The 54093-nt window shown below is 68.6% G+C and carries 60 protein-coding genes and 5 pseudogenes (1 of these 65 running past the window's edge); 26 read left to right on the top strand and 39 right to left on the bottom strand.

From position 1 onward, the window contains the following. Nucleotides 1–347: 347 nt before the first annotated feature. Both ACTWPT_RS46725 and ACTWPT_RS46720 read left to right on the top strand, forming a co-directional pair. Nucleotides 348–434 (top strand): annotated as a pseudogene (locus tag ACTWPT_RS46725) (hypothetical protein); the annotation flags it as partial. 49 nt (nt 435–483) lie between these two features. Next, nucleotides 484–895 (top strand): annotated as a pseudogene (locus ACTWPT_RS46720) (Tn3 family transposase); the annotation flags it as partial. A 100-nt stretch (nt 896–995) separates the two neighbouring features. Here the strand turns inward: ACTWPT_RS46720 and ACTWPT_RS46715 are convergent. Continuing rightward, nucleotides 996–1580, bottom strand: a complete 585-nt coding sequence (locus tag ACTWPT_RS46715; RefSeq protein WP_443183998.1) for a DinB family protein — start codon at nt 1578–1580, stop codon at nt 996–998. Between the two features lie 27 nt (nt 1581–1607). Between ACTWPT_RS46715 and ACTWPT_RS46710 the strand changes: the two genes are divergently transcribed. Next, complete coding sequence (locus ACTWPT_RS46710) at nt 1608–2579, top strand: recombinase family protein (RefSeq protein ID WP_443183997.1); 972 nt, start codon at nt 1608–1610, stop codon at nt 2577–2579. 57 nt (nt 2580–2636) lie between these two features. Here ACTWPT_RS46710 and ACTWPT_RS46705 read toward each other — a convergent pair whose 3' ends face one another. From ACTWPT_RS46705 to ACTWPT_RS46685, 5 genes are all read right to left on the bottom strand, one after another. Continuing rightward, nucleotides 2637–3122: an NmrA family NAD(P)-binding protein gene (locus ACTWPT_RS46705; protein ID WP_443183996.1), complete on the bottom strand. Its 486-nt coding sequence runs from the start codon at nt 3120–3122 to the stop codon at nt 2637–2639. Between the two features lie 338 nt (nt 3123–3460). Further along, nucleotides 3461–3985 carry a helix-turn-helix domain-containing protein gene (locus ACTWPT_RS46700; RefSeq protein ID WP_443183995.1) on the bottom strand — a complete coding sequence of 175 codons (525 nt, stop codon included), beginning with the start codon at nt 3983–3985 and terminating at the stop codon, nt 3461–3463. Between the two features lie 352 nt (nt 3986–4337). After that, nucleotides 4338–5066 (bottom strand): SDR family NAD(P)-dependent oxidoreductase, encoded by a 729-nt coding sequence (locus ACTWPT_RS46695; protein WP_443183994.1) that lies wholly within the window; start codon nt 5064–5066, stop codon nt 4338–4340. Next, nucleotides 5008–5541: a Tn3 family transposase gene (locus ACTWPT_RS46690; protein WP_443183993.1), complete on the bottom strand. Its 534-nt coding sequence runs from the start codon at nt 5539–5541 to the stop codon at nt 5008–5010. Before ACTWPT_RS46690 ends, ACTWPT_RS46695 begins: the two co-directional genes overlap by 59 nt. 244 nt (nt 5542–5785) lie before the next feature. Next, nucleotides 5786–6283: a winged helix-turn-helix transcriptional regulator gene (locus tag ACTWPT_RS46685; protein WP_443183992.1), complete on the bottom strand. Its 498-nt coding sequence runs from the start codon at nt 6281–6283 to the stop codon at nt 5786–5788. 74 nt (nt 6284–6357) lie between these two features. Here ACTWPT_RS46685 and ACTWPT_RS46680 point away from each other — a divergent pair, with 74 nt between their 5' ends. Beyond that, a complete protein-coding gene (locus tag ACTWPT_RS46680) occupies nt 6358–6954 on the top strand; it encodes a dihydrofolate reductase family protein (protein WP_443183991.1) in 597 nt (198 codons plus the stop codon). Next, on the top strand, nt 6948–7757 hold the full coding sequence (locus ACTWPT_RS46675) for an MBL fold metallo-hydrolase (RefSeq protein ID WP_443183990.1): 810 nt from the start codon (nt 6948–6950) through the stop codon (nt 7755–7757). The genes ACTWPT_RS46680 and ACTWPT_RS46675 overlap by 7 nt, the downstream gene beginning before the upstream one ends. 189 nt (nt 7758–7946) lie before the next feature. On the opposite strand, the gene ACTWPT_RS46670 is transcribed toward ACTWPT_RS46675, so the two are convergent. The 3 genes and pseudogenes from ACTWPT_RS46670 to ACTWPT_RS46660 all read right to left on the bottom strand — a co-directional run bounded on the left by ACTWPT_RS46670 (nt 7947) and on the right by ACTWPT_RS46660 (nt 11287). Continuing rightward, nucleotides 7947–8456, bottom strand: coding sequence for a recombinase family protein (locus tag ACTWPT_RS46670; protein ID WP_443183989.1), 510 nt, complete (start codon nt 8454–8456; stop codon nt 7947–7949). A 304-nt stretch (nt 8457–8760) separates the two neighbouring features. Continuing rightward, nucleotides 8761–8925 (bottom strand): annotated as a pseudogene (locus ACTWPT_RS46665) (Tn3 family transposase); the annotation flags it as partial. A 1462-nt stretch (nt 8926–10387) separates the two neighbouring features. Continuing rightward, nucleotides 10388–11287, bottom strand: coding sequence for an MmyB family transcriptional regulator (locus tag ACTWPT_RS46660; RefSeq protein WP_443183988.1), 900 nt, complete (start codon nt 11285–11287; stop codon nt 10388–10390). A 274-nt stretch (nt 11288–11561) separates the two neighbouring features. On the opposite strand from ACTWPT_RS46660, the gene ACTWPT_RS46655 reads away from it, so the two are divergent. Both ACTWPT_RS46655 and ACTWPT_RS46650 read left to right on the top strand, forming a co-directional pair. After that, nucleotides 11562–12392, top strand: coding sequence for an SDR family oxidoreductase (locus ACTWPT_RS46655; protein WP_443183987.1), 831 nt, complete (start codon nt 11562–11564; stop codon nt 12390–12392). 242 nt (nt 12393–12634) lie between these two features. Then, a pseudogene (locus tag ACTWPT_RS46650) lies at nt 12635–13267 on the top strand (GlxA family transcriptional regulator); the annotation flags it as partial. Nucleotides 13268–13479: 212 nt separating this feature from the next. On the opposite strand, the gene ACTWPT_RS46645 reads toward ACTWPT_RS46650, so the two are convergent. From ACTWPT_RS46645 to ACTWPT_RS46620, 6 genes are all read right to left on the bottom strand, one after another. Then, nucleotides 13480–14178, bottom strand: a complete 699-nt coding sequence (locus ACTWPT_RS46645; protein ID WP_443183986.1) for an SDR family oxidoreductase — start codon at nt 14176–14178, stop codon at nt 13480–13482. Between the two features lie 196 nt (nt 14179–14374). Beyond that, entirely contained in the window at nt 14375–14500 is a 126-nt protein-coding gene (locus ACTWPT_RS46640) for a hypothetical protein (protein WP_443183985.1), read from the bottom strand. Nucleotides 14501–14795: 295 nt separating this feature from the next. Beyond that, nucleotides 14796–15794 (bottom strand): NADP-dependent oxidoreductase, encoded by a 999-nt coding sequence (locus ACTWPT_RS46635; RefSeq protein WP_443183984.1) that lies wholly within the window; start codon nt 15792–15794, stop codon nt 14796–14798. A gap of 204 nt (nt 15795–15998) precedes the next feature. Continuing rightward, nucleotides 15999–16829, bottom strand: coding sequence for an enoyl-CoA hydratase/isomerase family protein (locus ACTWPT_RS46630; RefSeq protein ID WP_443183983.1), 831 nt, complete (start codon nt 16827–16829; stop codon nt 15999–16001). A 471-nt stretch (nt 16830–17300) separates the two neighbouring features. Then, a complete protein-coding gene (locus ACTWPT_RS46625) occupies nt 17301–18137 on the bottom strand; it encodes an alpha/beta fold hydrolase (protein ID WP_443183982.1) in 837 nt (278 codons plus the stop codon). 94 nt (nt 18138–18231) lie between these two features. Then, nucleotides 18232–18594, bottom strand: a complete 363-nt coding sequence (locus tag ACTWPT_RS46620; RefSeq protein WP_443183981.1) for an alpha/beta hydrolase — start codon at nt 18592–18594, stop codon at nt 18232–18234. A 336-nt stretch (nt 18595–18930) separates the two neighbouring features. Here ACTWPT_RS46620 and ACTWPT_RS46615 point away from each other — a divergent pair, with 336 nt between their 5' ends. After that, nucleotides 18931–19518 carry a TetR/AcrR family transcriptional regulator gene (locus tag ACTWPT_RS46615; RefSeq protein ID WP_443183980.1) on the top strand — a complete coding sequence of 196 codons (588 nt, stop codon included), beginning with the start codon at nt 18931–18933 and terminating at the stop codon, nt 19516–19518. A gap of 284 nt (nt 19519–19802) precedes the next feature. Here the strand turns inward: ACTWPT_RS46615 and ACTWPT_RS46610 are convergent, their stop codons facing one another. From ACTWPT_RS46610 to ACTWPT_RS46580, 7 genes and pseudogenes are all read right to left on the bottom strand, one after another. Then, a complete protein-coding gene (locus ACTWPT_RS46610) occupies nt 19803–20003 on the bottom strand; it encodes a zinc-binding dehydrogenase (RefSeq protein WP_443183979.1) in 201 nt (66 codons plus the stop codon). A gap of 100 nt (nt 20004–20103) precedes the next feature. After that, nucleotides 20104–20157 (bottom strand): annotated as a pseudogene (locus ACTWPT_RS46605) (hypothetical protein); the annotation flags it as partial. Further along, nucleotides 20132–20575, bottom strand: a complete 444-nt coding sequence (locus ACTWPT_RS46600; protein ID WP_443183978.1) for an alcohol dehydrogenase catalytic domain-containing protein — start codon at nt 20573–20575, stop codon at nt 20132–20134. The gene ACTWPT_RS46600 and the pseudogene ACTWPT_RS46605, both read right to left, overlap by 26 nt. 188 nt (nt 20576–20763) lie before the next feature. Further along, nucleotides 20764–21513, bottom strand: a complete 750-nt coding sequence (locus ACTWPT_RS46595; RefSeq protein WP_443183977.1) for an SDR family oxidoreductase — start codon at nt 21511–21513, stop codon at nt 20764–20766. Nucleotides 21514–21529: 16 nt separating this feature from the next. Continuing rightward, nucleotides 21530–22117, bottom strand: coding sequence for an NADPH-dependent FMN reductase (locus tag ACTWPT_RS46590; protein ID WP_443183976.1), 588 nt, complete (start codon nt 22115–22117; stop codon nt 21530–21532). After that, a complete protein-coding gene (locus ACTWPT_RS46585; RefSeq protein ID WP_443183975.1) occupies nt 22107–22727 on the bottom strand; it encodes a DsbA family oxidoreductase in 621 nt (206 codons plus the stop codon). The genes ACTWPT_RS46590 and ACTWPT_RS46585 overlap by 11 nt, the downstream gene beginning before the upstream one ends. Before the next feature lie 23 nt (nt 22728–22750). Further along, nucleotides 22751–24256 carry an MDR family MFS transporter gene (locus ACTWPT_RS46580; RefSeq protein WP_443183974.1) on the bottom strand — a complete coding sequence of 502 codons (1506 nt, stop codon included), beginning with the start codon at nt 24254–24256 and terminating at the stop codon, nt 22751–22753. 85 nt (nt 24257–24341) lie between these two features. Here ACTWPT_RS46580 and ACTWPT_RS46575 point away from each other — a divergent pair, with 85 nt between their 5' ends. Beyond that, nucleotides 24342–25085 carry a TetR/AcrR family transcriptional regulator gene (locus ACTWPT_RS46575; RefSeq protein ID WP_443183973.1) on the top strand — a complete coding sequence of 248 codons (744 nt, stop codon included), beginning with the start codon at nt 24342–24344 and terminating at the stop codon, nt 25083–25085. 292 nt (nt 25086–25377) lie between these two features. Then, on the top strand, nt 25378–25620 hold the full coding sequence (locus ACTWPT_RS46570; RefSeq protein ID WP_443183972.1) for a hypothetical protein: 243 nt from the start codon (nt 25378–25380) through the stop codon (nt 25618–25620). Between the two features lie 485 nt (nt 25621–26105). Here the strand turns inward: ACTWPT_RS46570 and ACTWPT_RS46565 are convergent, their stop codons facing one another. Then, complete coding sequence (locus tag ACTWPT_RS46565) at nt 26106–26762, bottom strand: response regulator (protein WP_443183971.1); 657 nt, start codon at nt 26760–26762, stop codon at nt 26106–26108. Continuing rightward, a complete protein-coding gene (locus ACTWPT_RS46560) occupies nt 26759–28747 on the bottom strand; it encodes an ATP-binding protein (protein WP_443183970.1) in 1989 nt (662 codons plus the stop codon). The genes ACTWPT_RS46565 and ACTWPT_RS46560 overlap by 4 nt, the downstream gene beginning before the upstream one ends. A 242-nt stretch (nt 28748–28989) precedes the next feature. On the opposite strand from ACTWPT_RS46560, the gene ACTWPT_RS46555 reads away from it, so the two are divergent. From ACTWPT_RS46555 to ACTWPT_RS46535, 5 genes are all read left to right on the top strand, one after another. Continuing rightward, the gene (locus ACTWPT_RS46555) at nt 28990–29382 is read left to right on the top strand and encodes a VOC family protein (protein WP_443183969.1); all 393 of its coding nucleotides are present in this window, start codon (nt 28990–28992) and stop codon (nt 29380–29382) included. Continuing rightward, nucleotides 29372–29851 (top strand): cupin domain-containing protein, encoded by a 480-nt coding sequence (locus ACTWPT_RS46550; RefSeq protein WP_443183968.1) that lies wholly within the window; start codon nt 29372–29374, stop codon nt 29849–29851. Before ACTWPT_RS46555 ends, ACTWPT_RS46550 begins: the two co-directional genes overlap by 11 nt. 45 nt (nt 29852–29896) lie before the next feature. Then, nucleotides 29897–30523 carry a hypothetical protein gene (locus ACTWPT_RS46545; protein ID WP_443183967.1) on the top strand — a complete coding sequence of 209 codons (627 nt, stop codon included), beginning with the start codon at nt 29897–29899 and terminating at the stop codon, nt 30521–30523. A 9-nt stretch (nt 30524–30532) separates the two neighbouring features. Further along, a complete protein-coding gene (locus ACTWPT_RS46540) occupies nt 30533–31072 on the top strand; it encodes an LGFP repeat-containing protein (RefSeq protein WP_443183966.1) in 540 nt (179 codons plus the stop codon). Nucleotides 31073–31307: 235 nt separating this feature from the next. Then, complete coding sequence (locus ACTWPT_RS46535) at nt 31308–31643, top strand: hypothetical protein (protein WP_443183965.1); 336 nt, start codon at nt 31308–31310, stop codon at nt 31641–31643. Nucleotides 31644–31689: 46 nt separating this feature from the next. Here ACTWPT_RS46535 and ACTWPT_RS46530 read toward each other — a convergent pair whose 3' ends face one another. Beyond that, nucleotides 31690–31839, bottom strand: coding sequence for a hypothetical protein (locus ACTWPT_RS46530; RefSeq protein ID WP_443183964.1), 150 nt, complete (start codon nt 31837–31839; stop codon nt 31690–31692). A 283-nt stretch (nt 31840–32122) separates the two neighbouring features. Between ACTWPT_RS46530 and ACTWPT_RS46525 the strand changes: the two genes are divergently transcribed. Then, nucleotides 32123–33331 carry a hypothetical protein gene (locus ACTWPT_RS46525; protein ID WP_443183963.1) on the top strand — a complete coding sequence of 403 codons (1209 nt, stop codon included), beginning with the start codon at nt 32123–32125 and terminating at the stop codon, nt 33329–33331. Between the two features lie 479 nt (nt 33332–33810). Here ACTWPT_RS46525 and ACTWPT_RS46520 read toward each other — a convergent pair whose 3' ends face one another. The 7 genes from ACTWPT_RS46520 to ACTWPT_RS46490 all read right to left on the bottom strand — a co-directional run bounded on the left by ACTWPT_RS46520 (nt 33811) and on the right by ACTWPT_RS46490 (nt 37976). Next, on the bottom strand, nt 33811–33942 hold the full coding sequence (locus ACTWPT_RS46520; protein WP_443183962.1) for a hypothetical protein: 132 nt from the start codon (nt 33940–33942) through the stop codon (nt 33811–33813). A 91-nt stretch (nt 33943–34033) separates the two neighbouring features. After that, complete coding sequence (locus tag ACTWPT_RS46515; protein WP_443183961.1) at nt 34034–34390, bottom strand: alpha/beta fold hydrolase; 357 nt, start codon at nt 34388–34390, stop codon at nt 34034–34036. Nucleotides 34391–34648: 258 nt separating this feature from the next. Beyond that, nucleotides 34649–35116: a hypothetical protein gene (locus ACTWPT_RS46510; RefSeq protein WP_443183960.1), complete on the bottom strand. Its 468-nt coding sequence runs from the start codon at nt 35114–35116 to the stop codon at nt 34649–34651. Between the two features lie 125 nt (nt 35117–35241). Continuing rightward, nucleotides 35242–36027, bottom strand: coding sequence for a CAP domain-containing protein (locus ACTWPT_RS46505; protein ID WP_443183959.1), 786 nt, complete (start codon nt 36025–36027; stop codon nt 35242–35244). A gap of 70 nt (nt 36028–36097) precedes the next feature. Then, nucleotides 36098–36658, bottom strand: a complete 561-nt coding sequence (locus ACTWPT_RS46500; protein WP_443183958.1) for a hypothetical protein — start codon at nt 36656–36658, stop codon at nt 36098–36100. A gap of 82 nt (nt 36659–36740) precedes the next feature. Then, nucleotides 36741–37262 carry a hypothetical protein gene (locus ACTWPT_RS46495; protein ID WP_443183957.1) on the bottom strand — a complete coding sequence of 174 codons (522 nt, stop codon included), beginning with the start codon at nt 37260–37262 and terminating at the stop codon, nt 36741–36743. 237 nt (nt 37263–37499) lie between these two features. Further along, complete coding sequence (locus ACTWPT_RS46490) at nt 37500–37976, bottom strand: DUF6294 family protein (protein WP_443183956.1); 477 nt, start codon at nt 37974–37976, stop codon at nt 37500–37502. 429 nt (nt 37977–38405) lie between these two features. On the opposite strand from ACTWPT_RS46490, the gene ACTWPT_RS46485 reads away from it, so the two are divergent. From ACTWPT_RS46485 to ACTWPT_RS46460, 6 genes are all read left to right on the top strand, one after another. Further along, nucleotides 38406–39074: a hypothetical protein gene (locus ACTWPT_RS46485; RefSeq protein ID WP_443183955.1), complete on the top strand. Its 669-nt coding sequence runs from the start codon at nt 38406–38408 to the stop codon at nt 39072–39074. A 23-nt stretch (nt 39075–39097) separates the two neighbouring features. Then, complete coding sequence (locus ACTWPT_RS46480) at nt 39098–41137, top strand: GAF domain-containing sensor histidine kinase (protein ID WP_443183954.1); 2040 nt, start codon at nt 39098–39100, stop codon at nt 41135–41137. Further along, nucleotides 41134–41862 carry a response regulator gene (locus ACTWPT_RS46475; RefSeq protein ID WP_443183953.1) on the top strand — a complete coding sequence of 243 codons (729 nt, stop codon included), beginning with the start codon at nt 41134–41136 and terminating at the stop codon, nt 41860–41862. Before ACTWPT_RS46480 ends, ACTWPT_RS46475 begins: the two co-directional genes overlap by 4 nt. A 726-nt stretch (nt 41863–42588) precedes the next feature. Continuing rightward, nucleotides 42589–43440, top strand: coding sequence for an alpha/beta fold hydrolase (locus ACTWPT_RS46470; RefSeq protein WP_443183952.1), 852 nt, complete (start codon nt 42589–42591; stop codon nt 43438–43440). Next, nucleotides 43433–44059, top strand: a complete 627-nt coding sequence (locus ACTWPT_RS46465; protein WP_443183951.1) for a TetR/AcrR family transcriptional regulator — start codon at nt 43433–43435, stop codon at nt 44057–44059. Before ACTWPT_RS46470 ends, ACTWPT_RS46465 begins: the two co-directional genes overlap by 8 nt. A 128-nt stretch (nt 44060–44187) precedes the next feature. Then, nucleotides 44188–44337, top strand: coding sequence for a hypothetical protein (locus ACTWPT_RS46460; RefSeq protein ID WP_443183950.1), 150 nt, complete (start codon nt 44188–44190; stop codon nt 44335–44337). Here the strand turns inward: ACTWPT_RS46460 and ACTWPT_RS46455 are convergent. Together ACTWPT_RS46455 and ACTWPT_RS46450 are read right to left on the bottom strand one after the other, a co-directional pair. Then, nucleotides 44311–45594, bottom strand: a complete 1284-nt coding sequence (locus ACTWPT_RS46455) for an RNA polymerase sigma factor (protein WP_443183949.1) — start codon at nt 45592–45594, stop codon at nt 44311–44313. The two genes, ACTWPT_RS46460 and ACTWPT_RS46455, sit on opposite strands and share 27 nt — an antisense overlap. A 309-nt stretch (nt 45595–45903) precedes the next feature. Beyond that, complete coding sequence (locus tag ACTWPT_RS46450; protein WP_443183948.1) at nt 45904–46752, bottom strand: helix-turn-helix transcriptional regulator; 849 nt, start codon at nt 46750–46752, stop codon at nt 45904–45906. 138 nt (nt 46753–46890) lie between these two features. On the opposite strand from ACTWPT_RS46450, the gene ACTWPT_RS46445 reads away from it, so the two are divergent. After that, nucleotides 46891–47670: an NAD(P)H-dependent oxidoreductase gene (locus ACTWPT_RS46445; protein ID WP_443183947.1), complete on the top strand. Its 780-nt coding sequence runs from the start codon at nt 46891–46893 to the stop codon at nt 47668–47670. A gap of 31 nt (nt 47671–47701) precedes the next feature. After that, nucleotides 47702–48010, top strand: coding sequence for a hypothetical protein (locus ACTWPT_RS46440; protein WP_443183946.1), 309 nt, complete (start codon nt 47702–47704; stop codon nt 48008–48010). A 112-nt stretch (nt 48011–48122) separates the two neighbouring features. Here the strand turns inward: ACTWPT_RS46440 and ACTWPT_RS46435 are convergent, their stop codons facing one another. From ACTWPT_RS46435 to ACTWPT_RS46420, 4 genes are all read right to left on the bottom strand, one after another. Continuing rightward, nucleotides 48123–49463 (bottom strand): FAD-binding oxidoreductase, encoded by a 1341-nt coding sequence (locus ACTWPT_RS46435; RefSeq protein ID WP_443183945.1) that lies wholly within the window; start codon nt 49461–49463, stop codon nt 48123–48125. A 13-nt stretch (nt 49464–49476) separates the two neighbouring features. Continuing rightward, nucleotides 49477–49953 (bottom strand): carboxymuconolactone decarboxylase family protein, encoded by a 477-nt coding sequence (locus ACTWPT_RS46430; protein ID WP_443183944.1) that lies wholly within the window; start codon nt 49951–49953, stop codon nt 49477–49479. Nucleotides 49954–50276: 323 nt separating this feature from the next. Further along, the gene (locus ACTWPT_RS46425) at nt 50277–50609 is read right to left on the bottom strand and encodes an SDR family NAD(P)-dependent oxidoreductase (RefSeq protein ID WP_443183943.1); all 333 of its coding nucleotides are present in this window, start codon (nt 50607–50609) and stop codon (nt 50277–50279) included. A 351-nt stretch (nt 50610–50960) separates the two neighbouring features. Beyond that, complete coding sequence (locus tag ACTWPT_RS46420) at nt 50961–51578, bottom strand: VOC family protein (RefSeq protein WP_443183942.1); 618 nt, start codon at nt 51576–51578, stop codon at nt 50961–50963. Nucleotides 51579–52144: 566 nt separating this feature from the next. Here ACTWPT_RS46420 and ACTWPT_RS46415 point away from each other — a divergent pair. Then, nucleotides 52145–53074, top strand: a complete 930-nt coding sequence (locus ACTWPT_RS46415) for an RNA polymerase sigma-70 factor (protein ID WP_443183941.1) — start codon at nt 52145–52147, stop codon at nt 53072–53074. Between the two features lie 132 nt (nt 53075–53206). Here ACTWPT_RS46415 and ACTWPT_RS46410 read toward each other — a convergent pair whose 3' ends face one another. Further along, nucleotides 53207–53779 carry an NADPH-dependent FMN reductase gene (locus tag ACTWPT_RS46410; protein WP_443183940.1) on the bottom strand — a complete coding sequence of 191 codons (573 nt, stop codon included), beginning with the start codon at nt 53777–53779 and terminating at the stop codon, nt 53207–53209. 81 nt (nt 53780–53860) lie between these two features. On the opposite strand from ACTWPT_RS46410, the gene ACTWPT_RS46405 reads away from it, so the two are divergent. Continuing rightward, on the top strand, nt 53861–54093 hold the 5' portion of the coding sequence (locus tag ACTWPT_RS46405; protein WP_443183939.1) for a winged helix-turn-helix transcriptional regulator. The gene runs 100 nt beyond the window's last position; only the first 233 of its 333 coding nucleotides appear in the window; it begins with the start codon at nt 53861–53863; its stop codon lies beyond the right edge, outside the window.

Genomic DNA, 54093 nt, shown 5'->3' with positions numbered 1-54093 from the left:
CCATGCCAGCCACCGCGAGCAGGGCAGCATGATCCGCCGCTACATCGCCTGGCGAAACCGCAACACCGACAACCCCCGCCTACGGAAGATCGTCAACAGGGCGAACGTGGCCTGACGCGGCACTAGCGACGCAGGCATCTGTGTGCTCGCCGCACTGCCCCTTCCGACGTACTTCTCCCCTCCTGAAAGATTGAGCCGTTCTGAAGGACTTAGCCTTTCCGAAGAGGTGAGCCGAACGGCGATCCAGCCGCGTCCCTGGCCGCCGGGCACGTCCCTCGGGACGCGCCCGGCGGCGGGGTTCGGCGGAAGATCCCTTATCAGGGTCGGGCACCGATAGCTTCACGCTCATGCCAGTGGAGTTCCTGACCGACGAACAAGCGGCGTCGTACGGCAAGTTCTTCCAGGAGCCGACCCGGCCGGAGCTGGAGCGGTTCTTCTTCTTGGACGACGAGGACCGCAAGCTGATCGCGAAGCGGCGCGGGGGCCACAGTCGACCCGGTCGACGGCACCTACCGGAGGCAGATGAACCGGCAGCTCACCGTCCAGGAATCCCGCCACAAGCTGGCCCGGGACGTGTGCCACGGCAAGCGCGGCACCATCCACTAGGCGTACCGGGACGGCATGGAGGACCAGCTCGGCTCGCTCGGCCTGGTCCTCAACGCGATCGTGCTCTGGACGACCCGTTACATCGACGCCGCCGTCGCCCAGCTCCAGGCCGAGGGCCACGAGATCCGCGAGGAGGACATCACCCGGCTCTCCCCCGCTCAAGCACCGCAACCTGAACCTGCTCGGCCGCTACAGCTTCACCGCCTCGACCCCGGCCGCCGGCGCCCTGCGCCCGCTGCGCGACCCGGACGCGCCCGAGCTGGACGAGGACGACGAAGGCGTGGACTGAACGCCCACATCGGGTGGCGCGGGCATATCAGGTGGCCGGGGTGCTCGGAAATCGCAAGCGCCGGTAGGGGAGCTGATGTCAGGCTGCCTGGTATGTCTAACTAAGCCTTGATTGGTGCGGCCGTCCTGGCGGCCTGCTCGATCTTCGCGCAGTAGGCTGCACGGGCTTCCTCGTCGATCTGCTTCTCGTATTCGGCGCGCAACCCGGTCCGGCCGTCGAGGCCCTCGCGCAGGATATCGGCGTGCCCGGCATGCCGGATGGACTCGCCGAGGACATGGACCATGATGGCGAACAGGTTCGTGTCGGCATAAGGCTCCGGCCACCACGGCACGTGGCCGGGGGCGTCGAGGGGAAGCTCGTTGATCGTCGCGTCCGAGTGTTCCCACGTGCGCCGGTAGAACCCGATGATCTGATCGCGGGTCTCGTCCTCGGTCGCCCACAGATCGCTGCCGTTGGAGTCCTGCCACCGGGGCAGCGGTTCCGGGGAAGGGCGGTCGAAGACCTCGCCGAAGTACCTGGCCTCGACGGTGGCCACGTGTTTGACCAGGCCGAGGAGGTTGGTCCCGGTCGCTGTCAAAGGTCGGCGGGCGTCGTATTCGGACAAGCCGTCGAGTTTCCAGAGCAGCGCCTTGCGATCCCGCCGCAGTCTCCCGTGCAGGTTGTCCTTCGCGAATTCATCGATCATGCGGCATGAGCCTGCCATGGGCTGCTCATGGTCTCAAGTTCCCGTACGTGGTCCGCAACGACTGGCAGAGCCGAGGCCTGGCCATGGCCGCCGTTGTTCACACTCACGGACGGCACTGCCTCGGGGCGAAGAGCGGGCGCCGTCGCCGGCCTCTGGCGGCGGCGAGGGCGTAAGGCCGAACGGGGCGGCGGGAAACGGGCAGGCTGGACACCCTCACCAGGGTTCAACCCTGCGACCGAGGATCGAACCCTGCCGGGCGACACCGTGCACATCTCCGAGATGTTCCGCCTCGTACGCGGCACCGGGCACATCCTCGACGTGCTCGACGTCCTCCACCGCGACCAGGTGGCGCTGCGCATCCACGACGGCGCGTTCTCCGCGATGGACCTCACCGCCCGTCACCCGCGCACCGGGGAGTTGCTGTCCACCGTGAAGTTCATGGTGCAGACCCTCGCCGCCGCCGGTGAACTCCAGCGCGACCTCCAGCGCGAGCTGACCTACGACGGACTGCGAGCCGCCGAGGCCAAGGGCAGCAAGGGCGGGCGCCGCCCCGCCGTGGCGGCCGAGAAGACCGGCGACGTCCGCACCGCGTACCTGGAGGGCCGCTCGATCGCTGCCCTCGCCCGCGACCACGGCGTCAGCCGCGGCGCGATCCGCACGGCGGTCGCCGACCTCATGCCCGACCACAACGCCATCTCGCAGGAGGACACCCCCGCTCCGGAGCTGCCGGTCGCCCTCGACATGCCGGGCAAGGTCGCGGACTTCCTCCGCGCGTCCGACCTGGAGCCCGCCGAGCGGGCCGCGCTCGACCAAGGGGTGACCGTACGGCGCGGCCAGGGCTACAGCCTGCGCATCACGGCCGTGCCAGGGGTCCACCGCCAGCTACTCGCCCGCTGCCAACCGCTCGACGGCGGCCAGGGCGTCCCTACCGTCCCTGCCCAGCGCAAAGCCCGGCGCGAGTACGAGAACCGCGTCACCGGCCTCGGAGTTCCGGACTGAACAAGATCACCGGCTTACCGTTAACCGTTGTACCGATGTTCCCCGAGGCCGTATCCGTCAGGCCGACGCCGCGCCGAAGGCGGCGGCGTGGTCGGCGACCCACTGCGCGTAGGTGAAGGGCGGTCGGCCGGTGACCTGTTCGACCGTCGGCAGGACCTCCGCGGTCTTGCCGATTCTCGCGGTGAGCGCGTCGACGTAATCGTCGATCCCCGGAGCGGGCATGCCGAGGCGGGCCATCTGATCCCGGAACCAGTCCTCGGACTGCTCCTCCCACCGCAACGGCCGCCCGATGGTCTCCGCGATGATGCGCAGGCGGTCGATCTGGGTCAGCGACTGCGGTCCGGTCACCGAATATCCCTCGCCGGCACGCCCATCGAGGAGGCTGCGGACGGCGACCGCGGCGATGTCGCGTGGGTCGACCGGGGCCGTCGCGGCGTTGCCGCTGGGGTTACGGGTCAGGACGCGGACCTTCTCACCCGCCTCCAGAAGTTGGCGGACGATGTCGGAACCGACGTTTCCGGTGGCACCGGTTACCAGGATCATGGTTGAGATCTCCTTAGTTTCTTTCTCTTCGTGTGAGACGGGGTTCGGTCGGTGACGATCGCGTCACTCGACCAGCCGCCCGGTGGATTCGACACAGCGGTGCGGGCCGGCGTCTTGTGGTCGAGCAGGAGTCGAGAGTGAACAGGCAGAGCCAGGTTTGAACGAGCGCAGGGATGCAACGACGGGCACAGCCGAGCTGGTGGTGGCCGGATCGACTACGCCACCGAGGCGACCGAGACATTCCTCGCCCACCGCAGGCCTCGCTGTAGTCCTGGGAAATTTCCAACGGATTTGCCTGACCTGCGACGATATACGCCCCCTGTGACTGTCGTCTCGATTCACTTACGGTGCTGCGCAAGGCGGGATGGTGGGAGTTCAGTTCGAGGCTTGGAGAAAAGGACATCCGCCAGCAATGTGGTCGGCGGCGCCCCCACCGCGTGCCGGAACTCGGCGAGCAGGTGTGACTGGTCGTAGCAGCCGCTGCGCACGGCGATGGCGGCCCAGTTCGGGTGCTCGCCCTTGGCCACCGCAGCGTGCGCGTCGGCGAGCGCTTGGTGCAGCCGCACCACGCGTGCGTAGGACTTGAGCCGCAGCCCGACCGCCGCCCCGAAACGCCGCCGAAGTTGCCGTTCGGACAACCCAGCCTGAGCGGCATGCCGGTCGACTGGCGCACCCGGCGCCGCGTGCCTGGCCGCCAGCGCGATGCGCACCCGCTCGTCGACCTGGCATTGCCCAGCCCGCGCCCGCACCAGTGCCAGCGCCCCTGCCAGCCGCTCAGTCACCGACCCGTCCAGTTGCCCGACCTCGATGGGCGCCCCGGCCAGCGGCACCTCGTCGGCCGCAACCCCGAACAGCCCAGTCACCGTCCCGGTCGCAGCCGCACCCCAACCAGGGACCCGCCCTTGGGCAGCGTCCCCTGCCGAGCGCGCGTCTCCGGCCCGGCCAGCCAGCACGCCCCATCAGGCATGACTAGCAGGTCGACGGCAGGCTGCGGTAACCCTCTTGGCACCGCGTTCGCCGTCGAGCACCCGGTTTGCGGCCACCAGGTGTGCCAGGTCGGCGGGGACAGGCAATGCGGTCACCCGTGCAGTCAACCCGGAGACCGCCGCGTCCGTCAGCGATTGACCGGACGGAGAACGCGGGACAGGCGCCGCAGGATCGAGCCGACCACAATCTCCCCGAACTCACCCCCTTCGCGCACCCTTCTGGGATGTTTTACCAGGCGATGGGGCCGAGGCGATCGATGAAGATCCCGGTCGGCCCGTCAGAGGCGAGCGTCGCGAGCTCGATGATCGGATCACTGCCCTCGGTGACCGTCAGCTCGCCCGTGTGGATGTTCATGTCGGTGGCGGTGAACCTGCCGTTGGCGACCTCGCCGGGGGTCACGGCGTTGAACTTGATGGCCGGCAGCGCCTGGGCGTATCGGACGCTGATCATGTTCAGTGCCGCCTTCGACGAGGTGTAGGCGAGTTCGTACATCGTCGAGACGGCTTGCCCGGGGTCAGTCACGACCGCGATAGACCCCCCGGCACCGGTGACCATCACCACCCGCGGGTTATCGGCCGCCTGTAACAGCGGCAGGAACGCGTGCGTAACCCGGACCGGCCCGTACACATTGGTGTCGTAGACGGCGTGGATGTCCTTGGCCGTCGCGTCCGCCGGGTTGACACCGCCGCCCGGCGTGCCGGCGTTGTTGATCAGCACGTCCATCCGGTCGGTGTGCTCCCGGACTAGCCGCACAGCCCCGGCCACCGACTCCTCCGAGGTCACGTCCAATGGGACCATGATGACGTGTGCGCCCTCGGCGGCCAGCTTCTGCGCGGCGGCCCTTCCCCGGCCCTCGTCGCGTGAGCCGAGGAAGACCCTCCAACCCAGCTCCCCGAGCCTACGCGCCGTCTCGTAGCCCAGGCCTTTGTTCGCTCCAGTGATCAATACTGAGGTCATGTTCTCTCCTGACGTCGTTGTACTTACGACCATGTGACGGTGCCGACCCGATTCCTGTGACGGTGCCGAGGCGTGATGTAAGCCACCGGCGGCGGTTGTCACAAACCGGCGGGATCGGCGTCTTGTGTGCAGGCACCGTCGAGATCAGCGTGGAGGGCCGGCAATGCGTAAGGGCAGGCGCCAGACGGACCGCGCCACCGAGGCGTTCGTCGTCCATCGCAACCTGCTGTTCACCGTCGCCTACGAGATGCCCGGCTCGGCCGCCGATGCCGAAGAGGTCGGTGGGCTTGAGCAGCTTGGCCCACTCCGGATCGGCCAGGACGTCTTGGCGCATCAGGGTGTTGATGTACACGAGTGCGGCCTGCAGGATCCGCAGGCACAAGACGGTCATCTCCAGTTCCTCGCGCCGGTTGGTGGAGATGTCGCCGCCCTTGTCGTAGAGGATCACCGAGTTTGCGCCGTTGGAGGACTCCACCACGTCGGTAAAGCGGCGCAGGATCGCCTCGGTGGAGGCGGTGCCCCGGCCACCGCGTCTTGCACCACCTCGTCAGCAACCAGGGGATCCGGCAAGGTCCGAGTTCAAAACGGCTCTGGGGCGTTGCGGAGTCATCCGACGTCGGGCAGGCAGTGCGTCTGTCCCATGGCGGCGACGTCGTGTGCGCGGTGACGGCAAGCCATCGGAGCCCAAGAAGGTCAGGGCGGGGGCCGTTCCGTCACCGTTAATCGACGTGTTCTTGCTCGGCGGCCGCGGCGTAGGCGGCGTCGAGGCGCTCGAACGGGCCTGGACCGTCGTGCGGCTTCGGCGGGGCGCCGAGGTGGCGGACGCGAAGCTCGTCCATGAGCTCCTCGATGAACGCCGGACCCTCATCGCGCATGAGCTGCGGTCGGCTCCGGAGCTCGTCGCTGCCCGGGCGCCAGTCGAGGCCCCAGTTGCCGAGGGCGTAGATGATCGGAAGAGTCTGGATACCAGCTTCAGTGAGGCTGTAGCGAGCGCGCTGCCCCCGCACGGCGGTGCCGCGGGTGAGTATCCCTGCGTCGACGAGCCGCACGAGGCGGTCGGCGAGGATGTTCGAAGCGATGCCCTCGATCGACCCGGTGAGCAGCGCCCGAAAGTAGCGGCGGTCGCCGAAGATGACGTCGCGAAGCACAAGCAACGACCAGCGATCTCCGAGCACCTCGACGGCGGCGTTGATCGGACACCCGGACCGTGGTTCCACGATTCCTCCTTGACAGGTATTTCGTCCTACATGTAGTAGTTGCAGAATACAATCACTCTTGGGAAGAGGAGATGATGGGCCGCTTCGTTTACTCGATGCAGGTGTCCCTCGACCTGCGGATCGAGCAAGTTCCGGGGGACAACGGTGCTGGCGAGTGGCTGCGCATCGGCGAGGAGCTGCACCGCGAGGCTAATGCGCAGACGCGGGCGCTCGCGCTCATGGTCCATGGTCGGGTCATCTACGAGACGATGGAGGAGTGCTGGCCACGGGCGCGCGAGGACGCGTCGCTGCCGGACTACATGCGTGAGTACGGCGAGATCTGGACCGCCAAGCCCAAGGTGCTCGTCTCCCGCACCCGCCACGGCGCTGATCACAACACCCGGATCATCGGCGGAGACGATGCGATCGAGCAACTCGCCGCCCTGCGGGCCGGGACCGACGGCAGCATCAGTGTGGGCGGCGCGGCGCTCGCCACGCAGCTGCTCCGGGCGGGGCTGCTCGACGAGCTGCTGCTCTGGACCCACCCGGCAATCCTCGGCTTCGGCAGGCCGCTGTTCGACGACTACGACGTGCCGATCGAGCTCGACCTGCTCGAGCAGCGATCGTTCGAGCAGGGCGTCACGATGCATCGTTACACCATCCGGGATGCAAAGGAGGCGAGCTCGTGCTGAGGCAGGTCGCGGAGGGTGTGCTGGTCCACGAGAGCGAGTTCGTGCAGACCAATACCGTTGTGGTGCAGGGCCGGGCCGGTGTGTTGCTCATCGACCCCGGGATAACGGGCGACGAAATGGTCGCCATCGCGAACGACCTTCGTAAGTTGGGCCAGTCCGTTGTGGCAGGCTTCTCGACGCATCCTGATTGGGATCACGTGCTCTGGCACGCCAAGCTCGGCGAGGCGCCCCGTTACGGTACAGCCCGCTGCGCGGCTTATATGCGAGATCTGCTGTCGGACGCAGGTGCGAAGGCTCGCATCGCCGCCAGCCTGCTCGAGACGGAAATCGCCGGGCGGGTACCGCTGGACCTGCTCGGCCTCATTGCCGGCCTGCCCGCCGGAACTGCGCAGATTCCTTGGGATGGCCCTCAAGTCCGGATCATCGAGCATCAAGCGCATGCACCGGGCCACGCGGCGCTGTTCATCGAGGAACGCGGGGTTCTCATCGCCGGCGACATGCTTTCTGATGTCCTGGTCCCGATGCTCGACGACGGAGACCTCGCCACCGCGATCGAGGAGTACCTCACCGCGCTGCGGCTGCTGGAGGGCGTGGCGGGTGACGTCGATGTCGTCGTCCCGGGCCACGGATCCGTCGGCGGATCCGACCAGATGCAGGCACGGATCGACCAGGATCGGGCGTACGTACTCGCGTTGCGGAACGGCCAAGTCCCCGCCGACCCACGGGTCGGCCCATCGGCCAAGCCTGGCTGGGAGTGGGTGAGCGACATACACGAAGGGCAACTCCGGCGCCTCGCCCAATGAAGCGAGCGCGACGGGGCGCCCGGCTAGCGATCGGTGTGCGACACAGCCAGCACGCGCGGGTCGCCGGTCGGGATCTGGGGCAGCGGCACGACGTTCTCCAGGGTGGTCGGGCTGGTCAGCGGGGGTTGCCCTCTGCGGCGGCGAGCTGGGCGTCTGCGGGGGTCTTGTGGACGACGCCGACGGAGACCTTCACTCCGGCGGCGATGGTGCGGATGGATTCGCCGCGCTTGCGGCGGTCGAGGATCGCGGCGCGTTTGTCGTCGTCGACAACGGTCGGCGGCCGCCGACCCGGCCGCGTGCGCGGGCGGCGTCCAGACCGTTCTTGGTCTTGCGGATGATGTCGCGGCGCCGGTCCTCGGCCAGGGCGAGCGCGATGTCGAGGATCAGGGGGCGTTCGGTGTGCTCGCCGGCCGCGATGCCTTCCAGGACCTTGACGCCGATGCCTTGCTGGAACAGGTCGTTGAGGACGATCAGCCCTTCCAGGAGGTTGCGGCCGAGCCGGTCGACCTCTTGGACGGTCAGCAGGTCGCCCTCGCGGATGTAGCCCAGCACGTTCAGGAGGTCTGGCCGGTCGTCGGTGGCGAGCTTGCCGCTGGTCTTCTCCTCGAAGACCTTCAAGCAGATCAGGTCGAGGGCGTCGTGCTGCCGCTGCGTGTTCTGCTTGTCGGTGCTGACTCGGACCAGGCCGATGAGCGCCATCAAGAGCGCCTTTCGTTCATCAACGTGGCGTGTGAGATAGCTGAACACTGATGAACGGCCAGACGAACGATTCTGCGAGACGGGCGGCTCTCTCGGACGTGCTCTCGCCTGCGTTCGCCAGACGTTCGTTAGATGAACGCCCGGGAGCGCCGTTGGCGGGTCAGATTTCGTCGGCGTCCTCGGCGGCGTCCGGGTCGTGGAGTTCGCGGATGGTGCCAGGGGCGAGGTCGGGCAGGGCGAAGGTGTAGGTGCCATGGACGCCCAAGTGAGAGTGGACGAGCGGCGAGAGCCGGCTCATGTCCTCCTCCCGCACCGGGTAGCTCTGGGCTTTCAGCTGGCGGACGGCGGCGTCCAGGTAGACGGTCGTCCAGAGGGTGGCGCAGTTGAGGACGAGGCCGAACGCGCCAAGTTGGTTCTCCAGGCCGCGTTCGTAGTGGTGGTAGAGCTCGCCCTTCTTCCCGTGGCAGATCTTGCGGGCCAGGGAGTGGCGGTTCTCCTGCAGGTTGCGGATGTCCTTGATGTCGCGGCGCTAAGTCTCGTCCACGTCGATGAACTGGAGGATGTGCGCAGGTCGCCCTGGGCGGCGGCGCCCATCGCCGCGCCCTAGGCAGGGCCGATCGCGGCGGCGACGGTCGCCCGGTCCTCCGGCGGCAGGAGCGGGTCGATCAGCGGCGGCTCGACCAGGACGAGCTCTACCCTCATCCCTGTCATCGACCCTCACCCGGTGCAGAGTGTGACCCGCGACCTTGAGCGGTACCTGAAAGAGCACGTCGACGAGATCCTGTTCTTCGTCCGCGCGCCGTCCCGGAAGGTTCATGTGGTGCACCCGCTGCGCCACGCGAAACGACCTGACCCGGATAACATCTTCACCTGCCTGATGCCACGCACGATCATGGCCTGTGGGCGAACGTACCGGCTCCAGTGCGACGGCGGGGACGCCCTGCCGGTCGAAGAGTTCCACGACGAGGACCTGTGCTGGAGCTGCCACCTCGCGCTCGGCTCCCAATCAGCGCGCGCTTACCAGCACCCTCAGCCAGCCGACTCAGCTTTCTCGCCCACGCAACATCCGCGGACAGCGTGCGCCTTCGGGCAGGACCGCCGCCAGGCTCCTGCCACAGAGCAGGCCGCCAGCCAAGATCCGCATCGGCCCTCAACCACCGCTCATCCCGGGAGAACCGACATGCCATCCGCCCCGACGAGGATCTACCCCTACTGGCCTCTGCGTCATGTCGCCACACCTCCCATTGAATGGGAGGCCCGCCGCGCCGACGGCGGAATCACCGGCCGCCTTCGCGGCTGGACGCTCCACGTCGCCACCGCTCCACAAGTGCCGTGCTCGTAGACCATCACCAGCCCTAACGGTGAGTCATATGGGCGCGCGGCAGCGGCAGCACCCTCGAAGCCGCCCAGGCGTTCGCCGCCGAACGCATGGCCGCGGCGGCCGGCAGCGGGGAGTGGCGCACTCCGCTGGTGCAGTCCGAGCAGGGCTGGGTGGTCGCCACCACATACACCTACACCGCCGCCAACGGTTCGATGGCCGGCCCCGACACCTACGCCCCCGGCGTCATCCTGGAACTGACCCGCGGACCGTCATCGGAGCCATGCCGTCACCCCGACGACGGCGCGCAATTCCCCTCCATTCAGCACGTCGAGGATCACTTTGGTAGACATCGGCGGGTACGCGCTTGCCGAGCCTCGGCCATGATGAGGCATCCATGTCCACTGTGTTCGTGGCCGGCCTGGATGTGTTCCTCGATCGGCGGCAGGTTGTCCTACGCGCCGGCGATGAGGATGATCTTGCTCATCGAGACACTGTTCCTCGGGGGCTGCACCGGCAGGGTGGGGACGGCTGTCGGATCGCGGTGCCCGCACCGGCTCGCCGCCGTGGAAACCCGAAGCGGGAGATGTGGCGGGGACCTGTCCCGGTGGGTTCAGCCGACCGGTGTTGTCGCGTCCGTTCCCCAGCTGGCAAGTAGCCGCAGGGCCGTGGCGGACTCGGAGCCCGGTTCCGCGTGGTACGCGACCAGCACCTGGTCAGGGTTGTCGGGTAGGGGGAACATCTCGTACGAAAGGGTGAGTTCACCCACCAGCGGATGGTTCATCCGCAGCACACCATGGCTCTTGCGACGCACCTCGTGCGCGGCCCACAAGCGGCGGAACTCCTCGCTGCGCACCGACAGTTCGCCCACCAGCGAGGCGAGCTGCGGATCTTCGGGATGGCTGCCGGCGTGCATGCGCAGCAGTCCGGCGATACCGCTCGCCTTGGGCTCCCAGTCGATGAACACCTCACGCATGCCGGGCGAGAGGAAGATCAGCCGACCCCAGTTGCGTTCCTCGGGCGGTAGCTCGGCCCAGTTGCCGAACAGCGCGGCGGCCGGCCGGTTCCAGCCGAGGATGTCCATGCGGAATCCGTACACGTACGCGGGTATGTCCGTCATCGTGTCGAGAAGCTGCTGGATGGCGGGGCGCAACCGTTGGGTCCGCGGTGACGGTTTGTTCGCCCGCTGCCGTGTGGGCTTGGCCAGGTGTGTCAGGTAGGCATGCTCGGTTTCGGTCAGCCGCAGGGCGCGGGCGATGGAGTCCAGGATCTCCACCGACACGTTGGCGCTGTTGCCCTGTTCGAGCTGGGTGTAGTACGAGGCCGACACGCCCGCCACCTGTGCCAGCTCCTCTCGGCGTAGCCCGGGCACCCGCCGTCGCCGTCCGTAGTCGGGCAGGCCGACGTCGGCGGGCTTGAGCCGGGCCCGGCGGCTGCGCAGGAATTCGCTGAGCTCGGCACGCCTATCGAGGCCGGCAGCCGACCCATCTCCGGAGGGAGTGAGGCTTGGCATGCTGTCCAGTTTGCCCCATCCGCAACCACCGTGCCTGCCACTGCCAGCAGTAGGAAAACGGAAGGTAGTCAAAGCAGCGGATGGCTGTTCCCGGGCACGAACGGCAGGCTTGGCGATGTCCCGGCCGGAACGGGAACCAGCGCCGATCAGCACGGTGCCTGAGTGATCTCACGTTGGGACCGCATCACGCGGCCGTCCGGCTTCTTTCCCATCAGCACCTCGGGCAGACGCGCTGTCGCGGCCTGCCCGGCCAGTTTTCTTCTAGGAGCTCTTGATGTCTCGTACCTGGTTTATCACCGGAACCTCGCGAGGATTCGGCCGCGTCTGGGCCGAGGCCGCGCTCGGCCGGGGTGACAAGGTGGCCGCCACCGCCCGCAACGTCGCCACCCTCACCGACCTCGTCGACCGCTACGGCGACAACGTCCTGCCGATCGCGCTCGACGTCACCGACAAGTCCGCCGTGGACCTGGCCGTGAAGACGGCCCACGACCACTTCGGGCGGCTGGACGTCGTCATCAACAACGCGGGATACGGTCTGTTCACCATGGCCGAGGAGGTCACCGAGCAGCAGGCGCGCGACCAGTTCGAGACCAACGTCTTCGGCGCTCTGTGGGTGACCCAGGCTGTCCTGCCGTATCTGCGCCAGCAGGGCTCGGGCCACATCATCCAGGTCTCCTCCATCGGCGGGCTGCGCGCGTTCCCCGGTGTCGGTATCTACAACGCGTCCAAGTGGGCGCTGGAAGGGATGAGCCAGGCTCTCGCCGGCGAGGTCCGCGGTTTCGGCATCAAGGTCACGATTGTCGAGCCGACCGGCTACGCCACGGACTGGGGCGGGAGTTCGGCGGTGCGCGCCGAGCATCTGCCCGTCTACGACGGTGTGCGCGAGGCCGTGGCCGCGTTCTGGAGCGGGGTGACCCCTGGCGACCCGCAGGCGACCGCCCCAGCCATCCTCCAGGTCGTCGATGCCGAGGAACCGCCGCTGCGGATCTTCCTCGGCGCAGGCCTGCTCGACTGGATGCGTGAGGAGTACGCGCAGCGCATCGCGACCTGGGAGGAGTGGAATCACGTCTCGGAAGCGGCCATGGGCAGCCGCCCCGCTGCTTGACCCGGGCCTCGCTCGACCACAGGAGCGTGGACCGGCCGCGCTCCAGCGGCCGGAGGATCACCGGCCTCCCCGCGGCGGGGGCCTGCCAGCGGCGCACGGCTGTCCCCGGACGGGAGCGAGAGCACGGACCTCGCCGAGCCGGCCCGGTCCACCGTCGCGGCGCCCGTGCTGGCGGCCGAGGAAGCCGTCGCCGCGGAGACGCCACCGAGCGGCCGCCTTTCGCTGGCCGTCAACGGCGAGGCCTCGCGGCCGCAGGGCTCCTCAACGGCCGGCCGGCCACCACGCACTGGGTGGTCGCGGACCTCTTCCGCGACTGCTTCCCGCAGGTGGCACTGGACCCGGACGTCCTGTTCATCGATGACAGGGACGTGGTGACCTCGGCCGGCGCCGCCTCCGGGCTCGACGTCTGCCTGCACCTCGTACGCAGAGACCATGGCAGCGAGGTCGCCAACCGGGTGGCGCGCATGTGCGTCGTCCCCCCATGGCGGGACGGAGGACAGGCGCAGTACATCGAGCAGCCGGTGCCAGAGACCACTGCGAACGGAACGGCCGCCGCTCGCCAGTGGGCGTTGGAGAACCTCCACCAGCCGCTGACCCTGTCGGACCTCGCCAAGCAGTCCCACATGAGCCTGCGCACCTTCGCCCGACGCTTCAATGAAGAGGTGGGCATGAGCCCGGGACGCTGGCTGATCCAGCAGCGCCTCGCCCGGGCACGGCACCTCCTGGAATCCACCGACCTGCCGGTGGACGAGATCGCCGGGCAGGTCGGCTTCGCCGCCGACACGTCGCTACGACAGCATCTGCACGCCGCCATCGGCGTCTCACCGCTTGCCTACCGCCGCACCTTCCGGGGCGCTCTGTCACCGAATCGCTAAGCATCACCGCAGGCCGTGACCGAGGCCGAGCGGCGCCGCGGGATCGGCGCGGTGCTGCTCAAGTGCTGCAGACAGGTCTACGTTCACTGCGGCTGTCTGCTGCTGTAGGGGCGATACCGCCCACCCCGCACTGGGCGGTTGGACATGGCAAGCGCCTGGCCTTGGGCGCCCTGGCGTCGGTGGTCAGGGTCGCCCAAGGCTGAGCATGGCCCTCAGGGCAGCTGTGGGTAGAGCGCTGAGACGCCTGCGGCCAGCGCGGACTGCGCCTGGCGGCTGACGTTGTCCGCGAGGATTTCGTATGCGCCGGCGGTGATGCCGTCGACGGCGATCCGGGCGATGTCGGCGGGGTCGGACTTCGGTGCGGTGACAGTGCTGGCCATGTCGGTGTCCATGTAGCCGACATGCAGTCCGGCCACTCGGATGCCCTGGCCGGCGAGTTGCAGGCGCAGAGCGTTGGTGAGCGACCACTGCGCGGATTTGGCGGCGCAGTAGGCGCCGATCTCCGGGAAGCTGACCCACGACAGGCCGGACAGGATGTTGAGGATCGCTCCGCCGCCGTTGGCCGCGATCTGGGGCGCGAAGGCCCGAACCACCGAGAGGGTGCCGAAGTAGTGGGTGTCCATCTCCAGGCGGATGTCGTTCAGGTCGCCTGCGAGCAGGTCGCTGCCGGTGGCTGAGCCGGCGTTGTTGATCAGTACGGTCACGTCGCCTGTGGCATGGGCGGCGGCCGCGACGGAGGCGGGGTCGGTGATGTCGAGGGCGATCGGCTCGGCGCCCGGCAGGTCGACCTGGCCGGGGTCGCGGGCGCCGGCGTAGACGGCGGCGCCGCGGCTGAGCAGCTCGGCGGCGAGCGCCCGGCCAAAACCTCGGTTGGCTCCGGTGACAAGGACGGTGCTGGTGGACAGGTCCATGGAAAGCTCCTGGTGAAGTGAGAAAGGCACGTTGATCGGGCCGGCCGGTGTTCTCGGTCAGGACGCAGGTCAAGCCGTTGGGCGCAGCGTCGCCTCACCGGGCTGGAGGTGAGCCTTCATCCGGCGGCACCGGCGGCCGCCCTGCGTTGTCGGGTGCCGGCGTTCGGCTGGGGCGGTCAGGCGGCGAGGAAGTTGGTCACCGCGGGGCTTTGGCGTGCTGGAAGAGGAAGGCGTGGCCGGCGTCGCTGTAGAGGATGAGGGTGGCGTTGTCGAGGTGCTGGACGGCAAGGTTCTTGGCCTTGTCTGCCGCATACGTGCTCATGACATGCTTGTCCTTGTTGTTGGTGTGCCTGGTTGGCGTGATTCATGAGGTCCGACCGCCAGCTCGGTGAGGTGGAGCGATGGTCTGGGGCCGGTTCCGCCTCGCTGTAGTCCGGGGAAACTTCCCACGGCTATGCCAGACCTGCGCTGATGTATCGCTCAGTAGCTGTGGCATCGATTCGCTCAGGACGCCACCGACATCCCGATCAAGCGACCGATGGGGGCACGGGATGACGCTGATCAACTCCACGATGCCCGACCTGTCGTCGCACAGGTTTCCAGCGACAGGTGTTGAGCTAGTCCAGCATGACGACGACCTTTCCCTTGGCGCGCCCCTGGTCGACGTACGCGACCGCTTCGAGCGTCGCGTCGAATGGGAACATCCGGTCAACGATCGGGCGCAGGTGCCCGGCGTCGATGAGCGTGGTGAGCTCTCGCAGCTGCGTTCCGCTGGCCCGCATGAACAAGAACGAGTACCTTACGCCCCGCCGCTTGGCCTGCCGCCGGATGCGGCGGCTGAGCAGGGTCATGGCCATGCGCAGGAACGATGGAGCTCCGATCTCCTTGGCGAAGTCGGGATCCGGCGGGCCACTGATGCCGATCACCAGCCCCCCGGGCTTCACCACCGTCAACGACTTCTCGAGCGTCTCGCCGCCCAGTGAGTCCAGCACGACGTCGTAGCCGGACAGGACCGTGGCGAAGTCCTGTTGCTTGTAGTCGACGACGACGTCAGCGCCAAGGCTCTTCACCCAGTCCACGTTCGCCGTGCTCGTCGTCGTCGCCACGGTCGCACCCAAATACTTGGCGAGCTGGATCGCCATCGTCCCCACACCGCCGGAGCCGGCGTGAATGAGAACCTTCTGGCCGGCTCTCACGTTCGCGCGCTCGACGAGTGCCTGCCATGCGGTCAGGCCGACCAGGGGCACCGCGGCCGCCTCCAGCATGGACAGCGAGGTCGGCTTGAGCGCGATGTCGTCTTGGTCGATCGCGACGAGCTCCGCGAACGTCCCGATGCGATCCTTCCCGGGCCGGGCGTAGACCTCGTCGCCCGCTTTGAACCTTCGCACCGCGGATCCGACGCGCGTGACGACGCCTGCGACGTCGTGCCCGAGCACGAACGGCGGACGGTAGCGCAGGATGAGCTTGAACTCGCCGTCCCGGATCTTCGAGTCCAGCGGGTTGACGCCGGCGGCGCGGACCCGGACCAGGACGTCACCGTCTCCCAGCTCGGGTTCTGGCACCTCGGCAGCCCGAAGGCCGTCCTTGTGGTAGCGCTCGACGATGAAGCCCTTCATGTCCGCCTGCTCCCGTCATTTCGTTCGGCCCGCCGACTTGCAGCGGTATTGAATTACGATCCTACTTTAATTGCGGACATGCACAGCCCGAACCCATCCACCTCGCAACCTCACCCGGGATTACCGTCGTCAACAGACCACGACTACCCCGATCTCCCCTGGGGCGCGGCACCCCGAAGCGGTGAGCGCCGACCAGGCGAGGGGTCAGGCCTGTTGGTTGGCGATGCCGATGTACTCGCCCATCCGGTATTCGAAGTCGAGGCCCTTCTCGGCGACCAACGCCTGGTAGCCGGCCGCGCGCGCGAGGAACCCCGGCAGCGTCAGCGAGTGGGCGAACTCACCGTAGGCCGCGACCAGGTCGAGGTCCGGCGGCAGCGACGCACGGTTGACCATCGACTTGGCGGATGCCAGGGAGGTCTTGTCGAAGGAGGCCAGGCGGGCCGCCATCGAGTCCACGAAGTCGTCGAGCTCGGCGTCCGGCAGGGCCCGTGTGACCCATCCCCAGCGCTCGGCCAGGTCGGCGTCGTAGTCGCTGCTGCTCAAGATGACCTCCAGGGCCCGGTCGCGGCCGACGAGCCGGGGCAGGCGCTCAGTCCCTCCGCCCCCGGGCAGCAGCCCGCCGCCCACCTCGGGCTGGCCGAACATCGCCTTCTCCCGGCTCGCGTAGCGCAGATCGCAGGCCAGGGCGAGCTCGTTGCCGCCGCCGCGGGTGCGACCACGGATGGACGCGATCGTGATGTAGTTGGCCTTCGTCAGCCGCAGCACCATGTCGGTCCAGACCGGCACTGCGTCCTTGCCCTCCGGCGCGGGGAAGTCCGCGGCCGCCGCGAGGTCGAAGTGGTTGAAGAAGAAGTCGGGGACACCGCTCTTGAAGACGACGACCTGGATGTCGGGATCGCCGCCGAGTTCCACGACGAGTTCGTGCAACCTGGTCACGGTCTCGCCGACAAGCAAGTTCACAGGAGGGTTCGAGAACGTGATCGTGGCAATCTTGGGCGTCGGGCGTTCGAGGCTGATCGTGCTGGGCTTGCTCATGGGGCGCTCCAAGCTGTGGTGTTCGTCGGTGGCTCTCAGCGCAGCGCGGTGCCCCGCAACACGTCGAACGAGAGTCGCGCGGCCATGGGGGTCTGCGCTGCGCACTGATAATATTACGGTCATACTATAAGCGTGGGCACTCACGGCCGGGGCCCGTCGAGCACCGCGTACCGTTCGAGATCGGAAACGAGACGACTCAGCGGATCAAGTCGCGGATGTCGCCGACGAGGAGTTCGGGCTGTTCCATGGCGGCGAAGTGACCGCCGCGGTCGAACTCGGTCCAGCGCAAGGATGGTGGCGGCGCGTTGAGCGAGGCTGCGGATGGACTGGAGGTCGTATGGGAAAGCGCGATGCCCAGCGGGGTGGTTGGGACCTGCTCGCCTGAAGGTTCTACGGCCGGATGGGCGGCGTGGCGTGCGTCGTGTTCACCTGCTCTGCCGATCCGATCCCGGACCCGATTCGGGAAGAACTTTATGATTCGAGGAATTCCAGGGCTCTTTTTACGAAGTCTTCGTGATACTGGAATATGCCGCCGTGTCCGGCGTCAGGATAGAGTGTGAGTTGGGCATCCGGCAGGCGTCGAGCCAGGTCGACAGAATTACTGCTGGGCACCATCCTGTCGTCATCGCCGTTTACCACCAGTACGGGCTGCTGAATATCCATCAAGTCAGAAGGCTTTTCCAATCCCCAGGCGTGGATAGCTTTGAGCTGGGACCGGAAAGCTGCCAGCGAAATCGCCTTGTCCCGGTTGTGCGTACGCTCCTTCAGTCGTTTCAAGAACTGCCGAGCCGCTGCCTGGCCGTTTGCTGTCCGGGTGAAGAAGAGATACTGCTTCGGATCTTTGAAGGTCAGCGAGCCTTTTATCGTGTCGCGGATGGTGAGGGAGGTGACCTTGTCGATGCCTCGACCTCCGGCCGGGCCTGTGCCGGCGAGGATGAGCTTGCGAACGAGCTTCGGCTCTTCCTCCACGATCACCTGCGCGACCATGCCGCCGAGGGAGAAGCCGAGAAGGTCGACCTGATCCAAGCCCATCGCCCGGATGAAGGCGATGGCGTCACGCGCCATCGCGGCCACCGAGTCCGGTGTCTTGCCTTGTGACGCGCCGACGCCTCGGTTGTCGAAGGTGATCACCCGATGTCTGGCGGCGATGCCGTCGACGATCCTGGGATCCCAGTTGTCCAGAACCCCGGTCAGATGGTTGAGGAATATCACTGGTACACCGGTGTCCGCGCCGAGCGGACGGTAGACGAAACTCGTTCCGCCGACATCGACGGTTTCGGTGGGCGCGTCCCTGTATGTAGTACTCACGGTTTCTCCTGGTGAAATCGATAGGTGTGCCTCTTGTGGCCCAGAGCCGCCTATGAGCATCTGCGCTATACGGCCAAAGGATGCGGTGACGCCATCAAACGTGTGTTCTTTCTCCGGTTTCTCGCTGCAGGAGCCGCGCCGCCGGCGAGGAACGGCGAGGAGCAGTTCTTCTGCTCAGCCCGAGATGGCGGCGGAGCCACTGGCCGATCTGCTCGATCGCTTGGCCCATTTCTGGCACACGCCCCGCGCCCACGACGAACGAATGCTGCCCCTCAGGCGTCGGGTCGACCTCGGAGGTGACCTTGAAGTCCGCGAGCCGGCGCCCGAACTCGGCGCCATCACCGACAAGGAGCTCGCGCTCGCCGTAGTCCACGCTCGTGGGCGGCAGGCCGGTCAGATCGGCATTCACGAGGCTGATCCGAGGTCGGTGAACTCCAGGGCCGGGCCCTGCAGCCATGCCCCTCGAAGGTGACGCCTTCCGGCTCGGTCGACGCCAGATGGTGCGTCTCGACGATGTCGCGCACGATGGCCAGGTCGAGGCCCCGGCACCGACGACTTCACACTCATGCTCTCAAGGAACTGCGCAAACTGCTGCGCCTGCGGACTGACTCCCACGGTGACACTCCTGCTCCCTGCGCACACTTCTCGTGTCCGGCCAGCTTTAGATTACGACCATACGACCATAGACCGAGAGCCCGTCTCGAGGGAAGGGTTCTGCTGAATTTACATTATGATCGTACTCACATAGGGGGCGTGCAAGGCAGGTGAGCCCTCCCCGGCGGATGGAGAACGCATGGCGCGATACAGCCAGGAGCACAAGCAGGCGACCAGGCAGCGGATCATCGAGACGGCCGGCCGCCGGCTCAAGCGTGACGGCATCGACGGCTCTGGGGTCGCCACGCTCATGGCGGACGCGGGGCTGACCAATGGCGCCTTCTACGCCCACTTCGCCTCCAAGGAGGACCTGGTCGCCACCGCAGTCGCCGACCAGCTCCGCGGCCAGCACGAGAGCCTTGGCGCGGTGGTGCCCAGCCGTGCCGGAGTCGAGCAGATCGTGCGTGCGTACCTGTCGGTCGAGCATCGCGACAACCCAGGGGACGGCTGCCCGTCCGCCGCCCTGCTCGACGAGATCGGACGCTGCACCGACACGACCAAACAGGCCTACACCGACGGCGTGCTGGCCATCATCGACGACTTCGCCGCCCGCCTGGCGCCAGATAACCCGCAGTCGGTGCGCACCAAGGTGCTCAGCATCTACGCCGCAATGATCGGGACACTACAGCTCTCCCGCGCCCTGGCCGACCGGCAGCTCGCCGACGCCGTCCTCGAGCAAGGCATCCACAACGCCCTCACGCTGCTGGACGCCACACAACAGAGTTGAGGCGCCTCATCACCAGACGGTGACACGCCTGCGGAACCGCCCCATCGTGTCACTCCTGGTCCCAGACTGCAGAAATTCTCCACGGATACACCGTTGACCTGCGACGATGGGCAGGACATCGCATTCAAGGCCACCGGCCCCTCGCACACGGCCTCGGCGAGGTCAATCCCCTCGCGGTCTGCCGGGGGGATCACTCTAAGTGATATTCCCAGTCTGACGGCCGCCGGCCCGGCCGGCGGAGGTGGGGTGGGCCGCCGGGGCCGGGCCAGTGTGGACTGGGGAGGTCATGTGGTGCTGCCTAGGATGGTGATTGCGATTTTGCCGGCGGGTAGGCCGCTTTTCAGATGGCGGATCGCGTCGGGGACCTGACCGAGCGGGTAGGTGCTGTCGAGGACCGGGGTGACCGTGCCGGCGTCGATCAGGTCGGTCAGGGTGTGCAGGTCCTTGGCGGGCGTCCAGGACTCCGCGCAGGTGCTGGCCGACAAACGGCGACAGCAGCATCGCCCGGATCAGGCGGCCGGTGCCGTGCAGCCAGCGCCCGCCCTCGGCGCCGCCGACCATGACGAGCGTTCCGCGGGATGTGAGGAAGCGTCGCAGCCGGGCCAGGGTGTGGTTACTGGTGGTGTCGAGGATGAGGTCGTAGTGGCCGACCTGGTCGGTGAAGTCCTCGCGGGTGTGGTCGATGACGTCGTCGGCCCCCGATGGATCGGACCAGGTCGGTCTTGCTGGTCCGGCACACGCCGGTGACGTGTGCGCCGAAAGCCTTGGCGAGCTGCGCGGCGAACGTTCCGACGCCGCCGCCGGCACCGGTGACCAGCACGTGCTGGCCGGCCTGGAGTTTTCCGGCGTCGCGCAGCCCCTGCAGCGCGACGCAGGCGGATCCGGGGACGGTCGCGGCTTGCGCGAACGTGATGCTCGCCGGTTTGGTGGCGAGCCGGTCCTGGCGGGCGCGGGCGTACTCGGCGTACGCGCCCTCGCAGGTGCCGAAGACCTCGTCGCCGGGGCGGAAGTTGGTCACGTTGGCGCCGACGGCCTCGACCCGGCAGGCGACGTCCATACCCAGGACCGGGTTCTTCGGTCTGCGTAGCCCGAATCCGGCGAGCACCTGGGCGGCGCGGATGCCGACCGGTACGGCGACCGCCGTGCTCGACGAGTCCGGGCAGGAGTTTCAAGCTCAGCGCGATAGGCGCTCGTCTGCTCGCCGAGTCGGAGCGAGCAGACGAGCATGGGGCCGGTGGTGTGGGTCTACATGGTCGTCCCGCCTGAGACGTCGAGCCGGTGTCCGGTGACGTAGCGGCTGTCGTCGGAGGCCAGGAAGGCGACGGTGTCGGCCACGTCCTGCGGCGTGCCCAGCCGGCCGAGGGGCGTCTGTGACGACAGCCAGGCCAGGGCCTCGCCGACCAGGCGTCCTTGGTGCATGTCGGTGTCGATGACGCCGGGGGCCACGGTATTGACCGTGATGCCACGGGGCCCGAGCTGCTTGGCCAGCGCGGTGGTGAGGACGTCGAGCGCGGCCTTGGACATGGCGTAGTCGATCGCCCTGGGCATGGCCGCGCCCCGGGTCAGCATGGTGCCCACGGTGACGATCCGGCCGCCGTCGCGCAGCCGCGGCAGCGCGAGCCGGGTGATGAAGAACGGCGCGGTGGTATTGACCGCGAACAGGCGCTCGAAGCTGTCCCGGGTGACGCCGTCGATCTCGGTCTGGCCACCGAGGATGCCCGCGTTGTTGACCAGGATGTCCAGCCCGTCGGCGTGGGCATCAAAGCCGGCCCACAAGGTTTCGGCGTCACCTGGCGCGCCCAGCTCGGCCTGGATGGCGAAGGCCTGTCCGCCGGCTGCTTCGATGGTGGCGACGGTGTCCTTGGCGGCGGCGTGGTTGCTGCCGTAGTGGACGGCGACGCGGGCGCCTTCGCGAGCCAGCCTGGCGGCGATCGCGCGGCCGATGCCCCGGCTCGCGCCGGTCACCAGCGCCGTCTTGCCGGTCAATCTCATCATGATCATGCCTTTCCGTTTATGCGGTGTAGGGGGTGGTGGTCTTGGCGTCGCGTAGGACCTGCGCCCACCAGCTCACTTGGTCCAGCAGGGTCTTGGCGGCTGCGGCCGGGCCAACGGGGTCCTTGGGTTGGCCGTTGCCGTCGAAGCACTCCCAGGCGCCGTGGAAGCTGACGGTGTCGCGGGTGGTGACGGCGTGCAGTTCGGCGAAGACGGCACGCAGGTGCTCCACCGCGCGCAGGCCTCCGGAGATGCCGCCGTAGGAGACGAACGCCACTGGCTTGGCGTGGAACTGCTGGTTGTGCCAGTCGATGGCGTTCTTCAGAGCGGCTGGGTAGCTGTGGTTGTACTCGGGGGTCACCACCACGAACGCGTCGGCGGCCGCCAGTCGCGGGGTCAGCCCGCCCAGGGCCTTGAGCACTGGTGCTGGCGCGGACATCGACGGGGCCGACGTGCCGATCGGCACGTCGGCGAGATCGATCATGTCGACGTCGAGGTCCGGGCGGGCTGTGGCCTGGCCGGCGAACCAGGTGGCCACGGTCGGGCCGAGGCGGCCGTCGCGGACGCTGCCGACAATGACGGCCAGCCGTAGCGGGTCAGTGGTCACGGTGTTGTCCCTTCGTGGCGGCGGCCTGTCGCAGGGCCGCCAGCAGTGTGGTCTCGGTCTGGGATCCGGTGAGCGGGGGCAGGTTCTCGATGAGGAAGACCGGCACGCCGGTGATGCCGAGGCGGCGCACGCGGTCGAGCCGGGCGCGCACCGCGGCGGGAGGCACGCGGCCGGTGGCGACGCCGATCTCGGCGGCCAGCTGGGCGAGCGTGGCGGGGTCGCCGATGTGCAGCTCGTCGGTGAAATGGGCGCGAAAGAGGCGCTCTGCCATGGACTCGGCCTTGTCCTGCTGCGCTGCGTCGGCGATGAGGCGGTGGGCGTCGAAGGTGCCGGTGGCGATCGCCTTGCCGTACTCGAACCGGAGACCTTCGCGGGCCGCGCGTTCGGCGAAGCCGAGCGCGCCGGCGGCTGCTTGCGGGCCGAAGGTCTGTTCCAGTACCGCGAGGAGTGGCCGTCCGTCGGCCGGGGCGCCCGGGGCGAGCTCGAAGGGGAGGAACTCCACGGTCACCTGCACGCCCTCGGTCCTTATCCGGTCGGCGGCGCGGGCGAAGCGGGTGTAGCCGAGGTAGGAATGCGCGCAGATGACGTCCATCACGAGCTGTGCTTTCACACTCTGTGGCATGGGTGTCTGCCTCACGCGGCCGCGGTGGCGGGCTCGGCCGGAGAGGTCCGGTCACGCAATGGGACCTCGCGGATGAACCAGGCCAGCGCGAAGGCGAGGGCGCCCAGCGCGGCCGCGCCGAGGGCCATGGCGTGGATGCCGCTGGAGACGGCGAGATGAACCGCCTCCCGCGCGGCGGGCGGGAGCTGCATGAGCGCGCCGAGCGTCAGCTGGCCGGAGGCGATCCGGGTGCCGGTTGCCGCGCCGAGGTGGTCGATGAGGGTGTCCTGCAGCCGGGCGGTGTATAGGGCGCCCAGGGTGGCCACGCCCAGTGAGGCGCCCATGGTGTGCCAGAGGGTGACCGAGCCGCTGGCCGCCCCCATGTCGCGCGGCTCGGCGCTGTTGATGGTGATGATCGTGGTGGACTGCATCAGCAGGCCCACACCAAGGCCGCCGATCAGCGTGAGACCGGAGGCGAGCGCCAGGTTGATGCCAGGCCGCAGCATGAGGAGCGCGAGCATGCCGACCGCCACGGTGGCGCCGCCAAGGATCGGGTAGATCCGGTAGCGGCCGTTGCGGCTGATGAGCCGGCCGGTGCCGATCAGCACGGCGACCATGCCCAGCATCGCGGGCAGGATCAGCAAGCCGCTGGCGATCGGCGAGGCGCCATGGACCAGCTGCATGTACTGGGGCAGGAAGGTGGCCGCCACCACCATGCCGACACCGCCGAGGAAGCGGATGACCTGGGCGAGGGTGAAGTTGCGGTTGGCGAACAGGCGCAGCGGGACGATCGGCTCGGCCGCGCGCCGTTCCACGAACAGCAGGGCGGCCAGCGCCGCCGGCCCGATCAGGATCAAGGCGAGGATCGGAGTCGAACCCCAGGCGTACTGGGTGCCGCCCCAACTGGCGACCAGACTGAGCGCCACCAGCGCCACCGTCAGCAGCAGCGCCCCGAGGTAGTCGATCCGCGCCCTGATCCGGCGCCGCTCCAGCCGCACGGCGGCACCGATGAGCAGCAAGGCGGCCGCGCCGATGGGGAGATTGACGAAGAACGCCCACCGCCAGCCCAACTGCTCGGCGAACAGGCCACCGAGCAACGGCCCGGCAATGAAGGCGATCGGCATCATGACCCCGAACAGCCCCATGAGCCTGCCGCTGTGCCGGGGCGGCACCAGCTCGCCGATCAGCGCCAGAGCTCCAGTCATCAGGCCACCCGCGCCCAGCCCCTGCACCATCCGGAAGCCAACGAGCTGGATCATGTCCTGCGCCATCCCCGACAGCCCGGACCCCAGCAGGAAGACCACGATCGCGGCCATGTAGACCGCCTTGCGGCCGTACAGGTCGCCGAGTTTCCCCCAGATCGGCGTCGAGGCGGCCATGCAGATCAGATAGGCCGTCGCCACCCAGGAGAAGTACTCCAGCCCGCCGAGATCTTTCACGATCGCCGGCAACGCGGGCCCGAGCATCATGCCGTCCAACGGGGCTGTGATCATGCCCAGCATCACGCCGATCACGCCCACACGAAGAGATCGATCCACACGTCCTCCATTTCGCGTACTCTGTACGTGAAATGGACCATAACCATTCAGGTACCATGTACGCAAATGGAGGGAAGGGATGTGCATGGCCGACGAGGGAGCGACCAGCATCTGGATGCAGCCGGAGGGGCACGAGCGCTCCGGCCCGGGACGGCGCCCCGGCTACACCCGCGAGCAGATCATCCGGACGGCCGTCCGGATCGCCGACGCCGAAGGAGTGGAGGCCGCGACCATGCGGCGGATCGCGGGCGAGCTGGGCACCGGCGCCATGTCGCTCTACCGCTACGTGCCGCGGCGCGACGACCTTTTCGACCTCATGATCGACCTGGCGATGAGCGAGATCGAGCTCCCCGACGGCCCGTCCGGTGACTGGCGCTCCGACCTGACGCTGCTGGCCCGGCAGATCCGCGCCGCCGGCCTACGCCATCCCTGGCTGATCACGCTGCTCACCAGCCGGCCCACGCTAGGCCCCAACCTGCTGCGCGTGCACGAGTTCGCACTCGGCGCCTTCAACGGGACCGGGCTCGACATCGACGACATCACCGGCTTCGTCGGCATGCTGAACGACTACACGCACAGCGCGATCCGCCGCGAGATCGGCTGGCTGGAGGAGGCCCGCCGCACAGGTCTGGACCCCGAGCGCTGGAAGCGGGACTACATGGGACCGTACGTCCGCCAGGTCGTCGAATCCGGCGCCTTCCCCCTGTTCAACCGATCGGTTCTCGACTCCCGCACCGCCCACCTCGCCCTCGAGGAACGCTTCGGGCATGGACTCGATCGCATCCTCGACGCCATCGCCGCGCTCATCCCATCGCTCTGTCCTCGTTGAGCAGGAAGGCAGTAACGCTCCTGCGAAGGAACAGCGGGATGTGCACGAGCGGACCGAAACCATCGCGCCACCGGCGGCGCGCCGACAGAAGCTTCTAGGGCGCAGAGGCGTTCCCGGGCCTGAACCGCAAGAACATCTGGTACGAATCAATTCCGGAAGTAGACCCCGGGAGTGACTGAGCTGCTGAAACTCCTTCATTAGGTCAGTCAAGAGGTACGAGACCGCCGCGCGGTCCGAGGAGATTCTGTCGGTCAACATCGAGGACCTGGACCTGACCGGCCGGGCCTGCCCGGTGAAGGCCAAGGGCGCCAAGCCCAAGACACGCAGACGGGGCACGGTACGGCAGGTGTACGTGCTGGAGCGGGTGCGGTGGGACGCCGGCACCGCCCGGCTGCTGCCCCGCCTCATCGCGGGCCGCACCTCCGGGCCGCTGTTCATCGGCGACCCGGCCCCGGCGAGAAGATCGACGCCCGCGACCTGTGCCCCGACACCGGACGAGCTCGCCTGTCCTACGGCCAGGCCCGCGCCCTCCTGAACGCCCACACCCGCACCGGCGGCGAGACCGGAACCGGATGGGATCTTCACGAGCCCCGCCACTCCGCGCTCACCCACCTGGGCGAATCCGGGGTCTCCCTGCTGCTGTTCATGGCCAAGTCCGAACCTTTTCCGAACGCCGCTTCGTCAATCACGGTCCTGACCTGGGCAAGCACGTGGCTGACATGTGCGCGACGTTCGAAGTGGCTGACCGGTCTGCAGCTCTTGATCGCGGACGCCGTCTCGTATTGATCGTCACGAGCAAAGCGAAAGGCCGCCGCCGCGCCTGACTCGACGCGGACGGTCGGCCTTTCCGCTATTTCATCAGGTTGTGCAGAGCAACGATGACGGCGCCCATGGCTCCACACGTTTCCGTTCGTATGCGTCTCGCGAGCCTGCTCACGCACCTAGCAGGTTCAGGCAGAGAGAAAGCGGCCGTGATACGCGGCAGACGATATGAGCGATGTGATTCTTGGGTCGAGTCGTCTACGGTGCCAGGCCGGATTCGTATGCGGCGATCACCAGATGGACCCGTGCCGTGCCGCCGAGCTTGGTCAGCAGGCGGCTCACGTAGGTCTTCACCGTGGCGGGGCCGATGTGCAGGCGGGCGGCGATGTCGGCGTTCGACAGCCCTTGAGCCACCAGGGTCAGCACGTCCACTTCGCGCTCGGTCAGATCCGGCAGGGTCCGGTCCGGCAGTGGAGCCGGTGAATCGGCGAACACCTCGACCAGGCGCCGGGTGATCGACGGCGACAGCAGGGACTCTCCCGCCATGACGACACGTACCGCGCGCAGCAGGTCCTCCGGCGGTGTGTCCTTGAGCAGGAAGCCGACGGCGCCGGCGCGCAACGCGCCGAAGACGTACTCGTCCAGCCCAAACGTGGTCAGGATGACGACCCTGGCGGACGCCAGTCCAGGGTCGGACCTGATCTGGCGGGTGGCCTCGATGCCGTCCAGCACCGGCATGCGTACGTCCATCAGGACGACGTCCGGTCGGGTCGCGCGGACCAGGCGTACCGCCTCCTCGCCCTGGCGGGCCTGGCCGACCACCCTCATGTCCGGCGCGCCGGACAGCAACGCAGCGAACCCCGCCAGCACCAGCTCCTGATCGTCGACGACGACGACCCGTATCGGCTCGCTCATGCCAGCGCCCCTTCCGACCGCAGCACGGCGCGTACGGTGAAACCGCCGTGGTCGCGGGCTCCGGCATCGAGGGTGCCACCGAACATGGCCACCCGCTCCCGCATCCCGGCCAGCCCGTATCCGGAGGACGTGCCCGGACCGGGTGCCTGGGTCCCGGCTGGTGGGTCGTTGTCCACCTGGATCACCACGTCCTGGCCGTCCAGGACGATCCGCACCTGCGCCGCCGATCCGGCGGCGTGCTTGCGTACATTGGTCAAGGCCTCCTGGACCAGGCGGTAGGCGGTCATGCGCAGGCTTTCCGGCGTCGCCTCGACGCCCGGATCGACGGTGAGCTCGACCGGCCCGCAGGTGGCGCGGTGGGCTGAGGCGAGCAACTGGATCTCCTCCAGTCCCGGGCTGGGCGCCAGGCTGGGTGGTTGGCCGGGCTGGTTGGTGTGCAGTGCTCCGAGCATCCGGCGCAGGTCGGTGAGCGCGGAGCGTGCGGCCTGCTCGATGGCGGTCAGCGCGGGACCGGCCGGGTTGTCGGTGCCGGCGATGCTGTGCCGGGCCACGCTTGACTGGACGGTGATGGCCGAAAGGGTGTGCGCGATGACGTCGTGCATCTCCTCGGCGATCCGCAGGCGTTCGGCGATGACGGCCTGCTCGGCCGTGCGCGCGGTGCCGCGTTCGACCTCCAGGGCACGTCGCAGCGCCGAGTCCTGCTGATGGCGCCAGCGGCGGACGATCAGTCCCAAGCCGAAAGGGATCAGTGCTCCGGCCGCGGTCGTGTCCGCGGTCGGGTCGTAGTGCGGCGTGTCCACGAGCGCGCCCGCCGCCTCGACGGCCAGGTGCAGACCCAGCCCGCCCAGGGCGACCGGGAGGGGCCGCCAGGCGGCCACGGTGTATCCGGCGACGTAGGAGCACAGGAACGGCATGTCGTGATCCCAGCCGCCGACGGTGGTCAGGACGCCCGCGGTCAGCGTCACCACGAGCACCGTGAACGGCCAGCGCCGCCGCACTGCCAGGGACAGCGTCGCGACCAGCAGCAACAGCACCGACCACCCGGTCGGCTCGGTGTACTGCCGGGTGGCGGCGGGATCGGTGACGAAGACCATGAGGAGCCCCAGCCCGGCCAGCACGACGGCGATGGCGAGATCCACCACCCAGTCCCGCATCCATCCGGGCGCCGGGGCGAGGGCAGGTGCGCGAGCCGGGCCGGCGTCGGGGTCGGGGCGTGCGCGCAGCAGTCCCAGCATGCGGCGCAGGTCGTCCAAGGCCGACCGGCTCGCCCTTTCGATGGCTCCCAGGGCCGACGCGACCGGGTCGCCGGTGCCCCCCAGTTGGTAGCGGGCCACGCCCGACTGCACCGCGATGACCGAGAGCGTGTGGGAGACGACGTCGTGCAGCTCACGGGCGATGCGGAGCCGTTCGGCGAACACCGCCCGCTCGGCGGCGACGGCCCGGGCTTGCTCGGCGACCACGGCGTTGGCCTGAGCGACCTCCACGCTCTGGCGGCGCCACCGCATCACCCGGCCCATCCCCCAGGCGATGGTCAGAGCCAGAACGCCGATCAAGGCCAGCGGATCGTCGAACGACGGGACACGGAGCACCGCCAAGATCGCCATCGAGGTGTACATCGCCGCCAGCCCCGAGACCGCCGCACGGCGCTCACGCCAGGCGGCGACCGCGTACAGACCAGCCATCTGGCAGAACGGGGTGACGCCCGGATCCCAGCCCAGCGCCGCCAGCAGCAGAGCCGCCCCCGTGATCGTCAGCGAGACCGTGAGCGGCAGGCGACGCCGGGCCGCCAGCGGCAGGCTCGCAGCAAGCCCCAGAAGGACCGCCCAGCCGTCGGGCGCGCGATAGGCGTGCGCGAACACCGGCTGCGGAGCCATCAGGTTGATCACCACGAGTACCGCCAGCACCGCGGCGATCGCCGCGTCCACCAGCCCCTCGCGCACACGCGGCTTGCGCGTCGCCGACACACCGGCTCCGTGGTCGCTCACATGAGCAGCGTACGGCCGGGCGGGTCGCGACGGATCAGCCCCACGAGGGCATCCGCCGTTCCCCCGCGGGGGGGAATAGGAGTCCGCCTTCACCCGTACGGCGGCACGGCTAAACCCGCCCTACGGCCGCTGTGCGGATGGGAGGGGCTGCCCACACTGAATGCGAACAGCAACCCTTCCCAATCGGGAGTGGCCATGCCATCTCCCCGCCGGCCGGCGCGTGCTCTGAATCGGAGGCCGACATGATCGACGGATTCCACCACGTCAAGCTCCCTGTCACCGACGTCGCCCGCAGCAGCCACTGGTACCAGCGCGTGCTCGGGCTGTGGCAGGCCCTGGAATTCCACGAAGACGGGCAGCTCATGGGCGTGATCCTCCGCGACGCATCCGAAGGGATGAGCCTGGGATTGCGTTGCGAGCCGGACCGCGCGGCCGTCCTCAGGGGCTACGACCCCGTCGCGTTCGCCGTCGCCACCCGCGCCCGACTCGAGGCGTGGCGCGAACGGCTCGAAGGGCTCGGTGAGCCGCACGGCGGCATCGTTACCGGCCACTCCGGCTGCGTCCTGGTCGGCCTGTACGACCCGGACGGCATCGAGCTGCGCTTCTACACCGAGGAGACGAGTGATGAGCTTTGACCCACAGGGCTATGCCCTGGACCGCGACGGCGGACGCCACGTGTGGTTCCTCGACACCCGGATGACCGTCAAGGCCGCGGACGCCTTCGCCTTCCTGGAATGGACCGCGCCCGAAGGCTTCGCCCCTCCCTGGCACGTCCACCACCGCGACGACGAGGCCTTCTACCTGCTGGAGGGACAGATGCGCGTGGCCTGCGGCCAGCGCCGGTGGACCCTCGGCCCGGGCGGCTTCGTCTATCTGCCGCGCGACGTCCCGCATTCCTTCGTGGTCACCGGCGGGCCGGTCCGCGGCCTGCAGATCACCTCACCGGCCGGATTCGAGGGCTTCATCGACGAACTGGGCAGGCCCGCCGAGCACGACGGCCTGCCCGACCCCACCGAACCCGACCTCGCCCTCCTGGCCGAGGTATCGGCCCGGTACGGACACGAGATCCTCGGCCCGCCGCCCTTCCCCGAAACCGCGCACTGATCGACTTTCCGCCACACCCGTCGCCCACCCACGCAGGAGCTCACTATGGCCTCGCCATCCCTACCCGTATCCCGCGCCGGTTCGGCCGCCGCACCCACCACGATCACCGTCGCCGCTTGCCTCCTCGGCGCGCTCGGCTCGGCTCTGCACGTGGCCAGCGTGATCGTCCTTCCCGGCCTCACCCACCTGGAGGCCGCCCGCCATCCGGTGGTGCTGATCGCCAACGTGCTCGGCGCGATCGCCTTCACCTTCCTGGCCATCACGCTGGCCGCCACCCCGGCGCTGGACCGCCCCCCGCGGTGGGCGCTCTACCTGACCGCCGCCGGCTGCTGCGCGGTGGCCGGGCTGATGTGGGTACACGTCACCCGCATCCCGCACCTGCTGGGCTGGCTCACCGAAACCCAAGCCCGGCAGGCCGTCGACCAGCCCACCCTCTACAGCTTCCTGATCAGCCTGCCCAAACAACTCCTCCTGCTGGCCGGCCTGGTCGGGCTGGCCGTGGCCGGATGGCGCCGGCGGCTGATCTCCCGCGGCGCCTGCGTGCTGCTCATCCTGGCCGGCCTCGTCTCGGCCCTCCTCGAACCGCCATGGCCGGGCACCGTTCTGGCCGGCCTGGCGCTGGCCTGGACCGCGCGCTCAGCCCGTCCCGCATCGCACCACACCACTGTCTGAGGAGACATCATGATCCGTCTGTCATCCGTGCTGGCCATCCCTGCTCTGGCCGGCGCGCTGCTGGCCAGCGCTCCCGCCTACCCGGCCACCGCATCCGCAGGCTCGGGCTGCTCGATCGAGCCGTACGGCGGGATCGGCGACTACTGGCGCAACCTCGGCGGCGCCGACAGCGTGTTCGGCTGCCCCAAGGGCGTGGAGTACACGGTGTCCAACAGCACCGCCCGCCGCCAGGCCTTCGAAGGCGGCCAGATCGCCTGGACCCCCGACCAGGGACACAGCATGATCATCGCCGCATATCACAAGGGCGAGACCGCCTACTTCCGGTGGGGGCCGACCAACCCGTTCCACTACGACTACTTCAAGGTCGCCGTGCGTTCCTCGCACATCGCCAACGGCACCTTCACCTATCGCAACGGGCCCCGCACCCGCGGCGCGGCATCCTTCTACGGCCCCGGCCGCTACACCTTCCGGGTCCGCGGCTGCACCGACCGCCTCATCGGCGACATCTGCCGCCGGGACTGGACCGTCTCGGTCACCACCGACTTCTGACCTCCCCTTCACGGCATCCGAGGAGCCATCATGATCCGCCTCTCGTCCCTTCCCGCCGCGATCGCGCTCGCCGTATCGCTGCTGACCCTCACGGATACCGCGGGCGTTCAAGCATCGAGTGCTACAGCCTGCGCGATCAATCCCTACGGTGCGATCGGCACCCGCTGGCGCGAGGCCGGCGACGCGAGCACGTTCGGCTGCGCCCAGCGGGAGGAGCACGACGTGCCCGGCCGCCGTGGGCGAATCCAGGAATTCGGGGCTGGGCAGATCGCAGGCCGTACCGCGGATCAACGTCACCTACCGTGGTCCGGCCGACCAGGCCAAATTCGCCTTCACCGGCTCCGGCTTCCTGCCCGGCAGGCAGGTCCGCATCCGCGCCGTCAACAACGGCAACCTGGCCAGCTACAGCTTTCACACCACGGCGAACTCCGAGGGGAAGGCTGACATCACCATCGGATTCGCCGTCCTGCCCGGGCAGGACATCAGCTTCGCCGCCACCGACGGGCGCGGCAGCCAGTCGGACCAGTCCGGGGTGCTCTGGTCCAACACGGTGACCGTCCAGACCCACTGACCTCGGCATCGAAGGCTCGGCGGCGCTGCGGCCGGGCCTGCCGGGCTCAGTACAGCGTGCCGGACCACCGGATGGCGGCCTTGTCGACGGTCGCCGTCTCGCCGTCGCAGTGCGGGGTGGTGATGGTGTCGTAGCGGTGGTTGCCGTCGACGTCCAGGATGTGGCTGGTGACGCCGTTGACGTAGCCGCTGCACATGGCCGTTGCTGTATCTATACAGCCACGGGCCACCGTCGAGGCTGTCGACGTCACAACCAAGTGGATCTACGGCAGGGCTGGCAAGAAGGCCACGGTCATCGCGGCCTACACGGCCGACGAGCAGGCCACGACGACAGACTCACCGGTGACCTGTGCCCCGCCAGAACTAGGCCGTCGCGGCAACCACACCCTTCTGAAATCTCCACGACGATGGCCTCGTGGGCGGTATGTCCGATTGCGCCGCCCACTCGGCCTACCGTGATCGACACCTCCGGGAGGTGTGATGGAACCCTTGACGGCTGTCGTGCTGCTGATCGGGCAGTACGGCGTCAAGCAGGTAGTCGGTGCTCTGTCCGGTCGGCCGGAGCTGGGCGCCCTCGCCGGCGACGTGCTCGGCGCCGTGGCGGCCAGCGAGAGCGGGCTGGGGTCCCGCCTGGCCGGGATCGAAGACAGGCTGGCGGGAATCGAGCGCCGCCTCGACCAGGTCCTCGCGCAGCGGTACGAGATCGAGGTCGGGTCGGGGCTTCGCTGCCTCCTGGATGCTGCCGGCTCCAGCGGCAAGCGCGCCCGCAACCAGGACCTCAAGCAAGCGCGTCAGCACTTCCGGAACGCGGCGGCCGCAGCGGCCTCCGCGCTCCAGCGGGCACTCGCTGAGCGCTATCTCCTGCTGTGCGCCCTGACACTGAACCGCCACGACGCTGCAAAGACCGCATTCGCACAGCTCAACGCCGCGATGACCGCCGCAGCGTTCGAGGTATCCGACGGCCTGCGCGAGGCATCCTCGGCCGCCGCCCAGCGCGGGGGCCAATCAGGTTTCAAGTGGCGAAGCCAGCGTCGCGAGCTTCAAGACCGACAAGAAGGCGAGCTCAAGCACATCCACCAAGGGGCATCCGACGCCGCAAAGGTCATCCAGGCTCTGTTTGCCGAGGCTGGCGCCCTCGGGCAGGCATTCGGACGGCCGGCGCCGACACCGATCCGGCCGATCGTCTCGCAGACATCGATCACGTGGCAGGTCGGCGTTTCCCACCCTGACCCCATCGGTCTCGGCGCGCTCACCGCTACCTGGCAGCGGTTTGACCTGCAGCCGGTCCGACCGTACACACCACGGTGGGAAGATCTGTCGCTACTGACTGCGCGGTCACTCGCCGCCGCTGAAGGGCGCCTTGAATGGCAGCTTGTTCGACGCTCCCAGTACGTGGTGGATGCGGAGGTCGTGCTCGTCGTGGAGGCTGACCCCGTACTGGCCCGTGACATCGTCGTACGTGTGTACGGACCTCGCCTGTCGATGGCATCGCGTGACTTCCGATTCCTACCAGTGCACTACCAGCAACCTTCTGCTGACCCCGACCTCCCGACTCTGGTTGCGGCCCTGCCCGCAGGTACACGGTCGTGCCGGGCCGCCGGAATGCTCACGCTGCCCGCCGACCGACACGGCGCCCTTCTCGCACCCGTCCGTGTCGAGATCGGCGATTTCACCATCCTGCGAGTGTGACTCTCCGGGCCCGGCATGGCTGTCGCGGTGGCGTTTTTCTGAGTCTCACGAATACTCATAACTGAGCTTGTTCTTCATCCTCCAGGCCGTTGTGGCACGCGGAGGTTGATCGTTTCACGACAGCGGGACGGCCTTGAGTGATCATGTGCGGTGCTGAGTCGCTACCGATCACTACAAGGCCGTGAGAGTGAGTGTGCTGACCGACGCCGCTCGTGTCGAGTCCCAGAGAGTGCTGTCCCGGTTTCGGAACGACGTCTATGCCTGCTTGAGCGCGCGGGCGGATGCGTTGTTCGAGCTGGCCGACGCATTATTGTGTGAGCCAGCCCTGGTGCGCTCGCCGGTGGATCTGACTATCAGCGCAGATGAGTTGATCCGGTATTTCACGCCGACGTGCGCCGCTCGGCGGGAGACGAGCCGTCCGCGACGAGCGGCTCGTACATGACGGGCCCGGAGCATAGACTGCGCCACCCCGGCCGCGCTCACCTCAGCAAGGAGTGGAGCGCTTCGGCGAACTCGGCCGGGTCGGTGAGATAGCCCACATGGTCTCCGGGCAGCTCGATTACGTCGGTGCCGAGGTGCCCGGCGATGGCGAGCGCGCAGCGGTGCATCAACGTGCCGCGCGTCCGCTAGCCCGAGGCGATGACGAAGGGCGCCCCGTGCAGCGCCTCGGCGTCGGGGGTGAACTGGCAGAACGACCGCAACTCATACGTGCGCGACCAGGCCAAGGATCCGGTCGGGGTGGCGGGCCTGCAGGTCGAGGGCGATGAGCGCGCCCGAATGGGTGCCGAACACGTATCCCGGCTCCGGTCCGAGCAACCGCAGCGCGTCGTCGGCGTGCTCCTCGACGCGCTGCTCCCGCGGCGGTTCGGTCAGCGAGCTGCGGGACAGGCCGCGCCGGTCGTATGTGATGACGGTGTAGCGGCCGGCCAGCGTCTCCGCCAGCGGTCCGGCCATCGCCGCGTCGGAGCCACCCCCGAGGATCGTCAGCAGGACCGGCCCCGATCCGCGCACCTCGTAGTGGAGCTCCGCGCCGGGAACCGTGAGCGTTCTGGTCTGCATGGTCCCCCTTCCGGGGATTGAGTGAGGGCTCACTCTAGCTCTGGGTGGGCGGTTTGGTGACTCGTCGCGCAGTACTAACGGCGGCTCGGCCTGGAACCGAAAGGCCTAGTTCCACTTGCCGCTGTACTTCTTGACGCCCAGCTTGCTGTCCCACTGACAGACCTGGACCAGGTACGTTTCAGGGACGTTTTCCTCCCAATCGCTGAAGTCGACTCGGACTGAGCCGGAGGCGGATCATGGAGATGATCGCTGGGGCTCCTACTCATCCGCCGGCCTGACGGAATAGACCAGTCGCCATCCACCGCAGCGAGTGGCCCGGCCGGTGCGCTGGTTCCAGTAGCACACGCGGATCGCGATGGTGCGGGGCTCGTCCTCGTCCCAGGCGCGCATCCCGAAGCGGCCGTAACCGTTGGGGCCGCACTTTTTGACGGTGCGGTAGCTGGGCTTGTCCCATTCATCGGGGTTGGTCATCTTGATCTGCAGGTGGCCGCACAGCCAGGGCGGGGAACTGTGGTCGTAGATGCGGGCCTCGAAGTTGAAGCTGCCGTTGTCCTCGTCGTCCCAGGCCCGGCCGTCGGCCTGTGCCTGGGAGCCCTGGAAGGGCAGGGAGCGCACTGGCCCCCACCCGACGTCGTCGGAGCCGGATGCAAAGGCGGGGGCAGCAAGGGCGGGACCGGCCAGCAGGGTGGCCGCGCAGGCGAGTGTGGGCATGATGGAGCGCTTCATGGTGATCCTCCCGTAGGGATAGGCGAGCGTCATGGACGGGCGGACGGCGTCTTGACGGCAGCGTTGGAAGGGGAGCCAACCGTCGTCTCGTTCCTCGCTGCCGCAGGGTCGCACGGGCCACGGCGTCAGGCGCAGGAGCCGAACATCTGCACGTAGGTCAGGGCCGGGGTGATGGATCCAGCTGCTGGATCCGCGCTTCCCCAGGCGACCTCGGTGTACAGCACCCTGAAGGCGGGGTTGAGGATGTGGTCGCGGTGGATCTTGCTGTCCATCCACGCCGAGACGGCCGCCCGAGGAGTGACAAAGCCGGGTCCCCACCCGACGTAGGTGTTCTCGGCAACGGAGAAGGAGGTGCAACGGCGGCCGTAGCCCACGGCTTGGGCACGGCTGAGCGGGGTCGAGCGGGTCTGTGGATTGATGTGCGAGTCGCACTTGGTGGGGTCGTCCTTCCTGGCGATGCAGTTCTTGCCCGGCTGCACCTTTCCCCACCAGCGCAGCCTGACGGCGTCTGCGGCGTGCCTGGCCGCGGCGGTGTCGAGTCCGGGTGGGGCCTTCTTGCCCAGCCGGACGAATCTCTGCAGCGGCAGTAGCTTGAGCGCGGTCCGTTCGGCGTTGACGAGGCACAAAACCGCTCGCTCGATGGTGGGTGACTGCATGATGTAGTCGAAGCGTCCCCTCGAGGTGTTGGGGAATGCGGTTTTGGCCCGGTAGACCAGGTCGATGTTCGCGCAGGTTCCGGCGCCCTTCAGCGGCGCGGCGGCAGCGACTGCCGGCTGTGCTGGGGATAGGGCAGCACTCAGGCCCACCAGGACAGTGCCGGTCGCTAGGGCGGCGGCCCGCCGAGGGCGTGACAAGGCGCTGCCACACACGAGTCGCCGCTCCTGGTGGGAGAACGGTGAAAAGTGGCTCACGGGGGATTCCTTCGCTTTGGTGTCGGTCAGTGATAGGGCTGGAGGTCCACCGCCGCGTCTACGGTCGTGATCAGCAGGCGGTGGTGAAGGCGGCCTCGGTTGTGCGGCGCATTTGGAAACGCACCGGCTGGTCGCTGGGCCGCCGGCTGTCGGAGGCGGTGATGGTGATCGTGTCACCGCCCGGCCACTGGCCCTTGATCTGGGTGAGCGACATGCCGGAGGACGTGGCGAGGGCTCGGTTGCCGGGGCGTGCGTACAGGGAGAAGCGGCTGGCACTGCGGTCGCTCACATCGCCCCAGATCTCGTAGACGATCCTGCGGCCGGTCCCGCATACCTTCAGCTCGCCGTCGATGGGTGAGCAGTTGGAGCACCGCCCGCGCCGGGGTTCGGCGCGTAGATCCATGACCACTCGCCGTTGGCCCTGTCCCGGGAAGGACGCCTGGCCGTGCCAGTATCCGGGCAGGGTCGGCTCGCCCGTCAGCGACACCGCCCACGGATAGAGCAGAGGGTGGACAAGATACGGCAGGGCGGCGGCGGTGATGAACAAGCCGGCGACGATGGCGATCGACACCGGCCACGAAAACTTGCGCTGCTGTGGCGGTGTGGCCGGTGCGCGGGTCACGCGTTTCATGATCTTCTCCTGGGCCTCTTATCCCCGGGTGGAGCCCTGTGTTCACCGCGGTTGCAGGTCTGCTCCCGGCGGCGCACAGGGGTTAGTGGGGGGAGGTGTAGATGTCCTTCCAGGCGGGATTGCCGGCGGTGCACTGGATCGACGGCTGGCGTCCCCGGCCTTCGGCGCACACCTTCAGCTCGACCTGGTAGACGCGGTGGTAGGTGAAGGAGAATCGCTTGGGCGTGCGGTAGGTGCAGGTGCGTTCGTGGTGCCGTTTCCATGTGATCCGGTTGCCGGCCGTGTTGACGGTGGCGATGCCGAACACCACCCACCCGCACGTGGCCTTGGCCCTGGACAGGTCGGAGATGGTGCCGGACACGGTCAGTGTGGCGGCGGACGGAATCACCTCGTGATCCTCTCCGGTCGCGGTGACTGTGCCGGAGGCTTTGGCCCGTTTGCCGCCGGGAGAGTAGTGCGGGCCCCAGGCGAGGGGCGCGGCAGCTGCGGTCCGTACCTGCCGGGAATGCGTAGCGCCCGCATCCGAGGCGGTGGCGGGTTGCGCGACCTGCGCCAGAAACGCCGCCGTGGTGATTCCGATCAATGCGCGCGAGATGGTGCTCATTGTCGCTCCTGTTTGAAGGTGAGGGGCGGTGGTGGGGTCGGTGCGGTGGGTGGCGCGGTGAGGGGTTGGCTCAGGCGGCGATCGGGACGACCTTGGTGGCGGGGCTTGTCGACGCGCTGTCGCGCTGACAGCCCCGCGCCCTGCCGCCCGGCGCCGCTGACCGGGTGCCGGGACCCTGAGGCCTGCATCCGGGAAGGCTTTCGTTTGGTGATGAGATGGGTTTCCGGCCGATCTCGCTCAGCAATGCTTGCTCAGCACGATCGAGTCGACCAGGTCGAACAGGCCGGGGTCGAACCGCCCATTGGCTTGCCACCGGTAATTCCAATAGGCGTTGGGCAGGTTCTTGACGAATTTGGTACTGCTGCTCCCGTCCACCCGGATCTCGCCGAGCACGGCGCCCTCGCTGTCCATGAGGTGCGCCCACATCAGCCAGGCGTCGTCGCCCTCGGTGCTGGACACCCTGGCGTCGAATCGCGCTGTTCCGTTTGAGTACAGGGTCCATTTGGCGCCCGGCCGGATCCGGCAGTCGCCCGCCGTCATGGCGCGCTTCCAGGTGAATGCGACCCATCTGGCGGTTGTGGAGGCGGTGGACGCCGTAACTGGCGATGCGCCCGCCGGTGTGACTGTGGTCGTGGCGGCGGAAGCTGAGGTGGCCGGACTGAAGAGGGTGAGTCCGGCGGCGAGTGCGGCGACGCCGAGGGCGACGCGTTTCATGGTCTTCTCCCTGTGGTGGTCGTGGCCGATGGTTCGGCCTGTCGGTATGTCATCAGCGTGCGGTGGCGGGGCTCCCGATCGGGAGGGGGCGTACGGCTGGGCTGCAGGGAGGATTTCCCGGCCCATCTGGGAGCCCACGCCCAGACAGTCTGGGTGTCCTCGTTGTTCCACCATCGGCCCCCGCGTGGTCCCGGTGACAGAGGCAGCCGTCCCGGCTGGACGGGATTCACGAGCGACGGCAGGCCGGGGCCTGTGTGGGCTTCCGGCGCACCTCGTGGCCACGGCATGGCAACACACGCGACTGAGCCACCTGAGCCGGCGGATCCCGGTGAGCCGGGACGGTCGCCTCTGGTCCTGGGACCACGCGGGCCCGACGGTGGAGACCGCGGTCGCGGGCGCGGCCGTGGGTCTGGTGATGGGAGGAAGACCATGGTGTCGTCGAGGGCCCGGGTGGCGGTCGGCGTGGCCGTGCTGCTGGTGAGCTCCGTGGCGCAGCTGCTGCAGTTCGCGGTCACGCCGATGCGGCTGTCGGACGGGGACGCGGGCGCGCAGGTGGAAGTGGTCGTGGGGCACGAGAAGGCCATGAGGCTGGCTGTCTGGCTGGATGTGCCGATCCTGCTGCTGATCCCGGCCATCTTGTACGTCGGGTATGCGGCCGGAGCCGGTACGTCGCGGCTGGCTGCCTCGGGTGTGGTGGCGGCGTTCACGTCCGTGCTGGGCGCGGGCTACCTGTTCGGTACGGACGTGCTGGTCCACCTCGCCGCGCAGGCCTCCGATCGGGCCGGGGCGGTCGAGCTGCTGTCGGCGTATGAGTCGAACGGGGTAGTCGTGGTCGTGCTCGCGCTCTCGGTGCTCGGCGGGCTGGTCGGATTCGTGCTGCTGGGCGCGGCGCTGATGCGGGCGGGCACGGTGCCCGTCTGGGCGGGCGCGGCCGTGGCCGCCTCGCCAGTGCTGGAGATCATCGGCTACGAGACAGGCATCGTACCGGTGGGCGTCGCTGGGTATGCGCTGCGAGCGGCGGGCTTCGCTGCCTGCGCGGCCGCACTGGTACGGCTGGGCCGGGCCGCTGCGGCCGGGCAGCAGAAGGTCGCGGCTTGAGCGCCCTAGGGACGACGCGGAAAATGGGCGATAATCGCGGCATCGTGGATGCCGCTCCCGTCGACGCCGCCACGACCGCCGCCTGTGGGACGGCGGTCGTGCTCACGCTGGCCTGCGCCGCGACGGCGATCGTCTACCCGGTGAGGGCCTGGTCGATCGTCTTGCCGGTGGTGGCGGTCGCGTACGTGTCGGTGCCGGTCGTGGGGGCGGCCATGGCGCGGTCACAGCCGCGCAACCCGGTCGGCTGGATCCTCGTGGCCAGCGGAGTCGGTTTCCCGCTCGCCTGCACCGGCTACCTCCTGGCCGAGGCCGCCTACACCGCCGGAGCGGACATCCCCTTCGCGGCATGGGCGGGATGGCTGGACGGCTGGCCCTGGGTGCCGGCACTGGGGCTCGTACCGACGCTCGGGCTGTTGCTGTTCCCCGACGGGCGGCCCCCGTCGCCGCGGTGGCGTCCCTTCCTGTGGTTGTGCTGTGCGCAGGCCATCATGCTGTTCCTCGGCCTGCTGCTGTCGCCGAAACTGTCGGACTTCCCCGAACAGGACAATCCGACCGGGCTGGCGGGAGAGTGGGGGACCGCGGCGGCCGGGTTATCCGCCGTGATCGTGCTCATGGCGCCCCTGTCCACAGCTGCGGCCTGGTCGATGCACCGCAGGAAGGCCCGTACCACCGATCCGCGCCAGCAGGCCGCGCTGAACCTGGTGCAGCCCGCCGCCTGGCTGCTGGCGGCGTCCTGGTGGGGATGCATCGCGCTCATCGCGGTCGGGGGAGAGTCGATCGACGCCACCCCCGCTGAGGTCTCGGGCATGCTGGCGCTCGCCGGCACGGCGTGGGTCGCGATCCGCCGGTACGGGCTGTTCGACGGCCGCCGGGTGCTCAGCGCGACGATGGCCTACGGACTGCTCACCGTGCTCGTGTTCACGGTGTATCTGGGCGTCGCAGCCACCGTGCGGCTGCTGACGTCCGAGGCCGTCAGCGAGGCCCTGGCCGTCGTTGCCGCGACGCTGGTGGCGCTTCCCCTGCGCGATGTCCTGCAACGCGCCGTCAACCGGATCGTCTACGGCTACCGGGACGACCCGACCGGCGCGCTCGTCCGGCTCAGCCGCCGCCTGGAGGCCGCCGCACTCCCCGAAGAGGTGCTGCCCAGCGTCGCCCGCACGCTGCAGGCCGCGCTACGCGTCCCGTACGTGGAAGTCCGCCTCGGCCAGAACGTCAGGGCATGCGCGGGAGGCCCGTCCGGCGATCCGCCGGAGGAGTTCCCGCTGGTGTTCGCGGGTGAGACGGTCGGTACGCTCGCCGTGGCCGGGCGTGACCCCGGCGAGGCGTTCACACCTGCGGAGCGGCGGCTGCTGTCAGGCCTGGCCGGCCAGATCGCCGCCGCCGGCCACGCCGTCTCGCTCACCGCCGATCTGCTGCGCTCACGCGAGCGGCTGGTGTCCGCGCTGGAGGAGGAACGGCGGCGGCTGCGCCGGGACCTGCACGACGGGCTCGGGCCGGCGCTGGCCGGAACGGTGCTCGGGCTGCAGCGGGCGCGTTCCCGGCTGGCCACTGACGCCGACGCCAACACCGACGCCGTGGCCGGGCAGCTGGACGAGCTCACCGCCCAGCTCCAGGAGGCCGTCGCCGAGATCCGCAGGCTCGTGTACGGCCTGCGCCCGCCCGCCCTTGACGAGCTGGGCCTGATCAGCGCCCTACGTGAGCAGGCCAGGACGCTCGGGCCGTTCGTGGTCGAGGGACCCACGGAGGAACCCGTCCTGCCCGCCGCCGTCGAGGTCGCCGCCTACCGGATCGCCCTGGAGGCCATGACCAACGCCGTCCGCCACGCGCACGCCGGCCGCGGCACCGTACGGATCAGCGCCGGCACCGCCCTGCACCTGGAGATCACCGACGACGGCATCGGCCTGCCGGATGGCTACCGCGCCGGCGTGGGCATCACCTCGATGCGCGAACGCGCCGCAGAACTGGGCGGCACCTGCACCATCGAACGCGCCACCCCGAACGGCACCACAATCCGCGCGACGCTCCCCCTCAGCCCGGCACGAACCCCCGCGGAGACGCCATGACCGACACCCGCCCGATCAGCGTCGTAGTGGCCGACGACCACCCGATCTTCCGCTCAGGCCTGCGCCAACTGGTCGAGGACAGCCCACTGCTCGAGTTCGCCGGCGAGGCCGCCGACGGCGAGCAGGCCGTCGAACTCTGCCTGCAACGGCAACCGGACGTCGTCCTCATGGACATCCACATGCCGGGCACGAACGGCATCACCGCCACCCGCCGCATCCTCGCCGATCTGCCCTCGACCGGCATCCTCATGCTCACCATGCTCGAGGACGACACCTCGATCTTCGCGGCCTTGCGCGCCGGAGCCCGCGGCTACGTCGTCAAGGGCTCAGGACCCGACGACATCATCCGGGCCATCACCGCGGTGGCCGCGGGCCAGGCCCTGTTCGGCGCCACCGCCGCCGCCCGCATCGCCTCCTTCCTCCAGCCCGACGCGCGCAACCCCGGCCACCCGTTCCCGTCGCTGTCAGCACGCGAACGCGACATCCTCAACCTCATGGCCGCCGGCAGCTCCAACACCGCCATCGCCCACGCCCTGGCTCTCAGCGAGAAAACCGTCCGCAACAACGTCTCCAACATCTTCACCAAACTCCAGGTGACCAGCAGATCAGACGCCATCGTCAAAGCCCGCCGCGCCGGACTGGGCGAACCCCCCACTCCCAGCCGACCCGACAGACATCCCGGCCACCGCCAACCCGATTCCTCTCAGACCTCCAAACACGCGTGAAACCACTCATCTGGTCAGTCCCCGGCCGGAATCGTCTCGGGCTAGCGTTCGCGGCGCGCGGCCCTCTTGGTGCCTGGCATCGCCCACGCCATGCGACCGGCCGGCTGCTCCTGGCCGACAGCCCCGGGCACGCCACCACCACAGGTGCCGCCGCGCTGATCCTGCAAGGCGCGGACGTCTGCCCTGTACCGAGTCCCGCCACTAGCCAGCGGAGAGACCTCATGGACGAGGCACCCAGGCGATGCAATCGTCCCGCGGTGAGCACGACCACAACCTTCCCCATACCCATCTCATCGGCCGACGGCCCCGTCGGCGGCCATCTGCTCCCCGACGGCGGTCAAGACCGCTCTGCTGGCTGACGAGTGGGTCTACCCGATCGGCGGCGCGGGAGGCCCTGGAGGACCACACGGCTACTTTGCGGCTCGCCGTAGCTTCGGGAGTTCCAGGCCGAGAAATCCCAGGGTTCAGGCGAACTGAAGGGTTCTCAGAACGAACCCGAGGGCTTTCTGCTTGCAGAGACCGCTTGGATCCCTTGGGTTCGTCTCGACTTGAAGGTCTTGTCGCTTGACGATGGCGGCGAGGAGGAGGCGGACGTCCTGGGCGTAGCGGGTGGGCGATCTCTGAGGAGTTGGGCGAGGACGTGATTCCCGGGAGGTTGCGCTTTGCCCATCCGGCCGTTCGAAGAGACCTTGACGCCGGTGGGTTAATATCATTAGCTTATCAGCTATGACCATTAGCAGCAGGACGGCATTCCTGGAGATCGACGGCGGCCAACTCGCCTACGACGTGACAGGGCAGGGCCCGCTCATCGTGCTGGCGCACGGCATGGGGGACAACAGAGCGGCCTATCGCGAGATGACTGTCCAGCTCGCCCCGGCCGGTTTCCGGGTCGCCCGGATGGACCTGCGCGGCCACGGCGAGTCCAGCACCGGCTGGGCGTCCTACACCCGTACTGACACCGCGGGCGACATCCTCGCCTTGATCAGGCATCTGGGCGGCCCCGCCGTGATCGTGGGCCACTCCTTCAGCGGCGGCGCCGCCACCATCGCCGCGGCTCAGGAGCCCGACATGGTCAGCGCCATCGTCGAGATCAGCCCGTTCACCCGCGCCCAGCAGATCGACCTGGGCGCGCTCATGACCCACTCCCGCTACCGCAGGGGCATGACACTGCTCATGGGTGCCAACTTGCTACGCAGCCCGCGGCTGTGGAAGCGATACCTCGATCACGCCTACCCGGGTGTCAAACCGGCCCAGTTCGGCGAGCACGTCGCCGAACTGGAGGCAGACTTGCGCAGGCCGGGCCGGATGGCTGTCGTCAGCAAACTCGGCAGGTCCGCGCCAACCGACGCCGGCGCCAGGCTTGCCGACGTCCGATGCCCGGCTCTGATCATCATGGGCGCGCTCGATCCCGACTGGGCCGACCCCAGAGCAGAGGGCGAAGGCATCGTCGCAGGCATGCCGGCCGGGCTCGGCCGACTGCACGTGATCGAGAAAGCAGGCCACTACGCGCACGTTCAGTTTCCCACCGACGTCGCCACGGCCACACTGGCATTCCTCAAGGACGGCATCCTTGGCTAGGGCGGCTCTGTCCGCAGAGGCGATCGTCGACATAGCGCTGCGGATCGTCGATGAGGGCGGACCCGCGGCGTTGACCCTGTCGGCAGTGGCCGGCCGAGCGGGCGTCGCCTCCCCGTCCCTGTACAAGCACGTGCGCAACCTCGCCGAACTCCGTGCGCTCGTGTCCGCGCGCATCATGAACGAGATCGCCGACCAAGCCGGCGAGGCCGTGCTCGGCCGCTCCGCGGACGAGGCGGTCCGCGCATTGATGACCGCCTGGCGGCAGTATGTGCGACGACGTCCGAACCGCTACGCGGCGCTCATCCAAAGCCCCGAGCCACACACGGTCGAGGCCGGGACACGACTGATCACCATCATGTCCGCCACACTCCGGGCCTACGGCATACAAGACTCCGCGGCGATCCACGCAGCCCGCTGCCTTCGCGCGGCTGTCCACGGCTTCGCGGTCCTGGAAGCCGAAGGCGCGTTCGGCCTCCCCGAAAACCTGGACGAAAGCTACGAGCTGCTGATCCACATGATGATCACAGGGCTGCACGCACCACCGGAAGATCCTGCACCATCACTGGCTGCGGCCGCCTCGCCTTCACCAACCCAGCAAGACGAACGATCAGGACGATAGACCTTCAGAATTTCCGAAGTCCCATCAACACCTTAAGAAGCCGGAGCGCTAGCAGATAAGCCCAGGTCCTTCGGCTAAAGAGGCCGAAGAAGCCCAGAGGAACTCAAGGGCTATTTGTTATTCGGCTCGTGGCCGACGCGATCGTCGCGGTCGCCGGCTTGGCGGAGCTGCCGCTGCGCCTGGCCTCGGGGCCCGACGCGATCGACGGCATCCGGGCCGCGCGTGAGTCCCGGCTGGCCGAGCTGGAGAGGTCAGCCCAGCGCGGCGGCCTTGCGTAGCAGCACTGAGCGTTCGTGCTGGTTGGCGCACAGCCGGGCCGCCAGCTCCAGCTCGGCGCGCGCTTCCGGTCGCCGTCCGAGCCGGGCCAGCAGCTCACCGCGTACGGTCGGAACCAAATGCGAACCGGGGAGCCGGTCCAAGGCGATCAGCTCGTCCACCATGGCCAGGGCTTGCGCCGGGCCCGAGGCCATGGCAACGGCGACGGCCCGGTTGAGCTCGACCACCGGCGAGGGTGCGACCCGGCCGAGTGCCTCGTAGAGCACCACGATCCGGTCCCAGTCGGTCGCCTCGACCGAGGGCGCCGACGCGTGGGTGGCGGCGATCGCGGCCTGCAGGCCGTAGGGGCCGAGGCCGCGAGTCGATGCCTTGGCCAGCGCGTCCAGCCCACGGCGGATCGCCGAGAAATCCCACCGCCGCCGGTCCTGGTCCTCGAGCAGGACCGGCGAACCGTCCGGGCCGGTCCGGGCCGGGAAGCGTGCGGCCGTCAGCTCGCACAACGCCAGCAGGCCGTGCACCTCCGGCTCGTCCGGCTGCAGCGCGGCCAGCGTGCGGGCCAGCCGGATCGCCTCGTACGCGACGTCGGGGCGCAGCAGCCGGTCGCCCGACGTGGCCGTCGACCCCTCGGTGAAGATCACGTAGAGGACGCTGAGCACGCCGCCCAGCCGCTCCCGGCGCTCGGCGGCCGGCGGCAGCTCGAACGGCACCCCGGCCGCCGCGATCGTCTTCTTGCCCCGGGTGATGCGGGCCTGGACGGTCGGCACGGGTACGAGGAACGCGCGGGCGATCTCCTCGCCGGACAGGCCGCCGACCACGCGCAGGGTCAGCGCCACCCGGGCCTCCGGGGAGAGCACCGGGTGACAGCTGACGAACATCAGCGCCAGGACGTCGTCATCGATGCCGTCGAGGGTCCGGAAGCGGCGGCCCTGGGCGTGCAGGTGGTCTTCGACGATCGCGAGGAGTTCGCGGGTGTCGCGGCCCAGCCGGGTCACGTCTAGCACGACGAGGGTGTCGCCGCGGCGCATGTGATCGAGGGCTGTGGTCAGGCCGGGACGGGTGGTGCCTTGCTTGCCGGACGCCTTGTCGAGGTAGATCCGGGCGCAGCCGGCGGTCTTGAGGGCGTCGATCTGGCGCGCGAGTTCCTGGACGTCGGTGGACACCTGGGCGAGCCCGATGAGGTTCTCGCGGGCGGTCGGGTCGTCGTTGAGGATGACGTGATCTTTGATGGTGGCCTCCCAGGTTGCGGGCGAGGCCGTCACAGAGATGATCTTGCCTAACGGGACTTCTCCGAGCATTAGTCCTCAAGGGCCGGCCCCTGCACGACCCGGCCACCGTCCACCTTGACGGGGACGAGGACAACGGCCGCGAGAGCTGACCTCACCGGGATGACTGGATCCCCTCAGCCCCAATACAGGGGTTCTCCAGCGGGTCCGCTCGGTCTCCATGCAGGGAGAGCAATACTCGCTGAGTTGAGGTAGTGGATCTTTCCCTTGCAGCCGGGGCTTGTGGCCGGGGACCGGAAAGCCGTCAGTGTTGAGGCGTTCCTGGCGGTGGGTGGGGGCGTTGAGTTACTCGCGGACCTGAGCGTTCACTGTGGGATGCGCATCACCGCTGTCCGCGCCCAGGCCCGCGAGCAGGCGCAGCCCGTCCTCGGCGGGGCTGCCGGGGGCCGCGGACAGCACCAGCAGCTCCATGCCCAATTCGTCCGGTAGTGCGAAGTTCTCTTGGTGCAGTTCCAGCAGTCCGACCAGCGGGTGCCGGTACGCCTTGCGTCCATGGGTGCGGGCGCGCACGTCCGCGCGGGCCCAGAGGCGGCGGAAGCGCTCGCTGCCCATCGCCAGCTCGCCGATGAGCGAGGCCAGGCGGGGGTCCTCGGGGTATTTGCCGGCGGCCAGGCGCAGGTGCCCGACCACGTCGAGGGTGCATTGCTCCCAGTCCGCGTAAAGGCCGCGCTCGGCCTCCTCAAGGAAGATGTGCCGGGCGGTGTTCAGGCCCGGCATCGGCCGGCCGAAGAGGAGCCCGGCGAGGCGGTTCCCGGCCAGCACGTCCAGGCGGTGGTCCATGATCAGCGCGGGTGCGTCGGCGACCAGGTCGAGGACGCGCAGCAGCTCCGGCCGGATCCGCCCGCCCGGTGCCTTCGCGTGGCGGCGGCGCTGCCGGGCGAGCCGGTAGAGGTGCCCGCGTTCGGTCTCGTCGAGGCCGAGGACGCGGGCGAGCGCGTCGAGGACCTGCTCGGAGGGCTGGGTCGCGCGGCCCTGCTCCAGGCGTACGTAGTAGTCGACGCTGACTCCCGACAGGTGCGCGACCTCTTCGCGGCGCAGCCCTTCGACCCGGCGGCGGCTGTCGGTGGGGATGCCAGCGGCCTCCGGGTCGACCCGGGAACGCCGGGTCCGCAGGAAGCCCGCGAGATCGTCCATGCGCCCAGTATGACCTCGGTGGTGCCCGTGAAGGTGGTCCTGCCGTTACCAGGAAGTCCCGTCCGATGGAAGAGGCGCCCCTGAACGCCGGGCGCCGCGGCTCCCAGAATCGAAGGCATCCGATCCGAAGGAGTTCCCATGAAGACGCTGATCGTCTACGCCCACCCGGAGCCGAAGTCGCTCAACAGCTCGCTGAAGGACCTCGCGGTGTCCACATTGGAGACCGCCGGGCACGAGGTGCGGGTGAGCGATCTGTACGCGATGAACTGGAAGGCGGTCGTGGACGCCGCGGACTACGGCCCCGACGCCTCAAGCCCGCTGAAGGTCGCTCTGGACTCGGGCCGGGCTTTCGACGCCGGGACGCTCACCCCGGACGTCCTCGCCGAGCAGGAGAAGCTGCTGTGGGCCGACACGATCATCTTCCAGTTCCCGCTGTGGTGGTACGCGATGCCCGCGATCCTCAAAGGCTGGGTGGACCGGGTGTTCACCTACCACTTCGCGTATGGCGTCGGCGAGCACAGCGACACCAGGTACGGCGAGCGCTTCGGCGAAGGCACCCTCGCGGGCAGGAAGGCTCTGCTGTCGGTGACCGCCGGCGGCCCGGAGTCGCATTACGCCGCTCGCGGGATCAACGGCCCCATCGACGATCTGCTGTTCCCGATCCACCACGGCATCCTCTACTACCCGGGCATCGAGGTACTGCCGCCGTTCGTGCTGTACGGCACCGACCGGATGACCGGCGAGGACTACCCGGACGTCGCCAAGGCCTGGGAGCAGCGCCTGCTCACCCTGGAGTCGACCGAGCCGATCGCGTTCCGGCGGCAGAACTTCGGTGACTACGAGATCCCCTCGCTGCACCTGAAGGAGGGACTGGAGCCCGCGGGCCGCACGGGTTTCAGGCTGCACGTGCGCGGCTAACGCCGGCGATGGACAGGACGCGGATGCTGGAGTGGGAGATGGGTTGCCGCTCACCGGCTGGAGCACGATCGGCGGGGACCTGCGCATCCCGCACTTCGCCGGCCTGCACGGGCTGCAGGTCATGCTGGCGGTCGCGCTGGTGCTGAGGATTCTGGCGGCCCGCGTCATCCGGCTGCACGACGAGCGGACCCGGGTGGCTCTGGTGATCGTGGCGGCCGCATTACCGCCGGTAACTCTTCAGAGGCCCCATGTACTCGGCGATGAACGCCGACTTCACCGCCCGCCCGGGTTCCCCGATGGCCCGGTAGGTTGCGGCCCAAGCCCCGGGACCAACCGGTGACGAGCCAGACCCTTGCTCATGATGCCTTTCCGTTCTTTCGATGGTGGGGCTACAGCGGTGAGGGAATAGGGGCCGCCCTGGTGCCTCGGGCGGCTTTGCTTGTCTGCAAGGCCTACTGAGGCCGGATGTTGTGGTTGCGGGCGAACAGGTTGCCGGGGTCGTAGTGGCGCTTGACCGCCGCGAGCCGCTGATAGGTCTGCGTGGGATAGATCGCGGCGACGTCCTCCTCTGTGGCGGAGGCGAGGAAGTTCGCGTAGGCGCCGTTGATGTGAGGTGCGAGTCTCGCCCAGATCGCTTCCAGAGCTGGACGAGCGGCCTCGACGACCGGCTGCGGACCCGCGGTGGTGGTCACGAACATCAACTCCGCTTGGCGATGCGCGTAGGCGGTGGCGTCGTCGGGGACTCGGGATACCGCACCGCCGACGCTGCGAACGGCGATGAACGGCGACCGCTCCGATGCCCCAACCTCAGCAAGGATCTGAAGGACGTCGGGCACCGATCCCTTGTCGACAAATGCGCTTCGGGTGACAAGCTGGATGCCAGGCGGCGGGGTCGCGCCATCCACGAGCGTGTCCGCATAGGGTTTGAGCGCGATATCGTCGTCGATCACCGTGCCGAGCCGGCGGATCGGGTCGATGGCCTGGGCCGCGAGCTCCGGGTCATCGCCGTCAAACGCGACGTGGATCTCGACCGGCGCTTCGGGTCCGCCGGCGAAGGGATTGGCGAAGTTCACGATGGATGTGAGCTCTTCGGGGGCGGTGCGGAGGTAGTCCGCCCAACCCTGGAGCACGCTGGCCGCCTCCGACGCCGGGAAGGCGATCTTGCCGTAGAAGACGTCTGTCGTCGGGTGAGCCACGAACTCGAAGGCGGTCACGATCCCGAAATTGCCTCCGCCCCCGCGAATCGCCCAGAACAGCTCCGGGCTCTCCTCCGCGTTCGCATGCACGATCTCTCCGTTGGCGGTGACCACCTCTGCGGCGACCACGTTGTCCAGAGCCAGGCCGTACTTCCTGACCTTCCAGCCGATACCGCCGGTCAACGTCAGCCCACCGACACCGACGCTCTTGGTGTCGCCAGAGGAGATCGCCAGGCCATGCGGGGCCAGGGCGGCCGCGACCTGACCCCAAGTGGCGCCGCCGCCGATCCGCACGAGGTGACGTTCGTTGTCGATGATCTCCACGTTGGCGAGGTTGCTGAGGTCGATCACGACGCCGTCGTCGTTGGTGCCGAAGCCCGCAAAGCCATGGCCGCCGCCTCGCACGGACAGCAAAAGCCCTGCGCCGGCGGCGAATCTCACACCTGCTTGCACGTCCCCGACGCTCTTGGGCCGCAGAACATAGGCCGGACTACCCGAAGCCAATATCGAGCGGCTGGCCGATTCGTACCCCGCTCCCCCCGGTTCGATGATGTCGCCGCCGAAGTCACGGCGAAGGGTTTCAAGCGCTGAGCTCATGACGTTCCTTTCGTTATGCGAATTGGCCGGGCTGGTAGTCGCCGACGGGCTGCTGGACGATGACGTTCAGGCGGTTGGCGGCGTTGATGAGGGCGATGAGCGACACCAGGGCGGCGAGCTGCTCCTCGTCGTAGTGCTTGGCGGCAGTCGCCCAGGCCTCGTCCGTGACACCACCGGCGGCATCAGCGATGCGGGTGCCCTGCTCCGTCAGCTCCAGGGCGGCGCGCTCGGCGTCGGTGAACACCGTGGCCTCCCGCCACGCCGCGACCAGGTTGATGCGCACCGAGGTCTCCCCTGAGTGCGCGAGGTCCTTGGTGTGCATGTCGGTGCAGAAGCCGCAACCGTTGATCTGACTCGCGCGGAGCATCACCAGGTCCTGGGTCGCGGACGGCAGCGTCGAGCCATTGATGATCGCTCTGCTCGCCGAGCCGATGTGCCTCATGGACTTGGCTGCGAGTGGGCTGCCGGAGAGGTTCAAGCGGGGTTCCATGATGCATTCCCTTGTGTTGTCGCGTGTTGCGCTGAACGAACACAAGATGCCGACGACCCGATCCTTGTGACAGCGCGGTTACGTGACCTGCGCCACAAACTGCATCGCAGGGTCGGTGATGTGATCGGCCAGTTCGGTGGCGACGCGACCCGGCCCGAGATCGAGGAGACCTGCACGACAGATCTCTTCCTTCCAGCAAGGGCTCACAGGTTCCCCGCCCGTTTTGGCCATCGGGGGCACATGGCCACAGCGGACCGCTCGGCGATGAGACGATGGACGTCGCCGGCGCCGGCCTCCGTAGACTCGCGCTCGAGTAGGCGCGGTTACCATGTTTGGTCGCCGGCACGAACCAGCATCTCGTTGACGGCGACCCGCCGCTCTCGCGTGACGATGTAGCTGATTGCGTCCGCGATGTCCTCCGGCCGCAGCACTTCGATTCCGTCGACCTGTCGGCGGGCCGCGTCCCGGGTGGTGTCGCTGATGTGGTTCGCCAGGTCGGTGTCCACGGTGCCGGGCTCCACCACGCTGACCCGGACGCGTTCGCTGAGCAGTTCCTGGCGAAGCGATTCGGTGAACGCGTTCAGGCCGGACTTGGTCAGGCCGGAGACGCTGCTCCCCGGCCGGGCGACTCGCCCGGCCGGGGAGCCGACGTTCACCAGATGTCGGCCTCGAACGCGACCGTCTCTCCGCCCAGCTTCGCGATGTCCCGCTGGCCTTGGGCGCCACGCCTGCCCAACCGCGGCATCAGCGGCGGCATCGACGCGCCTCACGCCGCGGCGGCGACCTGATGGCCCAGCGCCCGGGCGCACTGGATACCGAGTGGCCGAGCCCGCCGATGCCCCGCACCGCGACGAGCGCACCGGGACGCGCGGACGCCGACAGCAGCGCGTTGTACACGCACAGAAGCGGTTGATCCAAGCAGTGACGAAGGTTCCGAGCCGGGACGACTCGCCGTACGACCAGCTCGAACTGCCGCCGACCGGTGACGGCACGGTGGGCGGACACGCTCACGACGGCAGTTCGGTTCCGGCCTGTTCGCGCACCATATAGTCGGCGTACCAGTCCGGCCAGTTCGGGTCCTCCGCACCGATGCGCGCCTCGTGCTCGCCGTGCGCGGCCGCGGCGCGGCGCAGCGCGGCCGCGAGGTCCGACGTCGAGGCGAACGTGGTGACCGACGGATCCAGCCGTTCCGGGCGCCGGGTGGTCACCTCCTGCAGCACCCAGCCGTTGCCGTCCGGGTCGCTGAACGACAGGAACGAGCCATAGCTTCTGCGCTGCGGAGCCGGACCGGGCACCCGGGCGTCGGTCCCCGCGTGATGGAAGACGCCGCCGGCGTCGTGGAACACCTCGCTCGGGTCGGCGCCGAGCCGCTTGAGCTCTTCGTACGCGGCGTGTATGTCGTTGACGACCAGGTGCAGGCCCTGAGCCGTGCCCGGCCTCTGAGACGTGACCGACGTGCCGAAGGTGACCGACGCCGCCGAGCCGGGCGGGGTCACCTGGACCACCCGGAAGTCCTCGCCGGTGGTGATGTCGACGTCGAGCCGCCAGCCCAGCGCCGTGTAGAAGTTCTTGGCCCGGTCGACGTCCGAGACCGGCACCACGACGACTTCAAGCTTCATGTCCATGACCGCTCCTCCTGTGCCCGGACGAATGCCGGCACGACGAGACTCGCGTAGTTGGCCGCCGGGTCGCACCACGGAGTCTCCCTGGTCTACCGGGACTAGGGATGGCCACGGATTAGGAGTGGCCGCTCGTCGGCCCGATCCTGGACGGGCTGACAGGTCCACAGTTCCCCGCCCTATGTCCCAGTTGTGCGACTCTCCAGGCTTTTGTCCCAGTCGCAGGACTCTGAATACCCCACGAGACACGCCAGGCCAATTTTCCAGGCCACCGCGGCGCTGTTCGATCAGCGCCCGATCACCGTCGTAGAGAAAGGAGACCCGTTCCAGGTCCGCCCGCGGCGGCGCCCCGGCGTGCCGCCCGTATGCCGCAGCCTCATCGGTGGTCAGGAACTCCCCCGGCATATGCCGCAAGTAGGATCCGCTTCGGATCGCTGGATGGCGGTAAGTCCGCCCATCCTGGCCCCCTAACGCCGGTGGCCGTTCGGTTGCTGCTCACAAGCCCCGTGTCACAAAACGGCGGGACCCGGAGTCTGGTGGGTGACACAGTCGAGAGTGAACAGGAGCCACCCATGGCCGGCACGTCGCAGACCGCGCCCGAAGATCGCGGCGAGGGCATGGGCCCGGACGACCGCCCGGACCGCGCCACCGAGGCGTTCCTCGGCCACCGCAACCTGCTCTTCACCGTCGCCTACGAGCTGCTCGGCTCGGCCGCCGACGCCGAGGACGTCCTCCAGGAGACCTGGCTGCGGTGGACGAACGTCGATCTCGACACCGTGCGGGATCAGCGTGCATACCTGGTCAGGATCACCACCCGGCAGGCGCTGAGCCGGCTGCGCACGCTCGGCCGGCGCAAGGAGTCCTACGTCGGCCCGTGGCTGCCCGAGCCGCTGCTCACCACGCCCGACGTGGCCGAGGATGTCGAGCTGGCCGACAGCGTCTCGATGGCGATGCTGCTGGTGCTGGAGACGCTCACGCCGACCGAGCGGGCGGTGTTCGTGCTGCGCGAGGTGTTCGCTCTGGACTACGACGAGATCGCGGAAGCCGTCGACAAGAGCCCGGCCGCGGTCCGCCAGATCGCCCACCGGGCACGGGCACACGTCGCGGCGCGCCGGCCGCGCGGGGTCGTTTCTCCGGCCGAGGCCCGCGGCGCGCTCGAGGCGTTCCAGCGGGCGGTTGAAACGGGCGATCTGCAACGCCTGGTCGACATCCTCGCGCCCGATGTCGTCCTCCTGTCTGACGGTGGCGGAGTCGTCCAGGCCGCGCTGGCGCCCGTCGTGGGGGCCGGCAGGGTGGCTGACGTGCTGGGCAGGATCGCCGGCACGGCGTCGCTGCGGACGGCGCAGGTCAATGGGTACCCGGCGCTGATCATCCGGCTCAACGGCGAGGTCGACACCGTCGTGGCGGTCCGCATCGACGACGGCCTCATCACCGGGCTCTACGCCGTGCGCAATCCCGAGAAGCTGTCGCATATGGAGCGGGAGACCACTGTGAGCCGCTGAGCCCGGCGACGCACCCGACCGCACTCCCTGCTCGAAACTCATGGCCAAGTCCCCGCCGACCACGGCCGGCGGCGATGCCCCTCCCCCGCGGCCATAGGCTCGCTCAGGCGCCGCCAGCCCAGGTGTCCGTGTTCAGGCGGCGCGCATCGGGCGCAACGCGCCGGTCAGCCTGGCCAGCTCGGTCAGCATGGTGCCGGCGGCGGCGTCCATGATGTCGTTGGGGTGCAGTCTGCCGTCCTCGCCCAAGAACTGGGTGTGGAAGGGGATGTTCACCGCTTCGAGCACCGGGATCATCTTCAGCGTGCTGGTGACCTGGCGCAGGCCGTGCGTGGCGCGGGTGCCCCCGGAGACGCCGCCGTAGCTGACGAACCCGGCCGCCTTGTTATGCCACTCGTGATGCAGGTAGTCGAGCGCGTTCTTCAGCACGGCGTTAAAGCTGTGGTTGTACTCCGGGGTCACGAACACGTACGCGTCGCCCCGCTCAACGGTGGCGCTCCACTCCTTGGTGTGCGCGTTCACGTACTGCCTGAGCCTGGGGTGGTGGGGCTCGTCCAGGAACGGCAGCCCGACCTCCGCCAGGTCGATCAGCTCGACCTCGAAGAGACCCGACTCCACTGCCTTGCCGTGAAACCACTCGGCGATGGGACGCCCCGCGCGACCCGGGCGGGTGCTGGCGACGATGACCTGCAGGACGGGCTTGTTCATGACGTGCTCCTTACTCAGCGGCTAGCTGCTCAACATTATTGAGTAGCTAAACATTTCTGAGCAAATGCTAGAATCTATGGCGTGAGTCTCACTTCCGTCTGCGTGCGCTTCCACACCGCCTTAGAGCTGATCGGCGCCAGGTGGTCGGGCGCGCTGATCCATATGATCTTCAAGGGCGCCCATCGGTACGCCGACCTCAAGGCGGCCATCCCCGGCATCAACGACACGATGCTCGCCCGGCGGCTGCGCGAGCTGGAGGCGGCCGGTCTCATCGAGCGCCGCGTGCTGGCCACGTCGCCCGTGCGGGTCGAATA

The sequence above is a fragment of the Nonomuraea sp. 3N208 genome (genome assembly GCF_052245935.1).
GTDB lineage: Bacteria > Actinomycetota > Actinomycetes > Streptosporangiales > Streptosporangiaceae > Nonomuraea.
The sequence above is the reverse complement of the archived record's forward strand: the minus strand, read 5'-3'. Positions and strand labels throughout refer to the sequence as shown.

Coding starts and splice junctions, on each gene's coding strand:
- ACTWPT_RS46715 (WP_443183998.1), bottom strand. CDS start 1,580: ATGATCGATGAATTCGCGAAGGACAACCTGCACGGGAGACTGCGGCGG.
- ACTWPT_RS46710 (WP_443183997.1), top strand. CDS start 1,608: ATGGTCTCAAGTTCCCGTACGTGGTCCGCAACGACTGGCAGAGCCGAG.
- ACTWPT_RS46705 (WP_443183996.1), bottom strand. CDS start 3,122: ATGATCCTGGTAACCGGTGCCACCGGAAACGTCGGTTCCGACATCGTC.
- ACTWPT_RS46695 (WP_443183994.1), bottom strand. CDS start 5,066: ATGACCTCAGTATTGATCACTGGAGCGAACAAAGGCCTGGGCTACGAG.
- ACTWPT_RS46680 (WP_443183991.1), top strand. CDS start 6,358: ATGGGCCGCTTCGTTTACTCGATGCAGGTGTCCCTCGACCTGCGGATC.
- ACTWPT_RS46670 (WP_443183989.1), bottom strand. CDS start 8,456: ATGGCGCTCATCGGCCTGGTCCGAGTCAGCACCGACAAGCAGAACACG.
- ACTWPT_RS46660 (WP_443183988.1), bottom strand. CDS start 11,287: ATGCCAAGCCTCACTCCCTCCGGAGATGGGTCGGCTGCCGGCCTCGAT.
- ACTWPT_RS46655 (WP_443183987.1), top strand. CDS start 11,562: ATGTCTCGTACCTGGTTTATCACCGGAACCTCGCGAGGATTCGGCCGC.
- ACTWPT_RS46645 (WP_443183986.1), bottom strand. CDS start 14,178: ATGGACCTGTCCACCAGCACCGTCCTTGTCACCGGAGCCAACCGAGGT.
- ACTWPT_RS46640 (WP_443183985.1), bottom strand. CDS start 14,500: ATGAGCACGTATGCGGCAGACAAGGCCAAGAACCTTGCCGTCCAGCAC.
- ACTWPT_RS46635 (WP_443183984.1), bottom strand. CDS start 15,794: ATGAAGGGCTTCATCGTCGAGCGCTACCACAAGGACGGCCTTCGGGCT.
- ACTWPT_RS46630 (WP_443183983.1), bottom strand. CDS start 16,829: ATGAGCAAGCCCAGCACGATCAGCCTCGAACGCCCGACGCCCAAGATT.
- ACTWPT_RS46620 (WP_443183981.1), bottom strand. CDS start 18,594: ATGGCTGCAGGGCCCGGCCCTGGAGTTCACCGACCTCGGATCAGCCTC.
- ACTWPT_RS46615 (WP_443183980.1), top strand. CDS start 18,931: ATGGCGCGATACAGCCAGGAGCACAAGCAGGCGACCAGGCAGCGGATC.
- ACTWPT_RS46600 (WP_443183978.1), bottom strand. CDS start 20,575: ATGGACGTCGCCTGCCGGGTCGAGGCCGTCGGCGCCAACGTGACCAAC.
- ACTWPT_RS46595 (WP_443183977.1), bottom strand. CDS start 21,513: ATGATGAGATTGACCGGCAAGACGGCGCTGGTGACCGGCGCGAGCCGG.
- ACTWPT_RS46575 (WP_443183973.1), top strand. CDS start 24,342: ATGGCCGACGAGGGAGCGACCAGCATCTGGATGCAGCCGGAGGGGCAC.
- ACTWPT_RS46565 (WP_443183971.1), bottom strand. CDS start 26,762: ATGAGCGAGCCGATACGGGTCGTCGTCGTCGACGATCAGGAGCTGGTG.
- ACTWPT_RS46555 (WP_443183969.1), top strand. CDS start 28,990: ATGATCGACGGATTCCACCACGTCAAGCTCCCTGTCACCGACGTCGCC.
- ACTWPT_RS46550 (WP_443183968.1), top strand. CDS start 29,372: ATGAGCTTTGACCCACAGGGCTATGCCCTGGACCGCGACGGCGGACGC.
- ACTWPT_RS46545 (WP_443183967.1), top strand. CDS start 29,897: ATGGCCTCGCCATCCCTACCCGTATCCCGCGCCGGTTCGGCCGCCGCA.
- ACTWPT_RS46540 (WP_443183966.1), top strand. CDS start 30,533: ATGATCCGTCTGTCATCCGTGCTGGCCATCCCTGCTCTGGCCGGCGCG.
- ACTWPT_RS46530 (WP_443183964.1), bottom strand. CDS start 31,839: ATGTGCAGCGGCTACGTCAACGGCGTCACCAGCCACATCCTGGACGTC.
- ACTWPT_RS46525 (WP_443183963.1), top strand. CDS start 32,123: ATGGAACCCTTGACGGCTGTCGTGCTGCTGATCGGGCAGTACGGCGTC.
- ACTWPT_RS46515 (WP_443183961.1), bottom strand. CDS start 34,390: ATGCAGACCAGAACGCTCACGGTTCCCGGCGCGGAGCTCCACTACGAG.
- ACTWPT_RS46510 (WP_443183960.1), bottom strand. CDS start 35,116: ATGAAGCGCTCCATCATGCCCACACTCGCCTGCGCGGCCACCCTGCTG.
- ACTWPT_RS46500 (WP_443183958.1), bottom strand. CDS start 36,658: ATGAAACGCGTGACCCGCGCACCGGCCACACCGCCACAGCAGCGCAAG.
- ACTWPT_RS46495 (WP_443183957.1), bottom strand. CDS start 37,262: ATGAGCACCATCTCGCGCGCATTGATCGGAATCACCACGGCGGCGTTT.
- ACTWPT_RS46490 (WP_443183956.1), bottom strand. CDS start 37,976: ATGAAACGCGTCGCCCTCGGCGTCGCCGCACTCGCCGCCGGACTCACC.
- ACTWPT_RS46485 (WP_443183955.1), top strand. CDS start 38,406: ATGGTGTCGTCGAGGGCCCGGGTGGCGGTCGGCGTGGCCGTGCTGCTG.
- ACTWPT_RS46480 (WP_443183954.1), top strand. CDS start 39,098: ATGGGCGATAATCGCGGCATCGTGGATGCCGCTCCCGTCGACGCCGCC.
- ACTWPT_RS46475 (WP_443183953.1), top strand. CDS start 41,134: ATGACCGACACCCGCCCGATCAGCGTCGTAGTGGCCGACGACCACCCG.
- ACTWPT_RS46470 (WP_443183952.1), top strand. CDS start 42,589: ATGACCATTAGCAGCAGGACGGCATTCCTGGAGATCGACGGCGGCCAA.
- ACTWPT_RS46450 (WP_443183948.1), bottom strand. CDS start 46,752: ATGGACGATCTCGCGGGCTTCCTGCGGACCCGGCGTTCCCGGGTCGAC.
- ACTWPT_RS46445 (WP_443183947.1), top strand. CDS start 46,891: ATGAAGACGCTGATCGTCTACGCCCACCCGGAGCCGAAGTCGCTCAAC.
- ACTWPT_RS46435 (WP_443183945.1), bottom strand. CDS start 49,463: ATGAGCTCAGCGCTTGAAACCCTTCGCCGTGACTTCGGCGGCGACATC.
- ACTWPT_RS46430 (WP_443183944.1), bottom strand. CDS start 49,953: ATGGAACCCCGCTTGAACCTCTCCGGCAGCCCACTCGCAGCCAAGTCC.
- ACTWPT_RS46420 (WP_443183942.1), bottom strand. CDS start 51,578: ATGGACATGAAGCTTGAAGTCGTCGTGGTGCCGGTCTCGGACGTCGAC.
- ACTWPT_RS46415 (WP_443183941.1), top strand. CDS start 52,145: ATGGCCGGCACGTCGCAGACCGCGCCCGAAGATCGCGGCGAGGGCATG.
- ACTWPT_RS46410 (WP_443183940.1), bottom strand. CDS start 53,779: ATGAACAAGCCCGTCCTGCAGGTCATCGTCGCCAGCACCCGCCCGGGT.